Origin of the sequence: Flavobacterium franklandianum (assembly GCF_007097365.1) — a bacterium.
Taxonomy (GTDB): Bacteria; Bacteroidota; Bacteroidia; order Flavobacteriales; family Flavobacteriaceae; genus Flavobacterium; species Flavobacterium franklandianum.
Window position 1 is genome coordinate 1 of the sequence record NZ_VJZR01000018.1, and the last position, 45,364, is coordinate 45,364.

At 34.3% G+C, this 45,364-nt stretch carries 37 protein-coding genes and 1 pseudogene; 26 read left to right on the forward strand and 12 right to left on the reverse strand.

All coding sequences use genetic code 11. From position 1 onward, the window contains the following. Window positions 1-125: 125 nt before the first annotated feature. A complete protein-coding gene (locus FNW17_RS14720; RefSeq protein ID WP_143389429.1) occupies window positions 126-1,067 on the reverse strand; it encodes a LysR substrate-binding domain-containing protein in 942 nt (313 codons plus the stop codon). A 97-nt stretch (window positions 1,068-1,164) separates the two neighbouring features. Here FNW17_RS14720 and FNW17_RS14725 point away from each other — a divergent pair, with 97 nt between their 5' ends. Both FNW17_RS14725 and can read left to right on the forward strand, forming a co-directional pair. Beyond that, window positions 1,165-1,638 (forward strand): Dps family protein, encoded by a 474-nt coding sequence (locus FNW17_RS14725; protein ID WP_143389428.1) that lies wholly within the window; start codon window positions 1,165-1,167, stop codon window positions 1,636-1,638. Window positions 1,639-1,718: 80 nt separating this feature from the next. After that, a complete protein-coding gene (gene can, locus FNW17_RS14730) occupies window positions 1,719-2,354 on the forward strand; it encodes a carbonate dehydratase (RefSeq protein WP_143389427.1) in 636 nt (211 codons plus the stop codon). Window positions 2,355-2,464: 110 nt separating this feature from the next. Here can and FNW17_RS14735 read toward each other — a convergent pair whose 3' ends face one another. Both FNW17_RS14735 and FNW17_RS14740 read right to left on the reverse strand, forming a co-directional pair. Continuing rightward, on the reverse strand, window positions 2,465-3,679 hold the full coding sequence (locus FNW17_RS14735) for an LETM1-related biofilm-associated protein (protein ID WP_143389426.1): 1,215 nt from the start codon (window positions 3,677-3,679) through the stop codon (window positions 2,465-2,467). 247 nt (window positions 3,680-3,926) lie between these two features. Beyond that, window positions 3,927-4,454, reverse strand: coding sequence for a superoxide dismutase family protein (locus tag FNW17_RS14740; RefSeq protein ID WP_144072040.1), 528 nt, complete (start codon window positions 4,452-4,454; stop codon window positions 3,927-3,929). 406 nt (window positions 4,455-4,860) lie between these two features. Here FNW17_RS14740 and FNW17_RS14745 point away from each other — a divergent pair, with 406 nt between their 5' ends. The 10 genes and pseudogenes from FNW17_RS14745 to FNW17_RS14790 all read left to right on the forward strand — a co-directional run bounded on the left by FNW17_RS14745 (window position 4,861) and on the right by FNW17_RS14790 (window position 16,091). Further along, on the forward strand, window positions 4,861-5,604 hold the full coding sequence (locus FNW17_RS14745; protein ID WP_185964765.1) for a DUF2490 domain-containing protein: 744 nt from the start codon (window positions 4,861-4,863) through the stop codon (window positions 5,602-5,604). Between the two features lie 92 nt (window positions 5,605-5,696). After that, window positions 5,697-5,996 (forward strand): annotated as a pseudogene (locus FNW17_RS14750) (type IIL restriction-modification enzyme MmeI); the annotation flags it as partial. Continuing rightward, window positions 5,993-6,448, forward strand: a complete 456-nt coding sequence (locus FNW17_RS14755; RefSeq protein ID WP_143389422.1) for a hypothetical protein — start codon at window positions 5,993-5,995, stop codon at window positions 6,446-6,448. The pseudogene FNW17_RS14750 and the gene FNW17_RS14755, both read left to right, overlap by 4 nt. A 375-nt stretch (window positions 6,449-6,823) precedes the next feature. After that, entirely contained in the window at window positions 6,824-9,331 is a 2,508-nt protein-coding gene (gene nirB, locus FNW17_RS14760; RefSeq protein WP_143389421.1) for a nitrite reductase large subunit NirB, read from the forward strand. Window positions 9,332-9,581: 250 nt separating this feature from the next. Then, window positions 9,582-9,959: a nitrite reductase small subunit NirD gene (gene nirD / locus FNW17_RS14765; protein WP_143389420.1), complete on the forward strand. Its 378-nt coding sequence runs from the start codon at window positions 9,582-9,584 to the stop codon at window positions 9,957-9,959. A gap of 248 nt (window positions 9,960-10,207) precedes the next feature. Further along, window positions 10,208-10,789 carry a DUF4202 domain-containing protein gene (locus tag FNW17_RS14770; RefSeq protein WP_143389419.1) on the forward strand — a complete coding sequence of 194 codons (582 nt, stop codon included), beginning with the start codon at window positions 10,208-10,210 and terminating at the stop codon, window positions 10,787-10,789. Between the two features lie 11 nt (window positions 10,790-10,800). Then, complete coding sequence (locus FNW17_RS14775; RefSeq protein ID WP_143389418.1) at window positions 10,801-12,606, forward strand: sensor histidine kinase; 1,806 nt, start codon at window positions 10,801-10,803, stop codon at window positions 12,604-12,606. Between the two features lie 249 nt (window positions 12,607-12,855). Further along, the gene (locus FNW17_RS14780) at window positions 12,856-13,515 is read left to right on the forward strand and encodes a response regulator (protein WP_144072042.1); all 660 of its coding nucleotides are present in this window, start codon (window positions 12,856-12,858) and stop codon (window positions 13,513-13,515) included. A 146-nt stretch (window positions 13,516-13,661) separates the two neighbouring features. Then, window positions 13,662-15,152: an MFS transporter gene (locus FNW17_RS14785; RefSeq protein WP_144072043.1), complete on the forward strand. Its 1,491-nt coding sequence runs from the start codon at window positions 13,662-13,664 to the stop codon at window positions 15,150-15,152. A 129-nt stretch (window positions 15,153-15,281) separates the two neighbouring features. Continuing rightward, window positions 15,282-16,091: an Eco47II family restriction endonuclease gene (locus FNW17_RS14790; RefSeq protein ID WP_235893288.1), complete on the forward strand. Its 810-nt coding sequence runs from the start codon at window positions 15,282-15,284 to the stop codon at window positions 16,089-16,091. On the opposite strand, the gene dcm is transcribed toward FNW17_RS14790, so the two are convergent. The 6 genes from dcm to FNW17_RS14820 form a co-directional block, all read right to left on the reverse strand. Next, a complete protein-coding gene (dcm, locus tag FNW17_RS14795) occupies window positions 16,067-17,308 on the reverse strand; it encodes a DNA (cytosine-5-)-methyltransferase (protein ID WP_144072044.1) in 1,242 nt (413 codons plus the stop codon). The two genes, FNW17_RS14790 and dcm, sit on opposite strands and share 25 nt — an antisense overlap. 169 nt (window positions 17,309-17,477) lie before the next feature. Then, window positions 17,478-18,284, reverse strand: coding sequence for an ABC transporter ATP-binding protein (locus tag FNW17_RS14800; protein ID WP_144072045.1), 807 nt, complete (start codon window positions 18,282-18,284; stop codon window positions 17,478-17,480). A gap of 132 nt (window positions 18,285-18,416) precedes the next feature. Further along, window positions 18,417-19,298, reverse strand: a complete 882-nt coding sequence (gene ntrB, locus FNW17_RS14805) for a nitrate ABC transporter permease (RefSeq protein ID WP_143389414.1) — start codon at window positions 19,296-19,298, stop codon at window positions 18,417-18,419. Between the two features lie 105 nt (window positions 19,299-19,403). Further along, window positions 19,404-20,630 carry a CmpA/NrtA family ABC transporter substrate-binding protein gene (locus tag FNW17_RS14810; protein ID WP_143389413.1) on the reverse strand — a complete coding sequence of 409 codons (1,227 nt, stop codon included), beginning with the start codon at window positions 20,628-20,630 and terminating at the stop codon, window positions 19,404-19,406. 28 nt (window positions 20,631-20,658) lie between these two features. Beyond that, entirely contained in the window at window positions 20,659-22,095 is a 1,437-nt protein-coding gene (locus tag FNW17_RS14815) for an alginate export family protein (protein WP_218043873.1), read from the reverse strand. Between the two features lie 297 nt (window positions 22,096-22,392). Continuing rightward, complete coding sequence (locus FNW17_RS14820) at window positions 22,393-23,091, reverse strand: Crp/Fnr family transcriptional regulator (RefSeq protein WP_143389411.1); 699 nt, start codon at window positions 23,089-23,091, stop codon at window positions 22,393-22,395. 159 nt (window positions 23,092-23,250) lie between these two features. On the opposite strand from FNW17_RS14820, the gene FNW17_RS14825 reads away from it, so the two are divergent. From FNW17_RS14825 to FNW17_RS14835, 3 genes are all read left to right on the forward strand, one after another. Next, window positions 23,251-26,763 carry a nitrate reductase gene (locus tag FNW17_RS14825; protein WP_144072059.1) on the forward strand — a complete coding sequence of 1,171 codons (3,513 nt, stop codon included), beginning with the start codon at window positions 23,251-23,253 and terminating at the stop codon, window positions 26,761-26,763. Between the two features lie 78 nt (window positions 26,764-26,841). Continuing rightward, the gene (locus FNW17_RS14830; protein WP_144072046.1) at window positions 26,842-28,269 is read left to right on the forward strand and encodes a rubredoxin; all 1,428 of its coding nucleotides are present in this window, start codon (window positions 26,842-26,844) and stop codon (window positions 28,267-28,269) included. A 255-nt stretch (window positions 28,270-28,524) separates the two neighbouring features. Beyond that, on the forward strand, window positions 28,525-29,073 hold the full coding sequence (locus FNW17_RS14835; RefSeq protein ID WP_144072047.1) for an acyl-CoA thioesterase: 549 nt from the start codon (window positions 28,525-28,527) through the stop codon (window positions 29,071-29,073). 15 nt (window positions 29,074-29,088) lie between these two features. Here the strand turns inward: FNW17_RS14835 and cobA are convergent, their stop codons facing one another. Then, entirely contained in the window at window positions 29,089-29,892 is an 804-nt protein-coding gene (gene cobA / locus FNW17_RS14840) for a uroporphyrinogen-III C-methyltransferase (protein ID WP_144072048.1), read from the reverse strand. Window positions 29,893-30,518: 626 nt separating this feature from the next. Here cobA and FNW17_RS14845 point away from each other — a divergent pair. After that, complete coding sequence (locus FNW17_RS14845) at window positions 30,519-31,769, forward strand: BamA/TamA family outer membrane protein (RefSeq protein WP_144072049.1); 1,251 nt, start codon at window positions 30,519-30,521, stop codon at window positions 31,767-31,769. A gap of 111 nt (window positions 31,770-31,880) precedes the next feature. Here the strand turns inward: FNW17_RS14845 and FNW17_RS14850 are convergent, their stop codons facing one another. Further along, a complete protein-coding gene (locus FNW17_RS14850; protein WP_143389404.1) occupies window positions 31,881-33,581 on the reverse strand; it encodes a putative transporter in 1,701 nt (566 codons plus the stop codon). A gap of 38 nt (window positions 33,582-33,619) precedes the next feature. Beyond that, entirely contained in the window at window positions 33,620-34,993 is a 1,374-nt protein-coding gene (locus tag FNW17_RS14855) for a threonine/serine exporter family protein (RefSeq protein ID WP_144072050.1), read from the reverse strand. Window positions 34,994-35,223: 230 nt separating this feature from the next. On the opposite strand from FNW17_RS14855, the gene pckA reads away from it, so the two are divergent. From pckA to hisIE, 10 genes are all read left to right on the forward strand, one after another. Then, window positions 35,224-36,864, forward strand: a complete 1,641-nt coding sequence (gene pckA, locus FNW17_RS14860) for a phosphoenolpyruvate carboxykinase (ATP) (protein WP_144072051.1) — start codon at window positions 35,224-35,226, stop codon at window positions 36,862-36,864. 347 nt (window positions 36,865-37,211) lie between these two features. Then, complete coding sequence (gene hisG, locus FNW17_RS14865; RefSeq protein WP_144072052.1) at window positions 37,212-38,069, forward strand: ATP phosphoribosyltransferase; 858 nt, start codon at window positions 37,212-37,214, stop codon at window positions 38,067-38,069. Between the two features lie 210 nt (window positions 38,070-38,279). Continuing rightward, the gene (gene hisD, locus FNW17_RS14870) at window positions 38,280-39,572 is read left to right on the forward strand and encodes a histidinol dehydrogenase (RefSeq protein ID WP_144072053.1); all 1,293 of its coding nucleotides are present in this window, start codon (window positions 38,280-38,282) and stop codon (window positions 39,570-39,572) included. Continuing rightward, window positions 39,562-40,614 carry a histidinol-phosphate transaminase gene (hisC, locus tag FNW17_RS14875; RefSeq protein ID WP_144072054.1) on the forward strand — a complete coding sequence of 351 codons (1,053 nt, stop codon included), beginning with the start codon at window positions 39,562-39,564 and terminating at the stop codon, window positions 40,612-40,614. The genes hisD and hisC overlap by 11 nt, the downstream gene beginning before the upstream one ends. A gap of 61 nt (window positions 40,615-40,675) precedes the next feature. Beyond that, entirely contained in the window at window positions 40,676-41,812 is a 1,137-nt protein-coding gene (gene hisB, locus FNW17_RS14880) for a bifunctional histidinol-phosphatase/imidazoleglycerol-phosphate dehydratase HisB (protein WP_144072055.1), read from the forward strand. Between the two features lie 72 nt (window positions 41,813-41,884). Further along, window positions 41,885-42,466 carry an imidazole glycerol phosphate synthase subunit HisH gene (hisH, locus tag FNW17_RS14885; protein ID WP_143389397.1) on the forward strand — a complete coding sequence of 194 codons (582 nt, stop codon included), beginning with the start codon at window positions 41,885-41,887 and terminating at the stop codon, window positions 42,464-42,466. Between the two features lie 137 nt (window positions 42,467-42,603). Continuing rightward, on the forward strand, window positions 42,604-43,329 hold the full coding sequence (gene hisA, locus FNW17_RS14890) for a 1-(5-phosphoribosyl)-5-[(5-phosphoribosylamino)methylideneamino]imidazole-4-carboxamide isomerase (RefSeq protein ID WP_143389396.1): 726 nt from the start codon (window positions 42,604-42,606) through the stop codon (window positions 43,327-43,329). A gap of 123 nt (window positions 43,330-43,452) precedes the next feature. After that, on the forward strand, window positions 43,453-43,818 hold the full coding sequence (locus tag FNW17_RS14895) for a four helix bundle protein (RefSeq protein ID WP_143389395.1): 366 nt from the start codon (window positions 43,453-43,455) through the stop codon (window positions 43,816-43,818). 55 nt (window positions 43,819-43,873) lie between these two features. Next, on the forward strand, window positions 43,874-44,629 hold the full coding sequence (gene hisF, locus FNW17_RS14900) for an imidazole glycerol phosphate synthase subunit HisF (protein ID WP_144072056.1): 756 nt from the start codon (window positions 43,874-43,876) through the stop codon (window positions 44,627-44,629). Between the two features lie 44 nt (window positions 44,630-44,673). Next, window positions 44,674-45,273 carry a bifunctional phosphoribosyl-AMP cyclohydrolase/phosphoribosyl-ATP diphosphatase HisIE gene (gene hisIE, locus FNW17_RS14905; protein WP_143389393.1) on the forward strand — a complete coding sequence of 200 codons (600 nt, stop codon included), beginning with the start codon at window positions 44,674-44,676 and terminating at the stop codon, window positions 45,271-45,273. Window positions 45,274-45,364: the final 91 nt, after the last annotated feature.

Here is a 45,364-nt window from a genome sequence, read left to right on the forward strand (position 1 = left end):
TTTAACAAAAACCAGCTACGGTTAACTTTCGAGTAACACGATACCTCGAGGCTCTGCCTCGGGGTAATTCATTTAAATACCCCCATTAGTATATAACTTTTGGGGGTATTTTATTTATTCATTTTTTATTTCTTTGGAATGGGACTTATTATTTGAACATTTTGAAAAGCAATTGCTCCTTTTACAACTCCCGAAATAGTATTTCTAAGGGCTTCAATAATATGTATTTTCAATTCGCTTTTAGGGTAAATTAAGCTCACTTCGCGAGCTGGTTTAGGTTCTTTGAATTGTCTCAGTTTTAATTTGTCTTTTTCGTTCAAATTCAGAGTATGCAAATAGGGGAGAAGTGTAGTTCCTAATCCTTCGTCGGCCAATTTTATTAAGGTTTCAAAACTACCGCTTTCTATTTGAAATGAATTTTTACCCGTTATTTCCTGGTTTCTACATAAATTCAGAATTCCATCTCTAAAACAATGTCCGTCTTGCAATAACAAAATTTCATCCAGATTTAAATCGGAAATTTCGATTTCTGTTTTCTGGGAAATGATATTATTTTCAGGAACATAAGCTACAAAAGGTTCGTAATACAATACAATTTCCTTGATTTTTTCGTCTTCCATAGGAGTTGCAGCAATGGCTGCATCGAGATGTCCGTTTTTTAATTTCGTGATAATTTCATTGGTATTCAACTCCTCGATGATGAGTTTTATTTTTGGGTATTTTTTGATAAAATTATTCAAAAACATGGGTAAAAGTGTAGGCATAATGGTTGGAATAATTCCAATACGAAATTCGCCTCCAATAAACCCTTTTTGGTATTCGACAATATCTTTTATTTTGCCCGCTTCGTTAACAATATTTTTGGCTTGTTCCACTATTTTTTGTCCAATAGCGGTAAGTTGGATTGGTTTTTTGCTTCTGTCAAAAATCAAAATATTGAGTTCTTCCTCGATTTTTTGAATTTGCATGCTTAATGTGGGTTGAGTAACGAAACATTTTTCAGCGGCAAGTGTGAAATTTTTATGTTCAGCTACAGCCAAAACATATTGTAGTTGGGTAATTGTCATTGTATAGTATTTTGTGATGCAAATATAAAAACAATCAATTTAATTTATAGCGGAAAGGAGATATATTTCGTAAATTTGAATGAAAAAATAATACATTATGAAACTAAATAGTATTGGATTACCAAGCGAAGCAGCCCAAATTTTAGCGGCTGAGTTGAATGTTTTATTAGCCAATTTTCAAATCTATTATCAGAATTTGAGAGGTTTACATTGGAATATTCGTGGGAAACGTTTTTTTGATTTGCATTTAAAATTTGAAGAGTTGTACAATGACAGCCAAATTAAAATTGATTTGATTGCCGAACGTGTTTTGACATTAGATGCTGTTCCGCTTCACACTTTTGAAGATTATATCAAAAACAACAAATTAGAAATTGTAAAAAATATCCATAAAGATGAAAAGGCTATTGAAATAATAATAGCATCATTGTCTAAATTACTAACTATCGAAAGAGTTATCTTGAAAAAATCTGGCGAAATAGAAGATGAAGGAACAAATTCGATGATGAGTGATTTTATCGCTGAACAAGAAAAAACCATTTGGATGTTGAAAGCTTGGCAACACGATTAAAATTATCAAATGACATTTTGCTGTTATATTGATTATATTTTTCTAAATTTGGAAAAATGTAATCAATATATTTTAAATTTATGAGCGATTTCTACGAAAAAATATTAGAAAGAAATAAAAAATGGGTTGAAGATTCATTAGCACTGGATCCTAATTATTTTCAAGATCTTGCCAAAGGGCAATCTCCACCTTTGCTTTGGATTGGCTGTTCGGATAGTAGAGTGCCGGCAAACGAAATCATTGGAGCAAAGCCAGGCGAAACTTTTGTACACAGAAATATTGCCAATATGGTCATTCATTCAGATATGAATATGTTGAGTGTTTTGGATTATGCTGTCAATGTTTTGAAGGTAAGGCACGTCTTGGTTTGCGGTCATTATGGTTGTGGTGGAATTAAAGCAGCGATGGGAAATGACTCAGTGGGTCTTATTGATAACTGGATACGTCACATTAAGGATGTTTATCGTTTTCATCATATTGAATTAGATGCTATCGAAGATGAGACGGAACGTTTCAATAGATTTGTTGAATTGAACGTTAAGGAGCAAGTATATGATTTGGCAAAAACTTCGATTGTTCAATCTGCTTGGAAAAAAGGGCAAGAATTATCCATTCACGGATGGGTTTACGGATTGAATTCTGGATATGTAACAGATTTGAATGTTAATTTTAGTTCTGATAAGGATCTTTCAGGTGTTTATAAACTAAAATTTTAAAAAAGGATATTTAATAGATTGAAATTCAATCGTATTGTAACTATTTATTAGCCACAAATTTACAAATTTATTGTTGAATTCGTGGTTTTTTTTGGTAATAATGACCTTTGTTAATCCTCGTTTTCTAAATTCTCATTAAAAGAGGAAGGCAATAGTGTTGGAATAAATTTAATAAAAATGGGTAGCAATAAACTACCACCGGGCAAAAGAAATATGGCCAATGAAGGTATCGTTTTACAAATATCCAACAATTGTTTTCTTACCTTTTTCTTTTCTTTTTCACTTAAATCTCTTCGTGTCGAATAGGCTAGTAAAACCATCAATTCCTTACTTTCAAGAATTTCCTTGACTAATCTATTTTTGTTACGAGTAATCAGTTTTACAACGGTTTGAGTCGTTTGGTTGTAAAAATGTTTAACAGGATTGGAGTAATTAAAATATGGGATTTCTTTCTTGAAATTGTTGATAAATTCATTCGTTTTCTCCATACTTTCGGTAACAAAATCATCGGGAACTTCAATTAATTCTGCTAATTTGTATAGAAAATAAGCTTCATTTTTTTCGATAACCCCATCACTCCACAATGCCATTCCAGCCATATCTACCAGATATTGTTTTTCTAAAATGTATGTAAAATAATCTAATTTTAATTCATCCATTCCAAAATTTTGTGACTGCACATTTACTTTCGAGAATTTGCTGTACCGAACTGATGATTCGAAAAGTTTTATTAATAAATCGTCGTATTTCGATTTTGTGGTTTTGGTTTTCAAGGCCAGCGATACGATGCTTATGATGGCTTCTTCTATTTTCTTTAAATATTTTTCTGGAATTTCTCCGTGGATCAAGTATTGACGAAAAGCCAAAACATCAATAAATAGCAAGGCATTCGTAACAATATGCGAAAAATTTTTGTTGATGATGTCGATGTTAGTTTGAACCCGACTGTCAATAATTTTTTCTAAGGCAATTGATATGGTGTCATCGGGCATTATTTTTTTGAATAAACTAAAACCTTGAGGATTCATTTGGTTGTAAAAATCAACGGCTTCCGATACAAAATTTTCGGGAGTCTTTTCGGGATTGCTTAATTCATATATGCCATACAAGGTGTTGAGCAGCGCCAGTTTTGAAATTTCGTTTTGGAGCCAACCTTTGGTATTTATTGCAAATGAGGTGTCAAAAGCTACGATATGACCATAGATAAACCCTGTTTCCCTAACTTTTTTGTAAAATATACTGGGTTGCGTCTCTGCAGCAAACAAAGATAATTTTTGTTTATAGAAAAATTTGTCTATCCAACCGGATGCTGATGGGTTTATCATTACTTTGTCTTGAATTGCAAAGCTATGATTTTTTGAGGTTTTATTAAATTAATAAATTGAAAATACTGTTAATTTAATATTGTCTACAAAAGCTACTTTTGAAACAATATTTCAACGTCTTTCAATATAGCGCCTAGGGATGTTTGATATTCTGACCACAGATTCAAGCGAATGTACACGAATAGAGTTGGTGAAGATTCGTTTTAAGCTGTGGTAGATTTTTATTTGTAAAAATTAAACTGTTGTATTATTTTATAATTGCCGAACATGCGACTCTAGCTCCAGCATTTCCTGCAGGTTGAGACACAAAATCATCGGCACCTTGATGCACGATTAAACCTTTGCCAAGAATGTTTTTGGTTTCATCTTCGCCACCAATAGTCCACTCATTGGTGGTTAAAGTGATAGTTCCGTTTCCTTTTTCATCGGCTATGAAATTGCCAATATCGCCTCTGTGGTATTCGCCAACTCCCCATTGTCCGTGTTTTTTGAATGTTGGATTCCAATGACCTCCAGCCGAACTACCATCAGCAGCAGTGCAATCTGATTTTTCGTGAATGTGAATGGCGTGAATGCCTGGTTTTAATCCAGTTAATTTGGCTACAAAAGTCACTTTTCCTTTCTTTTCAGTAAATGTAGCGGTTCCTGTTACACCACTATTACTTTTTGATTCGAAAGTGATGTTTAGTTTCTTGGAATCAGCTGAATTGCCTTTAGTTTTACATCCAATGATTAGGGCTATAACTAGTAAGATAGAGAAAATTACTTTTTTCATAACATTTGGGTTTATTTATTATTACAATATTAATCATTTAAAAGTTGCAAAGAATTAAAGTTATCTTAAAATCTGTTTGGTTTTGTAGAGAGGCCGGTTTATGTCACGTCCTACAATAACTATACAAATTATTAAATAAATCCTGCTTTAGCGATACAACTATAATTATTAATCCTAAAGCGACTATAGACCTGTTTTTTTATAGTTGAAGTTTTTATTATAATTCTTCCGTCTTTCCTTCAAGTTCTCTCATTGACTTGTTTTTTTTGTGTACTATATTACCTAAATAGAATAAAAATAAATTATGTTTTTTGGCCCTTTTAAATTCCCTAAAACTTGTACTCGCCAAATTGATAAAGTAAATTTGCACTCGAAAATTAGAATCATAATTAAAAATTTAAATACTTTGAAAACAAATTTACTTAAGTTACTATTTATACTATTTCCAGTAGTCCTATTAGCTCAAACTGTTAAAGAAAAAGAAGTCAATCATCAGTTTCAAACTTGGGCTTCACTAAATACCGTTACCAAATTCAGCGAGCATTGGGGTATTGCTGCCGATGCACATCTTAGAACCAATGATTTTTTTCAAGACAATAATTTTTTCTTTTTAAGAGGAGGACTTGCTTATATACCCAACTCTAAATTTTCATTTACGGCAGGCTATGCTCATATGTGGTTGGCACCAAAAATTACCGAATGGAGTACCTTTTCAGATGAAAATAGAATGTATCAACAAGTTCAAATGAATACCAAATCAGGAAATCTGAGTATTCTTCAAAGGATAAGAAACGAGCAACGCTGGCAAGAAATAATTGTCAATGATGTAGAAACAGGCAAGAACAAGTTTTCGAATAGAGTACGTTATTTAATCAGTACTACCATTCCAATTTTTAAGAATAAAAAGGCTCCTTCACTGGTTTTGTCGGACGAATTATTAATTCAATTTGGAAAAGATATTGTGTATAATACTTTTGATCAAAACCGATTCTTTGTTGGAATCAAACAATCCATTAATCCCAAATTGAGTTATGATTTTGGGTATATGAATGTGTATCAACAAAAATCGAATGGGTATCAGTATGATATGAATCACACTTTGAGATTGTTCTTTTATATGAATTCGAGTGTAGCTCCAACTAAAAAATAGGGAATTATTCCAACCATAATAAATTCTTAAGATTTAAAGAAAACACATACAGAAATTTGCTTTAATTTGTGTAATTTGTGACAGATTTTGTTCCTTTTCCAGAAAACCCAACAGACAAGCATATAAAAACAATAGAGGAAAAGGCACAAAAAGTTTTAGATGCAAGGACGGAATTTCCAAACAGTTCTCTTGCAGATTTATACAGTCCGTTGACAATGCCACCAGCATTGACAAAGGCACACAACGAGTTAGACAAAGCCGTTGATTTGGCTTATCGAAGTCAATCCTTTACTAGCGAAGCCAACAGAATGGTATTTCTATTTGAATTGTACGAGAAATACACCGCCGATTTATTTACAAAAGAGAAAGAAAAGAAAGGGAAAATGAAATGACAGACACTAAGGATACTATTGCTATGAATCAAAATGTAGTGACTTATTTGAAGAAATTTAAACTTCATCATAAAGCACTTTATGACAGGTTAATTATATTTGGAGTAAAACCAAATGATGTAATAAAATACCTTGAACAACCAGAGCAATGCGGAAACTGGCCTTTTGATTTTGTATGCGAAATGGCTAGCGTTATTCCTAAAATTTCAAAAAAGTATCTTATTGATTTCCCTATCATTGAATTGCAAACAGAAGAGGATAGGGTAATTAGCAAATTATTACGGAAAAATAATCTTTTAGCATTTGACATCAAAATTTACCTTAATAAAATGGTATCTGTAAACCACCTTATTCAGTTTATGGAAAGAGACCCTATAATTTATGAGTGGAATGCCTATTTTGTTTGGCAAGTAAGCCAAGAAGTAATTGAAGTAAAAGAAAAGCTGTTATAAAAGTTATTTCGTAAACAACAGAATAAACATAACAAACAAAATCTGTATTCTATTCAGCCTTTCAGTATTTTTCAATTGCCTCCAGCTTTAGCTGGAGGAGTAGGGAATGAAAGTAGCATTGGCTTTAGCCAAAAACTATACTATTTTGGCTAAAGTCACATTAAACATCAAAATTTTATTCCTCCTGTTAAAGCTGGAGGCAATTAATGTATTGAAATGGGGGTACACTGAAAAATTACCAAAATCTGTTATAATATCAAAACGAAATACTTTATCTCACAAAATTTACAATCAAAAATTAAAATTATTTACAATTAAGTATTTAAATTAAGTATTTATACGTATGTTTGCGTAATAATACTTAATTTCTATATTATGATTAAAGTTATAGTAGTCGGAAACGGCATGGTAGGTTATAAATTTTGTGAAAAATTCATCGCAAAATCAGGTCAAGAAAAATACCAAATCACAGTATTTGGCGAGGAGCCAAGACGCGCTTACGACCGAGTTCACCTGAGCGAATACTTTGCTGGCAAAACCGCTGACGACTTGTCTATGTCAACCTCTAATTGGTATGATGAAAATAATATTATACTTAATACTTCGGAATTAGTTTTAAAAATTGACAAAGAAAATAAAACCATAACTACCCATTTGGACAAAACTTTTGGCTATGACTACTTAGTTTTGGCTACGGGTTCGGCTGCTTTTGTGCCACCCATAAAAGGGGTAGAAAAAGAAGGTGTTTTTGTGTACCGTACCATCGAGGATTTGGACGCGATTATGACCTACGCCAAAAAAATAAAACAAAATGGAGCTACAGAAGCCGCTGTCCTTGGTGGTGGATTGTTGGGATTAGAAGCCGCAAAAGCCGTATATGATTTAGGACTCAATCCACACGTGGTAGAATTTGCTCCTCGATTGATGCCAAGACAATTGGACAAAGCCGCTAGTGATATGCTTCAATCTAAAATTGAGAAACTCAATATTGGGATTCATCTCAATAAAGCGACACAATATATAGATGGAGAACATAGTATAAAAGGGATGATGTTTGCCAATGATGAATTGCTAAAAGTAGATATGTTAGTAATTTCGGCTGGAATAAAACCGCGTGACGAACTCGCAAGAGTTTCTGGATTAGTGGTCGGAGAACGTGGAGGTGTTCTTGTTGGTAATACCATGCAAACATCGGATCCCTTTATTTACGCTATTGGTGAAGTAGCATTGTATAACCAAATGATTTATGGGCTTGTAGCACCGGGTTATGAAATGGCCGATGTGGCTGCCGAGCAAATTTTGGGTAGTGATAAAACGATGAGAGAAACCATCGATATGTCAACCCAATTGAAATTAATTGGTGTTGAGGTAGCGAGCTTTGGGGATCCTTTTATAGAAAATGATGAAGTTGTAGCTATTGTTTATGAAAATAAATTTAGCGGAATTTACAAAAGAATCAATGTGACCAAAGACGGAAAAACACTTTTGGGTGGAATTCTCGTTGGCGATTCATCAGATTATAACGGATTGTTCCAAATTTATAGTAACGCTATGGCGTTGCCGCCAAATCCCGAAGATTTAATTTTGGGTTCAAGAGGTGGCGAAAGTTCCACTATGGGAAGTGCTATGGATTTGCCTGATACCGCCGTAATTTGTTCTTGCGAAAATGTTACCAAAGGTTCTATTTGCTGCTCCATCACCGATGGAACTTGCGAAAGTTTATCGGATGTAGTGAAACTAACCAAAGCCACTTCAGGCTGTGGAGGTTGTAAGCCAATGGTAGTCGATTTAGTAAAAGCGGCTCAAAAATCAATTGGCAAAGAAGTGAAAGAAAGTATTTGCGAGCACTTTCATTATACCCGTCAAGAATTATTCGATATTGTAAAAATCAATAAATACACCAACTTTTACGAAGTAGTCGATCATCACGGAAACGGCGACGGTTGCGAGGTATGTAAGCCCGTAGTAGCATCTATTTTCTCTAGTATTTATAACGATACAGCAAACAAACACGTTACGACTCAAGATACCAACGACCGATATTTAGCTAATATTCAACGAAATGGAACCTATTCTGTGGTGCCAAGAATTGCTGGTGGTGAGATTACTCCAGAGAAATTAATCGTCATTGGCGAAATAGCGAAAGAATTTAATTTATACACCAAAATTACCGGCGCACAACGTGTCGATTTATTTGGAGCACATTTGAATGATTTACCCAAAATCTGGAAAATACTCATCGATAATGGTTTCGAAAGTGGTCACGCTTACGGGAAATCCTTAAGAGCGGTAAAAAGTTGTGTTGGAAATGCTTGGTGCCGTTACGGAATGGATGATAGTACGACTTTTGCCATCGAATTGGAAAATCGGTACCGAGGGATTCGCTCTCCTCATAAATTAAAAGGAGGCGTTTCGGCTTGTATTAGAGAATGTGCCGAAGCTAGAGGAAAAGATTTTGGAGTGATTGCCGTTGAAGGCGGTTGGAATTTGTACATCTGCGGAAACGGTGGTGCCAATCCGAAACACGCCGTTTTATTGGCGGAGCAAATAGACAAAGAAACCGTTTTTAAATACATGGATCGTTTCCTGATGTACTATATTAGGACTGCAGGACCGCTAGTTAGAACAGCAACTTGGTTAGAAAAACTAGATGGCGGATTGGATTATTTGAAAGAAGTTATCATTCACGACCGTATTGGCATTTGTGAAACTTTAGAATCAGAAATGGAATCCTTAGTTGGAACTTTCGAATGTGAATGGAAACAAGTTTTGGAGAAACCAAGATTGCTGAAACGTTTTAATCACTTTGTAAATTCGGACGAGAAAGATGAAAACATTGAATATGTTGCTTTGAGAGATCAAAAAATGCCTAAACCTTGGTAAAAAAACTTGAACTCTTTCCAAAATTACTTCAACCATTTAAAGTCTTTCGGAATCATTAAATTTAGTTGAAGTGCTGGAAAGATAAAAATAAGTTTTTCTGGTTTTAAGAGTAAAATAAAAACATTTTAAACCATTAAGATATTTGGTTCATTAAGAAAGATTACAAAACTTAATTCCCTTACAATCTTAATGGTTTGAAAAAAAATACTTAATGTTCATAACATTTCCTGTAGCTCCAAAAATAAAAATTATGCAAAATATACTAAACGAATACCAATCAATCGCTTTTGAAGAAGTTAAAGTATGGTTCAAAGCTGGAACTTTAAAAGATTTCCCGAGTAATAGAGGCGGTTGCATCAAATACAAAGACAAACAAATTGCTATTTTTAACTTCGAAAGAAGAAACGAATGGTACGCTTGTCAGAACGTTTGTCCACACAAAATGGAGATGGTTTTGTCCAGAGGAATGACGGGTTCAGCAGATAGTGTTCCTAAAATAGCGTGTCCAATGCACAAAAAAACTTTTTCACTAGTAGATGGTTCCAACCTGAATGGCGAAGATTATTCGATTGCTACTTATCCTGTAAAAGTCGTGGACGAAGAAGTATTCGTAGGCTTTTTGGAATAATTGTGTATCTTTGAATTTGAAGATACTCATTAGTTTTAATTTAATGTGTACTTTTTTAAACACATAGAAACATAGCTTTTGTTGTTTTTTCAAGACGTTTCACTTCATACAGCGAATCATAGATGACACTATATGAACCCAAGAATTGGTCTATCAAACTCTTTTTTCTATGATTCTATGTGTTTAATTTTTTAGAGATTCTAAAATTTCTACGAATTGTAACAAACGGGTTAATAAATTAAATCACAATGACACCATTTCAAAACGCCAGTGCTTGGATAGATGCCGAAAATGCACAAGATCCAAACAGCGAAACACACCAATCAAATAGCTATCCAAAAGAACTTTTATATTCCAATCGAATGTATGAAAGGCTGATGGATTTTTATCCAAACGCTTCTGAAGAAGTTCAAATAGCGTCCAAAGCACAACACATTTGCCGATGGAAAATGCCACGGGAATCCTATCCTATGGACCGTGTGGGATATTTAAAATGGCGCGAAGAGTTGAAGAAATTTCACGCACAAACTACTGCCAAAATCCTAGAAAAAGCAGGTTATTCTTCAGTATTTATAGATAGAGTTTCTTTTCTAATCGAAAAAAAATTACTCAAAAAAGACAGCGAAACCCAACTCCTCGAAGATGTAATTTGCCTCGTTTTTCTAGAATACTATTTTGATGCTTTCGTGCAAAAACACGACAGAGAAAAAATGAAAAATATCATCTTGAAAACATGGAATAAAATGTCTGAAAACGGGCATCAAGAAGCCTTGAAAATCAATTTCAGTGATGCCAATCTTCAATTGATAAAAGATTCACTTGGTTTATAATAGTTAAATAAATGAATAAAAGCACTGTAGCCTCTGCCGATATCTCTTTCAAAAATTTAAGACGATTGTATATTTTCGCCTTATTGACTATTGCGATTACGGTTTTGCTCAGTCAGTTACTCATTCAGTACAACCTTCACAGTCAGTTGAGTGATTCCAAAATCATTAATATTTCTGGTAAACAAAGGATGTTGAGTCAAAAATTGACCAAAGAAATTTTGATTTTGAATTTCATTTCTGATGCCAAAAACAACAAAAAAGAGATTAAAAGTGCTAATGAAATCATTGAACTTTGGAAATTCAACCAGAATGCATTAGAAAAAGGAAATGACAGTCTGGGTTTTCCTAAAGAAAAAAGCAAGGAACTTTCGGATTTATTCGTCGCTATTAAACCCAATTTCAACAAAATTGTCCAAGCAGCAACCGTTTTTTTGCATCATAAAAAACTAGGAATTCAGGAGAAAGATAATCAGGAATTAGTTCAAATAATTCTCAAAAATCAAGGCGTTTTTCTGGAGAAAATGAATGAAATTGTTGGACAATATGACAAAGAAGCACTAGAAAAAGTAACTTTGCAGAGCAAAACCGAATATGCAATTTTAGGTTTTACAATGTTGGTTTTATTGTTAGAATTTATTTTTATTTTCAAACCCACCAATAAAAAAGTAGAAACACTCATATCTAAACTTTTATTCTCCGAGAAAAAAGCGCTAAAACTGGCACACGACACCGAAGTTATCAGCGAAGCAAAAGAAAATTCAGTCAAAGAGTTGAAATCGCTGAATTATGCAATGGAAAATACTTTGCTCTATTGTAGAGTGGCTCCCGATGGTTCGATCATTCATATTGGAGAAAAATTTTCGAAATTGTTGCAATACAATCCATTTCTTTCGGATAAAACGTTTGCCGAAGCATTGTCTCCAATAGAAAAAGAGCAAAATTTTCTAAACCAGATTTTACTCGAAAAACAACGAACAGGTTGGCAGGGCGAAATTTATATAACCACCCGAAACGAGCAATCTATTTGGTTGGATTTATCAATGGTTCCGGTGACTATAAAGAAAGATGAATCGGAATTGCTGGTCATTTGTTTTGATATAACCGAACGTAAAAAAGCAGAGCAAGAAGTCGAACGGTTGAATACAGAGAATACAACAGACAAACTCAATCAGCAAAAAATTATTTCGAGTAAGATTGTCGAAAATCAAGAAAATGAGCAAAATCGTATTGCCAAAGAAATTCACGATGGAATAGGTCAAATGCTTACGGGATTGAAATTTAGTCTCGAAAGTATCAATTTGGAAGACAAAGAAAAGTCGGCTCAAAAAATAGAATACCTCAAAAAATTATCCTTAGACATCATAAAAGGTGTTCGAACCGCGACATTCAATTTGATGCCACCGGAGTTGAGTGACCACGGAATTGTTTCTTCTTTGGCAAAATTGACTCAGGAATTATCCAAACTCACTGGAAAAGAAATTCAGTTTTATAACAAGACCGATTTTGACAAACGCTTGGATTCATTGGTCGAAATCAACATTTATCGACTAACCCAAGAAGCCATCAACAATGCCTTGAAATATGCCGATTCTTCGCATATTATTGTCCAACTTTCGCATAGTCCGACTCTTTTGAGTATCATAATAGATGATAACGGAAAAGGTTTTGATGTTTCATCGGTGGAGAAAAAGAGAAATAGCGAATCGGGAATGGGATTGCTTTTTATGAAAGAACGAATTCAGTACATCAACGGTCGTGTGTTTTTTAATTCTATTCCAGGCGAAGGCACCCGAATTACTTTTAATATTCCGATTTAAAATATTGAAGATAGCAGGTATCAGATTTCAGTTTGCTTTCGGTTTGAAAACATAAAACTGTATCTAAAAATCTCCAATCTAAAACATGAAACAGTAACCGGAACCTGCTATCTGATACCTACAATCTACAATCTGCCACCTGCTAACTGAAAACTGCAATCTATTTTTTTTGTTTAATGAAAATTACGTACATTAGCATCACTTTTTAGGTCTATATACGTAAAAATGAAATTAAAAATTAAGTAGGATATGAGTAATCCCATTCGAGTTGTTCTGGCAGATGATCACGTTTTTGTAAGAGATGGCATCAAATCATTATTAGAAAACGAAGCTAATATTGAAGTAGTTGGCGAAGCTACCGATGGTTTAGAAGCTTTAAAATCAGTCGAAATCAATCAGCCCGATTTATTAATTCTTGACATTAGAATGCCTAATTTAACCGGTATTGAAGTAGTCGAAAAACTGCGAAGTCAAAATAATTTAGTAAAAATTGTAATGCTTTCGATGCATGAATCCGAAGAATATGTATTAAAATCTATCAAAGCGGGTGCCGATGGGTATTTGTTGAAAGGATCTAGCAAAGAAGAATTCCTCAAAGCATTGAACACTGTTTCCGAAGGTGGAAAATATTTTAGTGGCGATATTTCGTCCATATTGATTAGTCAACTTACCCATCCAACAACTTTTTCAGAGGTAAAACAGCCCATCGGAGACGAAATGATGATTACCAAAAGAGAAAAAGAAATACTTAGGTTATTATTGTCAGGCAAAGGAAATAAAGAAATTGCAGAAGCTTTAGACATTAGTAAACGTACTGCCGAAGTACATCGTTTTAATCTAATGAAAAAATTGAAAGTCAAAAATCTTATAGAACTTTCAAATAAAGCAAATGAATTTTCATTGCTCTAATTCTTTATTATTTAAAGAGTTAAGATTTCTGGATTACGTTACTAAGTATTTATTAAGTATAAATACGTAATTATTTTTCATAACCTGCCAAAACGCAGGTTTTTATACACTGTTAGTACTTATTTTTGTCAAAAAAATAAGTATTTATGACAACTACAAACTCTTTATCGCAATCCCATCGAATTTTATTTTTAAACACATTAGCCTTCACTGTTTGTTTTGCATGTTGGACGCTTAATGGTGTTTTAGTTACTTTTTTAGTCGATAATGGAATATTCAAATGGAGCGTCGTACAAGTCGGCTGGCTTTTAGGAATTCCAATTTTAACGGGTTCCATTATGCGTTTACCAATAGGAATGTTGACGGATAAATACGGAGGTAAATATGTATTTTCCTTCTTGCTTTTGTTGTGTTCGATTCCGTTGTTTTTACTTCCTTTAGCGGATAGCTTTTTTATGTTTGCTGTACTTAGTTTTTTGTTTGGAATGGTGGGAACTAGTTTTGCTGTGGGAATTGGTTTTACTTCTATTTGGTATCCAAAAGAATGGCAGGGAAGATCTCTTGGGATTTTCGGAATGGGGAATGCTGGAGCAGCAATTACGACTTTTATGGCGCCTTCTTTATTGAATGAATTTTCTATTGACGACCCACAAAATGGTTGGAAATTATTACCTGTTATTTATGGTGTGGCCTTACTAGTTATTGGAATGTTATTCTTGATTTTTGCCAAAAACAAAAAATTAGAAAACAATACAAAAACCGTTTCTCAAATGCTAGGTTCCTTAAAAAGTGTACGTGTCTGGCGATTTGGAGCTTATTATTTCTTGGTATTTGGATGTTTTGTAGCTTATGCACAATGGTTGTTGCCAAACTTTATGAATGTATATCAAACAAGTTTAGTTATGGGAGGAATGTTTGCTACTATGTTCAGTTTGCCATCTGGAGTAGTTCGTGCTTTTGGAGGATATTTATCAGATAAATTTGGAGCTCGAAAAGTAATGTATTGGGTTTTATCCTCATCAGTAATTTTAAGCGCTTTATTGATGATCCCAAAAATGGACATTACAACGGCTGGCCCTGGAGTTATGGCAGGAAAAAAAGGGACAATTACAGCAGTTTCGGAAACGAATGTAACAGTAGTAGATAAAAATTTTGCCATCAATAAAAAGATAGATAAACCCTTTGAAAACACCATTTTTCCAACCAAAAATTCGTGGCAAGAAGTGGTTGTCAAACAAAATCAAGAAGTAAAGAAAAAAGAATTATTGGCCAAAGGCGTTACGGCGATTCATTTTAGTGCCAATATGTGGGTGTATCTTGTGTTGGTCATCCTGATTGGAATTTCTTGGGGAATTGGAAAAGCGGCGGTTTACAAACACATACCAGAATATTTCCCGACCGAAGTGGGTGTAGTAGGAGGAATGGTAGGAATGATAGGCGGTTTGGGTGGTTTCTTTGGCCCCATTATCTTTGGATATTTATTGACTAGCACTGGTTTTTGGTCCAGTTCTTGGATATTCATCCTTATATTATCATCAATATGCTTGATTTGGATGCACCGAACAGTAACCAAAATCATGAACGATAAACAACCCGAATTGTCAAAAGTTATGGAGAGAGAATCTTCGAGAAAATAGTTTTAATTTTTTAATAATGCTTTGTTCATTAATACCTTTGATTGATTTCAAAGGTTTTTTTGTTGTAAATAAATAAATTTATATCTCTAAGTCGTCTGTAATTTGTTTTCACAATACTTAAAAAAATGAATGAAAAATCACTACTTTAGCGAAATAATCCTATTGCTAATATTTATGAAAAACAAGTATGTAGATTTTATTTCAGACGAACACTTTTTGGATTGTGTAGCAAATCTTCATAAAGCTTATTTGAAAGCTAAAAACAACATTACAAAAAAGAACTTTTATACCAATAAAGTAGATACGATAAAGTTAACTTTTGATGCAAAATTCAATGATATTGATGAAGAAAGTTTAATTCAAGCCGAAATTCTAAGACAAATAGATAAGTCGATAAATAATTCTATTGGAACTTTTCACGAACAAATATTAGGCGGAATAAAAGGTTTTGAAATTGGAAATTTGAGTGGTTATGATATTAAAGCAAAAGATAATACTTTGTTTGCTGACATAAAAAATAAGCACAATACTATGAATAGTAGTTCCGCAGAAGCGCTTTTTCAAAAATTATCGAAATATGCTGATGAAAATAAAAAATCTAAATGTTATTGGGTTCAAATTTTAGCAAAAAGCAGTTTTTGTGAACTTTGGAAAGGAGAAATTAACGGAAAAGAATATAGTCACAGCAGAGTTTACAAAATTTCAGGAGACCAATTTTACGCATTACTTTCAGGAAAAGATAATGCACTTTTTCAGCTATATAAAAACCTTCCAATTGCAGTAAAGGATTGCCTCAATTCCGTTGAAAAAAGTGAACTTGCAAAAGAAAATTCTGCATTAGATGAAATCAAAGTTAAAATTGAAACTTCAAAAAGAACAATTTTAGATCAAATAACTTTTGAAAATTACAGTTACTATTTAGGCTTTGATAAATTGTAATAACTATTCAAAAACTTAATAATTGAGTAACCAACTTCCTTTCCTAAATTAACAGGAACAGCATTTCCAATCTGTTTGTATTGTTGAGCAACAGAACCTTCAAACTTCCAATCATCAGGAAAAGTTTGTATTCTAGCATATTCTCGAACTGTAAACGGTCGAGTTTCTTCGGGATGACATCTTTCAGTTTGTTTTTGTGCTGGGCTACAAGTTAAAGTTAGGCAAGGTTCATCCCAGCCAATTCTTCTGGCTATACCCGTCTTTCCTCCGCCAAGATGAAAACTTCCACCCATAAATTCTTTTTGTATATCTAAAGGTAAATCTCTCCAATATCCTTTTTGTGGAACTAAATCCAAAACGTCAATTTTATTTTTTGGGTATTTTGAACCTTCTGATTGTGGAACATCACAATCAAATAAATCTCCTTTTTTCAATGCGTCTTTTAAATTGTAGATTTTCTTATAAGGTTTTGGATATTCATATTTCAAATCAATATCTTTTCTAATTCCAACTAAAATTAATCGCTCTCTTTTTTGCGGAACGTTAAAATTAATTGCTTTTAAAACTTGAACAGGAACAACATTATATCCTATTTCATCCAAAATAGAAATCATTCCTTGCAGCGTTTTACCATTTTCGTGACTTAACAAACCACGAACATTTTCACCAATGCAAATGGGTGGATTTGCTTCTTTAACAGCTCTTGCAAATTCATAAAATAAAGTCCCTCTTGCATCGGATAAACCTAATTTTTTTCCAGCATAACTAAAAGCTTGGCAAGGAAATCCGCCAGTTACTATATCAACTTTGTTTTCATATTCAGTAAAATCAAATGACTTTATATCACCTTCTAGAACATTCCAATTAGGACGATTTTTTCGTAAAGTTTGGCAAGCCCATTTGTCGATTTCGTTTAAAGCCAAACATTTTAATCCCGCCTTTTCCATTCCAACGGCTAAACCACCAGCTCCTGCAAATAGCTCTAAAACTGTATATTCATTATGAGGTTCAACATAATTTGAAATAGTTTCTTTGACATTGTCGTAATCCAAAAAATCTGTAAATAATGTATCAACATCGGATTTTCGATAAACTCTATAATTACTCATAGGTTCACGAACAGCAGTTAATTTTCCTTCTTTGTCCCAACGTCTTAAAGTTTCTTTGCTTTTTCCAATGTATTCAGAAGTTTCTGAAAGCGTCATATATTCACTCATAACCAAATTATTTAACCTTACACAATGGTTACAAATTTATAAGAAAAAATGAATTAATCAAACAAATTAAAATAATAAAAATTGTTATTTTATTCGTATTCATTTTCAAGTAAAAAAAAATCCCTGCAATTCACATCACAGGGATTCTATCAACCAAATTAACTTAAAACTAACTTTTATACACTACTCCCAAATCTTCAATTGAAAATTCCTCTGTCAGTAGATGTAATAATTTATCTCTTAACTCAATATATTCTGGGGTTTTTACAAATTCGATTTTGTTTCTTGGTCTAGCCAAATGAACTTCCACTATTTCCCTGATTGTTGAGGCTGGTCCATCATTCAACACCACAATTCTGTCTGATAAAAACAAAGCTTCTTCGATGTCGTGCGTAATCATAATGATGGTTTTGTCGCGGTTGTTGAGATTCCATAATTTCAACACTTCCAGTTGCATCGAACTTTTGGTAAAGGCATCCAAAGCGCCAAATGGTTCATCCAACAATAAAACACCCGGATTAATAGCGAAAGCTCTAGCAATAGCAACACGTTGTTTCATTCCGCCTGATAATTGTCCTGGTAATTTATCTCGGTGTGACAGTAAATTCACCATTTCCAAATTATAATCTACAATTTCATGTTTTTCTTTGGTCGAACAATTCATTACAGAGTCGACAGCTTGAAAAATATTTTCGTGAACCGATAACCACGGCAGAAGTGAATAATTTTGGAACACAATTCCTCTATCAGGACCCGGACCTTTGATGGTTTTTCCGTCTAATTGGACTGTCCCACTTGTTGGCGACAACATTCCTGCAACGGCATTCATAATAGTCGATTTTCCACAACCTGAGTGACCAATTATCGAGATGATTTCTCCTTTTTTGATAGAAAGATTAATATTTTTTACAGCAATATATTTTCCTTTTGGAGTTGGAAACGAAATTTCTAAATTTTTGATTTCTAAATAGCTCATTTTGTTTTTTATTTAAATTGTTAAGAGAGGGGAGCTGGAAGAGGGAAGATTGGAGTGAGAAGCTGGTGGCTAGGTATCTTCCAGTTCTTGGCACTTCTAACTTCTAACTTCTAACTTCTAACTTCCCACTTTTTAATACGCTACTTTGTTTTCTATAAAAGTGAATATTCTATCGAAAAGCAAACCTACGATTCCAATGATAAGGATGGCCGAAATTACTTTTTCTAAACTTAAAGCATTCCAACTGTCCCAAACAAAGAATCCAATTCCTGCGCCACCCGACAACATTTCGCCAGCTACAATAACCAACCAAGCCACACTAATACTTAAACGTAAACCTGTAATAATATGTGGTAAACTGTACGGAATCAATATTTTAGTTAAATACCTCCATTTTGAAAATTTAAAAGCTTTAGCGACATTTTTATGATCATCAGGAATCGATGCTACACCAAAAGAAGTATTAATTAGCGTTGACCACAAAGACGTAATGAAAACTATAAATATCGTTGCCATACCTGTATCTTTAAAAACAACCAAACCAATTGGAAACCATGCCAAAGGCGAAACAGGTTTGAGTAATTGTACAATTGGATAAAAAATTTGTTTACAAATGGTACTTGCGCCCATCAAAATCCCGATTGGAATTGCAATTAAGGAACCCAATAAAAATCCTAAAAGAACTGTTTTTATAGAATTGAATAATTGTAAACCAATTCCTTTGTCGTTTGGTCCGTAATCATAAAAAGGGTCACTCAACATTTCTTTTAAAACGGTTAAAGTGGCTACTGGACCAGGCAAAGCGTCATCGGTATAGATACTCAGTAAAGACCAAAAACCACCGAAAAGAAACAAACCTATACCAGCTAAAAGCAAGGATTTCGATTTTATAATTAAAGTATTTATGGCCAATTTTAATTTTATATTTTCTTCAAGGAAACTTTTTTTGATCGCTGTCGTAACATTGATTTCTAATTCAATGGCATCAATCGTTAAGGTGTTTTTATCAGACATGGTATTGTAGTTTTAGTTTAATTTGGTAATTTTTAATCTGGAATTTTGAAATTAATCATTCTCAATCCCTCTCAATAAAAGAGGGATAAGAATGGTATTTGTTTGTTATCTTTTTACCACTTTCAAATAAGCAGCTGGATTATTAGGGTCGAAAACGGTTTTGTCCATCGTAAGAGAAAACGGTTTCATATCGTCAGTAGGAATTTTTACTTTCATGCTGGCAGCAACTTCTTCGTACAAATCTTGCAAAATTAATTTGTCGGCAATCGCTTTATAATCTGGTGCATCTTTCAAATAGCCGAATCTAACGAATTGTGCCATTGCCCAAATAGCATATGATTTACGTGGGTAATTTACCATTCCGCCTTTGTGAAACAACATATAATCGTTATCATAAACTTCTGTTCCTTGGTTGCAACCTAAATTATAATCTCCCATTAATCGAGACTCAATTACATCTGCAGGAGCATTTACATAAGGTGCTTTGCCAATGATTGATGCTGCTTTTTTACGATTGGCAGGAACGTCTAACCATTTGCAGGCTTCCATAACTGCTTTCATAACTTTTACTAAATCGGCTTTGCGTTTAGCACTAAAGTCTTTGTTGACAACCAATGCTTTTTCTGGGTGATCTTTCCAAATATCTTGACTAGCAACTTGCGTAAAACCAATTCCTTGTTTTACTGCAACTCCGCCCCAAGGCTCACCAACGCAATATCCGTCCATATTACCCACTTTCATATTGGCTACCATTTGTGGAGGAGGAATGGTAATGATTTTTACCGCTTTTTGATTCAATCCTGCAATCGACATCCAGTTTCTAAGCCATAAATCGTGAGTTCCACCAGGAAAAGTCATAGCGAATGTTACTTCTTTTTCGGCCTTTAATTTCGCAGCGACTACAGGAGTTACTTTATTCATTTGTTTGAAACCAACTTTACCACAAAAATCATTCGAAAGGGTTATGGCTTGTCCGTTTACGTTTAGCATCATGGCGATTTTCATTTCAGAACCTGCTTTTCCGCCAACTCCAGTGTACACTGAAAACGGCATAGAATATAAGCAATGTGCACCGTCTAATTCACCTGTTAAAATCTTGTCACGAACATTGGCCCAAGAAGATTCTTTGGTTACAATTACTTCGACCCCGTATTTTTTGAATAATCCCAACTCTTTTGCCATCACAATTGGCGAACAATCGGTTAGTGGAATAAACCCTAATCGAACAGGATCAGATTGAGCACTTACAGTTGAAAAAGCAGAGCTGATGGTTAATAACAATACAAAAATAGATTTTGTGAATGTTGTGTTTTGTTTTTTTAATAATTTCATCTTTAATAGTTTAATGATAGTTACTTAATTATTTTTTTGAAGCTAAAAAATCAGGTTTGATATTTAAAGTCACATAAGCCCATTGAGGAGAAAGATTAGCATTTGTTACATTTTTCACCTGAGCCGAAGCCATTGTATTGGTTGCTTTCATATACGAATATCCCGCTTCAATATTGATTAATTTTGTAAAGTTGTAAGACATTTTCAAATCCAATTCAGTACCTAAATAAGAAGTTCTAGTTCCTCCAGTTCCGTTTGATACTTTGTTTGCCGATTCAAAACCGTGAAGCTCTGCGAACAAAGTCAATTTGTCTTTGGCGTTGTATTTGGCTTTAAAGAAATAGTTCATCAACCCTTGGTTTCCAAAACCACTTGCTACGTAGAAATAATCCATACCTCCCCAAAATTTGTGTGGCGTTCCGTAAAGTGGGTCAAAAAGGTTGCTTCTTGAATCGGTTGTAACAGCTTTTGTTCCATCGGTTCCAGATAAATAATCAATTCCAGGACCTACAAAAAGTTTACGACTAACTTGAACAGTTGAAGTGATAGATGCTAAGTTAGCGCTCAAAATACGACCGTCTTTGTTTCTACCTCCTTGGTAATAATAACTTCCAGCCAGGTTGATTTTTCTTGTTGGATTTACGTTATAAAACAAACCAGTTGTTGTGCGACTCCAAACGCCTTGTACGGGAGTTTTAACAGCGGCTACAGTAGTGTATTTATTAAAATCATCTTTGAAAAACAAAAAGGATAAATCACCAAAGAAGAATTTTTTACCTACATAAGCATATTGAAACGATTTGTACATAGTACCAATTCCATTGGTTCCAGCACCATAAGTAGTTGGAATACCATTATAAAGAGTACCCACAGTTTTTTCTGAATTTTGGTTGAATGCGGCTCCAATATCAGCAATCCAGCCTTTGTTAGCAAATTTCAAAACAATTGCATCATGTCTTCTGGCTTGTTGCAACCAATCTAGAGCACCAATCACCTTTTGATCATCATAAGAGATTTCTTGACGTCCAATTTTTAAGGAAAGGTTTTTGATTTTGCTTACTGTGTCATTTAGAAAAATTTCCCCCCAAGCTTCGTGCAGCATTAAACCATCATTGGCATCTGTTGTTGTTCTGTTGATAGAGGATTGATCTTGACCCCAAACGCGTACATCTTGCAATGCCATAAAAACTTTAAAGCGATATCCTGTATATCCTGCATTAAGTCTAGTTCGCTGCGAAATGTGTAATGCGGCATCGTCTCCATTTTTTTGTAAAGTTCCTTGACCTTCTCTTAGTTCTGTTCGAGGTCTCAATTGACCGGTTAAGGTAAATTGTGCTTTTGCCTCAGTATAACTTAAAGCGGTTATGGCAATTCCTAATAATAATGATTTTGAAAGATTTGCTTTTGAAAATGTTTCTTTTTTGAAATCTTGAATAGGTAGTAACATGGTTTTAGTTGTTTGCATAATAGAATGTTTTAATTAGTATGATGCAAATATACGTAAGTATTAATACTTAGTTTTATGAAATATTACATACCGGAACCCTCTTTTACTACATAAAGAGAATGGATTATAGCAGAATATTTTATGTTTTTTAGCAGAAAAAAATGACGAAGTCAACTATAGGTGGATGTTGAGGGCTGGGTGATTTACGTAGATAAATCAGTTTGTCATTTCGACCAGCGGGAGAAATCACATATCTAGAGCTACAAATGTGATTATTTCTTGGTCGAAATGACACAATTATCTTAATTCTCTAGATTATTTGTGTTCAATGATTTCTGAACGCATTTTTTCAACATTCAAAAGACCAATTTTTTTTCCAACAGTTTTAATGAGTATTTCCTTTTTAAGACTTGAAATTACTCGTATTACTTGTTCTTCGGTCGTTCCAGCAAAATCAGCGATGTCACGTCTGGACAAATCCAATTCTATAACTCCTTTGGATTGGCCGAATTTTCGGTGTATGTATAATAAGGTATCAATGACTCTTTCTCGAACATTCATTTGGGCAATTTTCCGGATATTATTCTCGCTTTTGTTTAGTTCTTCGGCATAAAATAACATCAAATCGAAGGTGAATTCTGGAACATTTTTGAGAATATCCAGCATATCTTCATTACTAAAATTGCACAATATAGTATCTTCTAAAGCCGAAGCACTAATAAGGCAACGTTTGCTAGTGGCAAATCCTCTAAAGCCCACAACATCACCATTTGTAGTGAGTCTAACAATTTGTTCTCTACCGTAAATGCCTGTTTTTACGGTCTTTACTTTTCCTTTATATACAAAATATAAACCTTGAGTTGGTGCGCCTTCAATGATAAATTGTTGCGATTTTTTGCAAACAAAACTATTCTTTTTTTCGATGTATTGCTGCATTTGTTCTAAATAAAGATGCTTTTTGATGAAACAATTTTCATTAGAGCAGCTGTCGCAAATGGGTGTTTCTTTCTTCATAATATATTGGTATAAAGAACAAATTGAATTTATTCACTATTTATTTTGTCAAACTTATAAAATATTTTTCGTTTTATACGTATTTATACGTAAAAATACTTATTTTTACATTTTTAAAAGATATATACAAGGTTTTTCAATTTATAAAGAATTTCAATGATGCAAAATTCAGAAATTAAAACTACGTGTTCCTATTGCGGTGTAGGATGTGGGATTGTTGTAACCCAGGATTCGAAAAATGGAGTGGAGGTCAAAGGAGATGAAAGCCATCCTGTAAATAAAGGAATGTTGTGTTCGAAAGGGATGAACCTGCATTATGTAGTCAACGATACTTCGGATCGGATTTTATATCCCGAAATGCGTTGGAGTAAATCCCATCCCAAAGAAAGAGTGAGTTGGGATGCGGCTTTAGATCGTGCTGCTGCCGTTTTTTCTTCGATTATCAAAAAATATGGCCCTGATAGTGTGGGGTTTTATGTTTCAGGTCAATGTCTTACCGAAGAATATTATTTAGTCAATAAACTGGTCAAAGGATTTCTTAAAACTAATAATGTTGATACCAATTCACGACTTTGTATGAGTTCGGCAGTGGTGGGTTACAAAAAGACTTTTGGCGAAGATTGTGTTCCTATTGCTTATGACGACATCGAATTGGCCGATACATTCTTGATTACCGGAGCCAATCCCGCTTGGTGTCACCCGATTCTTTTTAGACGATTAGAGCAACACAAGGAAAAAAATCCAAAAATAAAAATAATTGTTATCGATCCCAGACGAACCGATTCGGCTGCTTTAGCCGATTTACATTTGCAAATTATTCCAGGATCCGATATTATTCTCTATCACGCTATCGGAAAACGATTGATCGAAAAAGGATATATCGATAACGATTTTATAAAAAACAACACTGAAAATTTCAAAGCATACAAAGACTTAGTACTTTCAAGTTCATTCGAAAAAGCATCCAAACTTTGTGGCGTTTCTGTAAGTGACATCAAATTAGCCGCAGATATTATCGGGAAAGCCAAAGGATTTATTTCGCTTTGGGCTATGGGTTTAAATCAAAGTGCCATTGGAGTCGATAAAAACACCGCTTTATTAAATCTTTCTTTGGTCACTGGACAAGTGGGAAAACCCGGTTCAGGACCATTTTCTTTAACGGGTCAGCCCAATGCAATGGGAGGCAGGGAAGTAGGAGGAATGGCCAATTTATTAGCCGTTCACAAAGAATTAAACAACCCGATTCATCGCAAAGAAGTGGCCGAATTTTGGGGCGTTAATGAAATTTCGGAAAAACCGGGATTAACTGCAACCGAAATGTTCGACGCTTTAGAATCTGGAAAAATGAAAGCCATTTGGATTATTTGTACCAATCCCTTGGTAAGTTTGCCCGATTCTAGAAGAGTAGAAAAAGCTTTGGCAAACGCCAAATTTGTTGTAGTTCAAGACATTTCACACAATGCTGACACATCAAAATTTGCTGATTTATTATTACCAGCGGCGGGTTGGCTAGAGAAAGACGGTACGATGACCAATTCCGAAAGACGGATTTCGTATCTTCCAAAAGGGATCAATGCGCCGGGGGAAGCGCTTTCGGATGTCGAAATTCTGATACGTTTTGCACAGAAAATGAAATTCAATGGGTTCAATTTCAATACCACCGAAGAAGTTTACAAAGAATATTGCTTGATGACCAAAGGCACCAAAATGGATATTTCTTTTTTGAATTACAATCGCCTCAAAAACGAAGGTACTTTTCAATGGCCCGTTCCCGATTATGGACATCCCGGAACGCCAAGATTGTTTACCGATAAAAAATTCTATACACCTTCGCAAAAAGCGATTTTCAATATTCCAACGGCTATCGAAAATACTTCGGAGCAACCTAATGCGCAGTTTCCATTTATTCTGACTACAGGCAGAATTCGCGATCAATGGCATACGATGACCAAAACAGGAAAAGTGTCGCGATTGATGACGCATATTCCAAGTCCGATGCTCGAAATAAATCCGATTGATGCCTATAAATCTGCTATTCATACAGGTGATATTGTTGTGGTAACCAGCAAAAATGGCAACGTTAGAGTCAAAGCAAAAGTAACTGATAGTATCAAAGAAGGCGTGGTTTTCTTGCCAATGCATTGGGGAAAACAATTGGATAATGACTTGAATCGAACCAATAATTTGACCAACACTGTTGTTGATCCGATTTCAAAAGAACCTGATTTCAAATTTACGACTGTTTCCATTACAAAATATGTAAAACCATTCGAGAAAATTGCAGTCGTGGGAGCAGGAGCAGCCGCTTTTAGATTCATACAAAACTATCGTGAAATCAATACTAGCGATGAAATAATTGTGTTTTCGAACGAAGAAAATCCTTTTTATAATCGGGTTTTACTGCCGGAATATATGACTGGAGAATTTAGTTGGGCACAACTTCAGAAAATTAAAGAAGAAGCCTTGAGCAAGTTGAATATCACGATGAAATCGAATGTGGCTATCGATGCTGTCAACACTCAAGACAAAACAATTTTGGATAATCAAGGTAATCTTCACACTTTCGATTCCTTGATTTTGGCTACAGGAAGTAGACCGTTTGTGCCTGAAAATGCGCAATTGCATTTGCCTGGACGATTTACCATGCGAAAAAAGAGCGATGCCGATCGATTAAAAAAGTATTTGGATAGCACCAATTTACCAACCGAAGAACAACATATTGTTATTGTTGGCGGCGGATTATTAGGTTTAGAATTGGCCGCAGCCTTAAAACATAAAAAAGTAAAAATCACCATTATTCAACGCGCTTCCCGATTGATGGAGCGTCAATTAGACCGAATTTCGTCTAAATTATTGGCCGAGGAAGTACAGCTTCGGGACATTCAAATTTATTTTGATAACGAAGTGAGTACCGTTTTTGAAACCGATAATCCCAATGAACTAGAAATAGCCTTGAAAAGTGGCAAAATCATTACTGCCAATGCCATTGTTTACACCATTGGAACGATTCCAAATATTGAAATTGCCAAAGAATCTGGATTGGCTTGCGGTCGTGGTGTGAAGGTAAATCAGTATTTGCAATCTTCGAATCCGAGTGTTTTTGCCATTGGCGAAATCGCCGAATTCAACAATCAATTGTTCGGAATTACCTCGGCTGCCGAGGAACAAGCCGATGTTTTGGCCAATTATTTGGCTGGCGACATCAGCAGTTTTTACAAAGGCTCGGTTTTGATGAATATCTTGAAATTAGAAGATATTAATTTGTGCAGCATTGGTCAAGTAGAAATTCCCGAAAATGATGATTCCTATGAGGAAATCGTTTTTGCCGATTTAAGACAACGCTATTACAAAAAATGTATCGTCAAAAATGATTTGTTGGTTGGTGCGATTTTGATGGGCGATAAAAATGAGTTTGCCGAATTTAAAACCCTTATCGAAAGCAAAATTGAACTCGCCGATAAAAGAAATTCGTTGCTTAGAGGAAGCTCGAATGCTAAGCCAGTTCTAGGAAAACTCGTTTGCTCGTGTAGCCAAGTGGGAAGTGGTAATCTAGAAGAAACGATTAAAAGCGGCGTGACCAATTTTACCGAATTGTGTAAAACCACAGGAGCTGGATTGGGTTGTGGCAGTTGTAAAACAGAGGTGAAAGATATTTTAGCAAAATGTAAATAAGATTCAGTTGGCAGATTTCAGGTTGCAGTTAGCAGAAAACCTGAAATCTGAAATCTAAAATCTGCAATCTAAAAAAAAATGAAAAACACACGATTAATAGTAAAAGGAGGCGTGATTTCGCCAGGTGAATTGCGAGAAATTGTCAATATGAGTTCGAATCAAGGGCTGAAATCTATCTCTTTTGGTTCTAGGCAAGATATAATATTTCCAGAAGGTTTATTGGCTATCGAAAAAGAAAAAATGGAGAAACATCATTTTGTTTTTCCTGACGAAAAAAGTGGCAATAACATTGTTTCGTCTTATGTTTCGACCGATATTTTTGGAAATACTCCTTGGCTTACCGGAAATAAATTTCTTTATATTCTGGAACAATTTAAGGAACAACCCAAATTAAAAGTCAATATTACCGATCCAAAACAGCAGCTAGTTCCTTTGTTTACAGGACATATTAATTTTGTTGCTTCGCATCACGAGGATTATTGGTTTTTATATATCCGTTTGCCCAAATGGGATAAAATGGAAATGTATCCAGTGCTTATTTATAGTTGGAATATAGCCGAAGTATATTACGCCATCGAAAAGATTCTAATTGAAGAGCCTGATACGGTGGACATGATTTTTCAATTGGTCAACGACTCTTTGGATACTAATAATCGAACGATTGACCAACCTTTGCAACTTCCGTTTTATCCTTTTCCGTATTATGAGGGAATGAATAAATTGGGAATCGACCAGTATTGGTTGGGATTGTATTGGAGAAATAACTTGTATGATTTAGACTTTTTGAAGGAAATGTGCGATTTGTGTTTTGATTGCAAAATCGGGAAAATTTGCATCACGCCATGGAAATCATTCATTATAAAAGGAATTCCAAGAGATCGAAAATTGGATTGGGAAAAATTCTTGGGTAAAAAAGGAATCAATGTGCGTCACTCTTTATTGGAACTCAACTGGCATTTGCCTGTGGCAACGGAATGGGCTTTGAACCTTAAAACATTTTTGGTTCGAACTTTAGACCAATACGATGTAAGTACTTATGGACTTACCTTTGGAATATCCGAATACAATCGCGAGGGACATTATTTTACTTCGATTGTAGTCGAAAAAAATGAAACACCAAAAGCTTTGGAATCTATCAAAATTAGAGCGACTTATAATGTGTTGTATGCCAAAAATTTTGATCCGAATACCAAAGAATATATTGTACTGGCTCAAGATGTGGACAAGCAGGAATTGCCAACTATTTTGATTGAATTGAGTAAAAAATATTTTGAAGAATTGGGAAATACTGTTCACGAAGTAAACACGCTTGCCACTAAAAAGGAAATTCAAGAAGCTGATATTCATCAATGTACGGAATGCTTGACACTTTACAATTCGGAATATGGCGATGTTACTCAAGGGATTGAGAAAGGAGTTTTATTTAAAGATTTACCTGATGACTATTGTTGTTCGCTGTGTGAAGCTCCCAGAAATAATTTTATAAATTATCTGGAAAAGGTATAATTTTACACCTATTCAAAATTATTTGCCAATAGTTAAACCATTAAGAAAATTAAGGTTCATTAAGAAAGATAATAAAACTTAATTTTTCTTAATTTCTTTATTGGTTCAATTTTATAATTTTTCAAAATTATTTGCCAATATTCAAACTATTAAGAAAATTAAGAATGATCACAAAACTTAATTTTTCTTAATTTCCTTAATGGTTCCATTTTTTCATTGTTAAAGAATTGTCAATATAAATTTTAAAACCCAACTATGAACACTATTTTCAAAACTGTAAGTTCTTCTCATATTAGTATTTCACAATTGATGTTGCCTTCGCACACTAATTTTAGTGGCAAAATTCACGGAGGTTTCATCTTGTCGTTGCTCGATCAAATTGCGTTTGCTTGTGCCTCAAAATTTTCGGGAAATTATTGTGTAACGGCTTCGGTTGATACGGTCAATTTCTTGAAACCCATTGAAGTTGGCGAATTGGTAACTATGAAAGCCAGCGTAAATTATGTAGGCAAAAGTTCGATGATTATTGGCATTCGAGTGGAAGCCGAAAACATTCAAACTGGAGTGATTAAACATTGCAATTCTTCCTATTTTACGATGGTTTCTAAAGATAAAGATGGCAAAAATGCGAGGGTTCCGGGTTTGCTACTTTCCAATCCTGACGATGTGAGGCGTTTTAAAGATAGTTTGAAACATATTGCGTTAAAAAAACAAAGAGATTCAGAAAATAATTCTATCGATTTTGAATCTATAGAATCTATTTTGAACTCTAATTTGTATAATGTGAAGGTGGTGTTGGGGTAGGTTAGTCAGAATATTTTAATCTAAACTTTCGGTGATATTCAAGTTTTGTAGTATGAAATCATCATTCGAAAATTCTTCCTGATAAAAGCTAGCTAATTTAAAAGAATGCTTCACCACTTCGCCAATTATGATAATGGCTGGGGAGGAAAGTTGGTGTTGTTCTACTAATTCCGTTATAGAATTTATAGTTCCAACTACTTTTATTTCGTTGTCTTTTGTACCATTTTGGATGATGGCAATAGGCAAATTATCGGTTCTGTTGCTTTGATAAATCGAGATGATTTCATCCAATTTGTGCATTCCCATTAAGATCACCACCGTTGCCGAGGATTGAGAAGCTAACGCCACATCTTTGGACAATTTATGGTCGGAAGTCGTGCCCGTAATCACCCAAAAACTTTCAGAAATCCCTCTTTGTGTCAGGCTAATTCCATTGGCTGCAGGCACTCCCAAAGCTGACGAAATTCCGGGAACAATGACAGTTTCTATTCCAAATTGCTGTGCATAAGCTATTTCTTCGCTTCCTCTTCCGAAGACAAATGGATCTCCACCTTTCAATCGAACTACGTGACCAAAACGTTTGGCTTGTGAAACAATAAGATCATTGATTTGGTCTTGGCTGTAGGCGTGACAACCCAATCGTTTGCCTACAAAAATGCAAGTTGCATATTTTGCATATTGCAATAATTCTTCATTTACAAGCGCATCATACAAAACGACATTGGCACTTTCGAGTGCTTTGATGGCTTTCAAAGTAATCAATTCTACATCACCAGGGCCAGCGCCTACAACAGTTAATTTTGGGTTATTGGTTTGCATGATTTTCTGGTATTTTTGTAATGAATTATCTCAAGAATAATACAAAGCAATAAAAACTAAGTATTTTTACTTATGCAAATATATAAAAATAAGTAGTTGTTTTCAAAAAATGACAACTATTTTTTTAATATTATTTAGTGAATAAGATTTAAGCATAGAGCAGGCTATGGTAATTATTTACGTGGTTCTTGCTCAAGGTTTAAAATTAGGAGATATTTATTGGAGTGGGTAAGTAATAGCTAAAAAATTTGCGTAGGAAGTTTCATGATTTCGAAAAGTAAATCCTTGGCAAGAATTAGGTCTTAGATGTATATTAAATTCAATTAATTCTGTACAAGACTTTAAACAAAATAATATTGGAGAAGGAACTACTTCTAATAGCAAAGAAATGACCTAAACTTGGTTTGTCTTGATGATTATCAATTGAATTTTGAATAAATCTGATAAGAAATTTGTTTAGCAATTTCGTTGAAAAACAGGAGGGTTTCAAAGTTCAGCAACTCTTTCTATCAATGGTAATAATCTCTTTTTATTTTTCTCTAAATTGTTCATTAATCACAATTTAACTTGGAGTCTCAAAAGTTAAATTATATTGAAATTTGTTTAAAATAGTATAATTTTGCGAAATGGATAAAAGACACTTCTTAAGTTTTAGCTTTTTGCTTTTTGTTTTTTCACAATATAATGTCATAGCACAAACTACTGCTGATTCAATAAAAGCCTGTCCAGTAAAATCGCTTCCAGAACTTTTTAAAAAGAAGGATTCTGTTTTGGTTTTTAAACCCAAAAAAAATAATTTTTTTCTCGTGATACCCATAATTGGTTCCCAACCAGCAACTGGATTTTCCTATGGTTTTGTCACGCAATATACTTTTAAAGGGAAGAAAGCTGATGATAAGTACTCCTCAGTCAATTTAGGGGCTATTTATACCGAAAAAAAACAATTACTGATCAATGTCAAGAATAGTGTAATGGTGAATCACAACTCTATTTTCCTTAGTGGAGATTGGCGTTTTTATATTTTTTCACAACCCAATTTCGGCTTGGGTACCGATATTATTCCTCCAAGCAATCGATATGATGATTTTGATTTAAATATTTTGAAAGAACCTATGGATTATAATTATCTTAAGTTTCATCAAACGGCTTCTTGGGAAGTCAAAAACAATTATTATGTTGGGGCAGGAGTACATTTGGATTGGTACACTACAATTACCGATAAAAACCTTAATGTTGCTGCTGGACAATTCACGAATCATTATAATTATTCTAAAAAATATGACTATAATGAAAACGAATATTTCGTCAATGGTTTAAGCCTTAATTTGCTGTACGACTCCCGAGACAATCAAATTAATACCAATCGGGGAATGTTTGCCAATATCAATTACCGATACAATCCAGCTATAACTAAAAGTCAACATGCCAGTTCTGTTTTGTTTATGGAATACCGCTGTTTCTTGCCTTTGAGTAAAAAAAATGAGCAACATGTGTTCAGCCTTTGGGCAACAGGACAGTTGGTAACCACGGGTAATGTTCCCTATCTAAATTTACCTTCCGTAGGATGGGATCAAAGGAGTCGTAGTGGAAAAGGGTATACACAAGGATTGTTTCGGGGTCAAAAAATGGTGTATTTAGAAACCGAATACCGCTTTCCTATTACTTGCAATCAGCTAATCAGCGGAACTGTATTTGCCAATTTTACTTCTGCTAGTGACAAAGACCGTGAAATTAGACTTTTTCAATACGTTCAGCCCGCAGCGGGATTGGGTTTGCGCATTTTAATAGACAAAGCCACCCGAACAAACTTGGTTTTTAATTACGCTTTGGGTCGTCATTCTAAAGCTTTCTATCTTAATGCAGGAGAATCATTTTAAATTGAAAATTTTCTGATGTTGTTGAAGTGAATTAAAACCATAAAACACAAAAAAGGGACTAATTCACAGTTGGTGAATTAGCCCCTTTTCATTGAAGTATATAAAATTGTGTCAACTCGCAAAAAGCAAGATGAGCAATTGAGCCACTAAAATCCTACTGATGGTTACCAATGGATAAACCGTAGCATACGATTGATTAGGGATGTCTGAATCAAGGTATTTTGTACTAAAAGCTAAGGCTGCTGGATCGGTATAAGAACCACTCATAATACCTACCATTTGATAGAAATTCAGCTTAAAGACAAATCGGCTGATTAATACCAATAATGTTAATGGAATAAATGTGATATAACAACCGTAATATATCCACATCCAGCCGTTATTTTCTATAAAGCTATCATAGAAGCCATGACCCGCTTTAATTCCTACAGCAGCAAAGAATAGACAAATCCCAAAATCTTTCATAAAGTGAATTGCACCATTGTTTATATACGAGTGAATTACACCAACGCCTCCATATCTACTGATAAATAAAGCGGCTAAAAGTGGTCCTGCAGCCAATCCTAATTTTAGTGGAACTGGCAAAGAAGGAATCATAATAGGAATAGACCCAATAATTACTCCAAAAATTAATCCTCCAAAAAGGGAAAGAAAATCAGGTTCTAAAAGTATTTTTTTAGAATTCCCAACAATTTTTTCTACTTCTGCAATAGCTTGTCTGTTACCAAAAACCATTAATGTATCCCCGTAAAATAATTCTAAAGAAGGTTGGGCTAAAATTTCTAATCCCGAACGGATAACACGGGTAACTTTAACATCATATTGATTATACAAATCCAGTTGAGCTAATGTTTTGTGAGTAGCCGTTTTTTGTGTAACACTGATAATTTTAGTGGTAAGATCATCTTCTGATTCGATAAATAAATCGGTTGAAACCTTACCAACGCAATCAATAAAATTAGTAATGTCCTTTTGTTTGGCAACTACCATCAAAACGTCTTTTGTATCAATTACTGCATCTAATGATGGCGAATAAACAACAATTGTTCCACTATGTTTCTGTCTTGAAATAATTACATCTTTAATATTAAATTCTTTCAATACTTGTTTTATTGTTTTTCCAAAAACTTCAGGATTAGTTACTCTACATTTTTGACGAACAATTTTATTCTCAGAATCTTTATTTTTCTCCTGAAGTAAAACTTCTTCTTTGGCTAAATCAATTTTCAAAAAACTTTTAGAAAGAATAATGAGTAAAATAATCCCAAAAACACCAATAGGATAAGTGATCGCATAGGCAATCGCTGGATCCGAAAAGTGATCGGAAGGAAGATTCAATTGTTTTTGAATTTCGATAAGAGTCGATTTTGCAGCTCCTAATCCCGGGGTGTTGGTTACTGACCCCGACATTAATCCAACAGCATTTTCTATTTTTATATTTGCCAATAAGTGAATTATATAGGTTATAATTCCACCCAAAAATACAGTTCCAACTCCTAACGCATTAAAAACCAAACCTTCTTTTTTGAAAGACGAAAAGAAAGTAGGTCCTACTTGAATTCCAATTCCGTAAACAAATAATATCAACCCAAATTCACGAACAAATTGAATTAGTTCAGAATTCATCGTAAAACCAAGATGACCTAAGAAAAGACCAACAAACATTACAGCAGAAACTCCTAAGGAAATATTTCCAAATTTAATTTTTCCAACAAAAAAACCGACACTTATGGCCATAAATAAGACAATTAATGACTGTGTCATTTCCGGCTCATCAGTCGGAGTGAATAAAAATCTAAACCATTCGAACATAATATATCAATTTAAAAATTAGTTTAAAAATTAGCTTACTAGTTATTTCTCACAAATAACTTTTTAATCATAACGTTTAAATCTTTTCCTTTTACGGTGTAGGATTTGAATACAACAACGGGAAAAGCAACTCCAAAAGCAAGAGCAAAAAGAATAAATACAGTTGAAATTCCATAAGAAAAAGTTTGGATAACTTCTTCAACAGATGGTTTTTGACCTTTTCCACCACTAATCCAATCAATCATTCCCATCATAAATTCGTAACTTAACAATCCCGGAATCATATTGATTACAGCCGGAATCATAAAGATAATTGGTGGTGTATGGGCTCTATGTGCAAAATATATTCCTGATATTCCAACAAAACTTGATGCAGCAAAAATGGATAAAGTAAGATTCATATCTAATTCTTTGATCAACATAAACTTTATCAAATAACCAAGTGCTCCAAGCAAAAACACGGTCCATAATGCTCTTCTGGGTGTATTGAACATAAGTGCAAAACCAAGCGATGTTATACCTCCGAAAATAAATTTAGAAATCTCAATCCACAATCCTTGAGGCTCGAGAGCTTCTTTTATTTGTAATTGGAATACCGAAAAATCAAATTGATTTAATGTAGTAACAAAAGGCATATTAAATATCATTGTAGAGGTAAGGAAACCAAATGCAATCATTAATACAAGCATTAAACTATAAATTAATCGCGCCGTTCCAGATTCGAAATATCCTTCTAAATAGTCAATAAAAGAATTAATCATAACGGCACCAGGAATAAGATATAATACAGATACAACTAGTGCCTCTTTGACCTGAATATTGCAAAATACGCCCATAAAGTGTATGAAAAGCGTAGAAATAGTTGCACCAATAAAAAAAGCTACCATATGGTTATGATGTTTAAGCATCATAGATCTCCTTGCGAAGTACCCAAATAAAGTAGAGAAATAAACTATTATGGATTGTAGCCAATCTCCATCAAATAAAATACAAAGAGCAACACTTGCCAAAGGTACTAAAGCATATAATTGTAAATCAGAATATACTTTCTTAGCCTTAATTTGTTTTAATGTAGATTTGATTTCATCAATTGAAATTTTATTTTCTAAAACATCCCAAGACAAAATACTAATTTCCGAAATAGTTTCAAAGTTTAACCCTTTGGTTTTTATTGTCTTGGCGAGAGTATGCGCTTTAAATTTATTTTGTTTATAAACTGATATAACTATTCCTGTATAAGTCAAGACTAATTCACAATTGTATCCTAAACCTTTGGCAATTCTTTCTAAGTTTCTAATAATTCTGGCAGTATGGGCACCACTAGTAATCATCATTTCTCCAATCTCAGTTAGCAGGTTCAGCACCGAATGTGCTTTTCTTTCTTCAATTATTTTTTGAGAATCTTCTAGCATAATTTTGTAAATGAGATGAAAAATCTCCTTTTTTTATCTGTGTCAAAATTAGTAATAAATAATTTAGTTAATATGATAATTATCATATATAAACCTCGCGAACCCTTGAAAACAAAGAAATCGTTTTCGTAGATTTATTCAAAATATGATAATTATCAGGTTTATTAGATGAGAAATTCTTAATTTTGGTGAAGAAATTATAAGGATAAATCAAATAAAAAAATTTAATTATGAAAAACATTAAAATTATTCAGGAATTACACAATTTGGGAATTACAGGATATCATGAAGTATCTTACAATCCTTCTTATGAAGAATTGTATCAAGCTGAAGTGTCTCATAAAAGAAAAGGTTTTGAAAAAGGTGCCATAACAGATACAGGATGTGTAGCAGTTAAAACTGGTATTTTTACAGGTCGTTCTCCTAAAGATAGATATATAGTAAAAGATGATGTTTCTAAAGATACCATTTGTTGGGATAAAGAATATGGAATAAGTACTCCCAACTATCCAACTACAAAGGCAGTTTGGGATGATTTAAAAGCACTAACATTAGAACAACTTTCAACTTCTCCTAAATTATACGTTGTAGATGCTTTTTGTGGGACAAACGTAGATACAAGACTTAAAGTTCGTTTCGTAATGGAAGTAGCTTGGCAAGCGCACTTTGTAACGAACATGTTCATCCGTCCTTCTATCTATGAATTGGAAAACTTTGGTGAACCAGATTTCGTTGTGATGAATGCTTCTAAAGCGACTAATCCAAACTGGAAAACGCAAGGATTAAATTCTGAAAACTATGTTTTATTTAATCTTACTGAAAAAATTCAAATTATTGGTGGAACCTGGTACGGTGGTGAAATGAAAAAAGGAATGTTCGCAATGATGAACTACTATTTACCATTAAAAGGAATGGCTTCTATGCACTGTTCTGCTAACGTAGGTCCAGAAGGAGACGTAGCTGTATTCTTTGGTCTTTCAGGAACAGGAAAAACTACTTTATCTGCCGATCCAAAAAGATATTTAATTGGTGATGACGAACATGGTTGGGATGATAATGGTGTTTTCAACTACGAAGGTGGATGTTATGCAAAAGTTATCGACTTAAGCCAAAATAACGAACCAGATATTTGGAGAGCTATTAAAAGAGACTCATTATTAGAAAATGTAATCGTTGATGAGTATGGTGAAATCAATTATTACGACCATTCTATCACTGAAAATTCAAGAGTTTCTTACCCAATTTACCATATTAGCAAAATTGTATTGCCTTCAAAAGCAGGACACGCTAGCAAAATCATCTATCTTTCTGCCGATGCTTTTGGGGTATTGCCTCCAGTTTCTATCTTGACTGATGATCAAGCAGCGTACCACTTTCTTTGTGGATATACGTCTAAATTAGCAGGTACCGAAAGGGGAATTACTGCTCCAGAACCGTCTTTCTCTCCAGCTTTTGGTGAAGCCTTCTTAACATTACACCCAACAATGTATTCTAAAACATTAATTGGTAAAATGAAAGAACACAATGCAAAAGCTTATCTTGTAAACACAGGATGGAATGGTACAGGAAAAAGAATTTCTTTGAAAAACACAAGAGCGATAATCGATGCCATCATCAATGATGATATCAATAAAACGGAAACTAAAACTATACCTTTCTTGAATTTAACTTTTCCTACTGTTTTACCAAATGTAAGCGAAGGAATCCTAGATCCAAGAGACACTTATGTTGATAAAGCGGAATGGGACACTAAAGCAAAAGATTTAGCATCTCGTTACATCAAATATTTTGAGCAATACACAGGTAACCAAGAAGGAAAACGTTTAGTTGCTTCTGGACCTACATTAGAAGATGTAGCTGTTGAAGCATAATACTATTTCACAGTTTTAAATTTAAAACCATCTGTTTGATGTCGTTTTTTAGAAAAACAATACTGCAGATGGTTTTTAACATTTTATTTACTTTAAGTTATATTAAAAATTGCTTTGTAACTATATTTTCTAGTATATTTGCAAACGATTAAAACGATTATCAAATAAAAATTTATGTTATCAATTCAATTGCATCACCATCATTCTCATTATTGCTCTCAAGCGATGTGTTAATGATATGTATGTAAAATCATATTTAAAAACCCGTTTGAGTACATCAAACGGGTTTTTTATTTCCTAAATGTTGTATTCAAACAAAATTGTAAAACAACAAAAAAACAACAAAAATGAGTACCTTAAAAATTGCAATTCAAAAATCAGGTCGTTTAAATGAAGAAAGCATTCAAATTCTAAAAGACTGCGGAATTTCTATTGACAACGGAAACGACCAACTTAAAGCTTCTGCTTCTAATTTTCCATTGGAAGTTTTATACCTAAGAAATTCAGATATTCCTCAATATTTAATTGATGGAGTGGTAGATATTGCCATTGTTGGCGATAATCTTTTGGTCGAAAAAGGAAAAAACATCAAAGTAATCCAGAAATTGGGCTTTTCTAAATGCAAAGTTTCTGTAGCCGTTCCAAAAACGTTCAAATACAATTCTATCAAAGATTTAGAAGGAATGCGTATCGCTACATCCTATCCCAATACCGTAATCGAATATTTCGGTTCTTTCGGAATGACGGTTGATATTCACCAAATTTCGGGTTCTGTCGAAATCGCACCAAATATTGGTCTTGCCGATGGAATTGTAGATATCGTTTCTAGCGGAAGTACGTTATTCAAAAATAATTTGAAAGAAGTGGAAGTGATTTTCAAGAGTGAAGCCGTTTTGGCCGTTTCTCCAAAAGTAACTCCAGAAGTGCAAACTATCATCGACACACTTCAATTCCGAATCGAATCCGTTTTGAGAGCTAGAAAATCAAAATACATCTTGATGAACGTTCCGAACGACAAAATTGATGCCATTGGTAAAATTTTACCAGTTTTAAAGAGTTTGACAGTTATGCCATTAGCAGAAGAAGGTTGGAGCAGCGTTCATTCCGTAATTGACAAAGACACTTTTTGGGATGTTATCGACCAATTGAAAGAAGCTGGAGCCGAAGGAATTCTAGTTTGTCCTATTGAGAAAATGGTTTTATAATTCAAGTCGTTTTGTGAAAAAGCTTAAATTAAAATAAAATTTAACCACATAGAAACATAGAAAAAAGAGTTAAATAGCCGATTTATCGGTATACATAGCTATGATTTTCTTTAATAAAGTGAAACGACTTTAAAAGTTAATACAAACTATGTTTCTATGTGTTTAAAAAAAAACAAGTTGAATTACTCCCAAAGGGTTAATAATAAAACAATGAACAAAATATTCAATCCAAAACCCGAAACTTGGTCGGCAATTCTAAAAAGACCGACTCAAACCATCGATGATATTGAAGTGACCGTGAAAGAAATTTTCAAGGAAGTTCAAAAAAAAGGGGATGAGGCTGTAGCCAAATATACCTCACTTTTCGACGGTGCAAAATTTGAAAATATTGAAGTTTCCAAAACTGAAATTGAGCAAGCCATTTCAACTATTTCCGAAGATTTGAAAAATGCCATTCAATTGGCAAAATCGAATATCGAGAAATTTCATTCGGCTCAAAAAACCACTAAAGTTGAAGTAGAAACAATCGAAGGTGTGAATTGCTGGCAAGAAAAAAGACCAATTCAAAAAATTGGTTTATACATTCCTGGCGGTACAGCGCCTTTGTTTTCGACTGTTTTGATGCTTGCCGTTCCAGCCAATATTGCTGGTTGCAAAGAAATAGTTTTGTGTTCGCCACCGGATAAAAAAGGTAATATAAATCCGGCTATCTTATATGCTGCGAATTTATGTCGTGTGACCAAAATCTTGAAAGTAGGAGGAATCCAAGCTATTGCAGGAATGACTTTCGGCACCAAATCAATTCCAAAAGTGTATAAAATTTTTGGACCTGGAAACCAATTCGTGACCGTTGCAAAACAATTGGCAACCCAATTTGGCGTAGCAATTGATATGCCTGCTGGACCTTCCGAATTGTTGATTGTAGCTGATGATACTGCCGTTCCAACGTTTGTAGCCTCGGATTTATTGTCGCAAGCCGAACACGGAATCGACAGCCAAGTAATTTTGGTTTCAACTTCAAAAACATTGATTGAGGAAGTCGAGGCAGCAATTCAATCCCAATTAGAAGTTTTGCCAAGAAAAGCCATTGCCGAAAAAGCTATTGCCAATTCGAAGCTGATTTTTGTCGAAAATGACGAAACGGCTTTAGAATTAATAGACGAATATGGCCCGGAACATTTCATTATTTGCACCAAAGACGAAGATTTTTATGTTCGAAATATTGGAAATGCAGGCTCCGTTTTTATCGGGAATTATACACCGGAAAGCGCGGGAGATTATGCTTCGGGAACCAATCATACTTTGCCAACCAATGGTTATGCCAAGAATTATTCAGGAGTAAACTTAGATAGCTTTACCAAATCGATGACATTCCAAAAAATATCTGAAAAAGGAATTCAAAATATTGGAAAAGCCATTGAAATTATGGCAGAAGCCGAAGGATTGCAAGCACACAAAAATGCAGTTACATTACGATTAAAAGCGATTGAAGATGGAAAATAATTTCAACATAAATAATTTAATCCGTGAAAACGTCAAATCGATGAAGCCTTATTCATCAGCTCGTGACGAATTTGAGGATTTTGATACAGCGGATATGATTTTCTTGGATGCCAATGAAAATCCGTTCCAGAATGGCGTGAATCGTTATCCAGATCCACAGCAAAGCAGCGTGAAAGTGGTTTTGGCAAAACAAAGAAACGTAAATACTAAACAAATTTTACTCGGTAACGGAAGTGACGAAGTACTGGATTTGATTTTCAGAGCTTTTTGCGAACCAAAAGTGGACAATGTAATTACTTTACCGCCAACCTACGGAATGTATGGTGTTTTGGCCAATATCAATGCCGTTGAAAATAGGGAAGTGTTGCTTTCAAATGATTTTCAGCCGCAAGTAGAAAAGATTTTGGAGGCTGTTGACGAAAATACGAAAATCATCTTTTTATGTTCGCCTAACAATCCAACGGGAAATTCTTTTTCAGATGAAAGCGTAGTGAAATTACTCCAAAATTTCAAAGGTTTAGTCGTAATTGACGAAGCCTATATTGATTTTTCCAAAAAACAAAGTTGGATGAACGAATTGGACGAATATCCCAATTTAATTATCACCCAAACACTTTCAAAAGCATATGGTTTGGCAGGAATCCGATTGGGAATTTGTTATGGTTCAGCAGCGGTGATTTCGGTTTTAAACAAAATAAAACCACCTTACAACGTGAATGAATTAACTCAATTACGAGCTTTGGAACGATTGAGTAATCCAGAAAAAATTAAATCTGAAATAGCATCCATTATAGCACAAAGAGAGGAATTACTTAAAGTACTGGTTGATGTAAAATTTGTCGAAAAAATCTATCCAACGGAAGCCAATTTTATCTTGATAAAAGTGGATGATGCCAACAAAAGATACGACGAATTAATCGCTAAAGGAATTGTAATTCGCAACAGAACTACACAACCTTTATGTGAAAATACCTTGCGTTTGACTATTGGAACAGAAGAAGAGAATAAGAAATTGATTGAGGCACTAGAAAAATTGAAGTAAAAATTAGCCACAGATTCACTGATTTTATTATCATTTAAATCTGTAGCAAAAGAATATAATTATGAAAAAAGTACTTTTTATAGATCGCGACGGAACAATGGTTTTAGAACCGAATGATTATCAATTGGACAGTTTCGAAAAATTGGAATTCTATCCAAAAGCTTTTCAATATCTAGGAAAAATAGCTGCCGAATTGGATTTCGAATTGGTTATGGTAACCAATCAAGACGGTTTAGGAACCGATTCACATCCGGAAGCCAACTTTTGGCCCGTGCATAATTTGGTAATGAAAGCTTTCGAAAATGAAGGAGTTGTTTTCAGCGAAGTGCTGATTGACAAAACATTTCCGCACGAAAATGCACCAACGCGCAAACCTGCACTAGGTTTGTTGACAAAATACATTGATAATCCGGAGTATGATTTAACAAATTCATTCGTAATAGGTGATAGAATAACAGATGTTGAATTAGCCAAAAATTTAGGTTCAAAAGCGATTTTTATCAATACGGACGAAGAATTGGGCGGTGATGAGATTGCTTCAAAAAGAGAGGAATTAGATTCTGTTATAGCTTTACAAACTACAGATTGGAAAGTAATTTATGAGTTTTTGAAATTAGAAGAACGCTCCGCTTCAATAAAAAGAAAAACAAATGAAACGGATATTTACATCAACGTAAACCTTGATGGAACGGGTAAAAGCAAAATCGAAACTGGAATTGCTTTTTTTGATCACATGCTCGACCAAATCGCGCGTCACGGACAAATGGACTTAGAAATCATCGTAAAAGGTGATTTAGAAGTCGATGAACACCACACGATTGAAGATACGGCAATTGCTTTAGGAGAAGTTTTTGCCAAAGCATTGGGAAATAAATTAGGAATAGAGCGTTACGGTTTTTGTTTGCCAATGGATGATTGTTTGTCACAAGTAGCTATTGATTTTGGCGGTAGAAACTGGTTGGTTTGGGAAACCGAATTCAAACGTGAAATGGTGGGCAAAATGCCAACAGAAATGTTCTATCATTTCTTCAAATCCTTTTCGGATGGAGCCAAAGCCAACATCAACATCAAAGCCGAAGGAACGAACGAACACCACAAAATAGAAGCCATTTTTAAGGCTTTCGCCAAAGCGATAAAAGTAGCCGTTAAACGTGACACAGAGAAAATGATTTTACCAAGTACGAAAGGGATGCTGTAAAATAAAGTGGGAAGTTCGAAGTGGGAAGTTCGAAACTTCTGACTTCTAACTTCTGACTTCTAACTTAAAATAATGAAAATAGTAATCATAAATTACGGAGCAGGAAACATTCAAAGCATTATGTTCGCCATCGAAAGATTGGGCTACAAAGCGGTTTTGAGCAACAATCCTGACGAAATAAAAGCTGCCGACAAAGTGATTTTTCCTGGAGTGGGAGAGGCGAGTTATGCTATGAAAATGCTTCAAGAAAGCGGTTTGGATACTTTGATTCCAACGTTGAAACAACCCGTTTTCGGGATTTGTTTGGGAATGCAGTTGATGTGTAACTATTCAGAAGAAGGAAATACCATAGGATTGGGGATTTTTGATGTTGATGTTGTAAAATTCACTTCAAAAGTGAAAGTGCCACAAATGGGCTGGAACAACATTTACAATCTCAAATCGGATTTATTCAAAGGAATTGCTGAGAATGAATATATGTATTTAGTGCATAGTTTTTACGCTCCAATTTGTACCGAAACGATTGCTACTACCAATTACGAGCTAGAATATTCCTCTGCTTTAGAAAATGATAATTTCTATGGAACGCAATTTCACCCTGAGAAAAGCGGTGATGTGGGAGAACAAATCCTTGGAAACTTTTTAAAACTTTAAAATTTCAATGGCAATGGCAATTTCAATGGCAAAAATTAATCTTAAACTACTAACCTCTAACCTCTAACCTCTAACCTCTAACCTCTAACCTCTAACCTCTAACCTCTAACTTCTAACTTCTAACTTCTAACTTGACAATGAGAATAATACCTGCAATAGACATCATCGACGGAAAATGTGTTCGCTTGTCGAAAGGCGATTACAATACTAAAATTATATACAATGAAAACCCGCTAGAAGTGGCGAAATCATTTGAAGCACACGGAATCGAATATTTGCATTTGGTGGATTTGGATGGAGCAAAATCGAGTAAAATTGTCAATTACAAAATATTGGAACAAATTGCTTCTCAAACCAAATTGAAAATTGATTTTGGTGGAGGATTAAAGTCCGATGCCGATTTAAAAATCGCTTTCGAAAGTGGTGCAAACCAAATCACGGGAGGAAGTATCGCCGTAAAAAACAGGGCGATTTTCGAAAAATGGATTGCTGAATACGGTGCTGACAAAATCATTTTGGGAGCGGATGCCAACAATGAAAAGGTAGCCGTTTCAGGCTGGCTGGAAGATTCTGATGAAGATTTGGTTCCCTTTATACAAGAGTATCAAAACAAAGGGATTCAGTACGTAATTTGCACCGATATTGCCAAAGACGGAATGCTGGAAGGGCCAAGTTTTGATTTATATGCCAAGATTTTGGCAGAAGCCAAAGGAATTAAATTGATCGCTTCTGGAGGAATTTCTACTTTTGAGGAATTGCCAAAATTAGCCGAATTGGGTTGCGAAGGAACAATAATCGGCAAAGCGATTTACGAAGGAAGAATTTCGTTGAAACAATTGGAAAATTATATAATTCAAGGTTAGAGGTCAGAAGTTAGAGGTCAGAAGTTGTTGGGATAGAAAATCATCACTTCAAATTTCTAACCTCTTACTTCAAATTTATTTCTAACTTCGTATTTCTAATCTCTAACTTTTAATTGAATTTCTATGGCTCAAGATTTAAAGACAAGAACTAAAAAATTCGCTATTGATTGTGGAAAACTATGCAGAAATTTTCCTCATTCCAGAGAATATAATGCTTACGTTAATCAATTGATAAGATGTTCGAGTTCAGTTGGTGCAAATTACAGAGCTTCGCAAAGAGGGAAATCTACGGCGGATTTTATCAATAAATTAAAAATAGTTGAAGAAGAAGCTGATGAAAGCCATTTTTTTATTGAAATTTTGTTGGAACTATATGATTTGGGCGATGAAAATGTAAAAAATGAAATGATACGATTATGCAAAGAAGCGAATGAATTGGTTGCAATAATAGTAGCTTCGATAAACACGGCAAAAAGTAAATTAAAGTGATTTTTTCTTGGTTATGAACTTCTAAATTCTAACCTCTAACCTCTAACTTTTAATAATGTTAACAAAAAGAATAATCCCTTGTCTCGACATCAAAAACGGACGAACCGTAAAAGGAATCAATTTCGTAGATTTGCGAGATGCAGGCGATCCTGTGGAACTAGCCAAAATCTATTCGGATGAAGGTGCGGACGAATTGGTTTTCCTGGATATTTCGGCAACAGAAGAGCGTAGAAGCACTTTATTAGATTTAGTTCGAAAAGTCGCTGCAACTATCAATATTCCGTTTACCGTTGGTGGAGGAATTTCAACGGTTGAAGATGTGGAAGCTTTATTACATAACGGAGCTGATAAAGTGTCTATCAATTCATCAGCGGTAAAAAATCCACAGTTGATTAATGATTTGGCACAAAAATTTGGCAGCCAATGTGTGGTTGTCGCGATAGATGCAAAGCAAATTGATGGAGAATGGATCGTACATTTGGTAGGAGGAAAGGTAGCTACTGAGATTCGATTGTTTGATTGGGCTAAGGAAGTGGAGGAACGTGGTGCGGGAGAAATCTTGTTTACTTCAATGAATCACGATGGAACCAAAAATGGTTTTGCAAACGAAGCTTTGGCAAAATTGTCCGAATTAGTAAATATTCCGATAATTGCTTCGGGTGGAGCAGGAAATATACAACATTTTGTTGATACCTTTGTCGAAGGAAAAGCCGATGCAGCATTGGCGGCAAGCGTATTTCATTTCAAGGAAATTGAAATCAAAACATTGAAAAGAGAACTTAAAAATAATAATATTGAAGTTCGGATTTAGTTTTACTTTAAGACATTCGACTTTACAACTTTAGACTTAAAAAAATGGAAATAGATTTTTCAAGATTAGCACACGGATTAATTCCGGCCATCATTCAGGATAGTGAAACTAAAAATGTTTTGATGTTGGGCTATATGAACAAGGAAGCCTATCAAAAAACTGTTGAAACAGGAAAAGTAACTTTTTACAGCCGTTCTAAGCAAAGACTTTGGACAAAAGGCGAGGAAAGTGGTAACTTTTTGAATTTGGTTGACATCAAGAATGATTGTGATGAAGATTCGCTTTTAATTCAAGTAAAACCAGTTGGTCCAACTTGTCATACTGGTGCTGATACGTGTTGGCAAACAGAAAACAAATCGGATTTTGGATTTATTTCAACTTTAGAAAACACGATTAAAACGCGTAGAGAAAATGCGGATTCCGAGAAAAGTTATGTTGCCTCTTTATTCGAAAAAGGGATTAATAAAATTGCTCAAAAAGTAGGAGAAGAAGCGGTGGAAGTAGTAATTGAAGCCAAAGACGACAACGATCATTTGTTTTTGGATGAAAGTGCCGATTTACTTTTTCATTATTTGATTCTTTTGCAAGCCAAAGGATTTGAGTTGAACGATGTTGTAACTGTTTTAAAAGGTCGCCAGAAGTAAACTTATTTTTACTAAATTTTAATCAAAAGAATTCCTCGAGGCTCTGCCTCGGGGTCATAAGTAAAAAAGATTAGTACATTTGTTTGATGAG

Coding starts and splice junctions, on each gene's coding strand:
- FNW17_RS14780 (WP_144072042.1), top strand. CDS start 12,856: ATGAGTAATCCCATTCGAGTTGTTCTGGCAGATGATCACGTTTTTGTA.
- FNW17_RS14775 (WP_143389418.1), top strand. CDS start 10,801: ATGAATAAAAGCACTGTAGCCTCTGCCGATATCTCTTTCAAAAATTTA.
- can (WP_143389427.1), top strand. CDS start 1,719: ATGAGCGATTTCTACGAAAAAATATTAGAAAGAAATAAAAAATGGGTT.
- FNW17_RS14725 (WP_143389428.1), top strand. CDS start 1,165: ATGAAACTAAATAGTATTGGATTACCAAGCGAAGCAGCCCAAATTTTA.
- FNW17_RS14835 (WP_144072047.1), top strand. CDS start 28,525: ATGAACACTATTTTCAAAACTGTAAGTTCTTCTCATATTAGTATTTCA.
- FNW17_RS14740 (WP_144072040.1), bottom strand. CDS start 4,454: ATGAAAAAAGTAATTTTCTCTATCTTACTAGTTATAGCCCTAATCATT.
- hisF (WP_144072056.1), top strand. CDS start 43,874: ATGTTAACAAAAAGAATAATCCCTTGTCTCGACATCAAAAACGGACGA.
- FNW17_RS14755 (WP_143389422.1), top strand. CDS start 5,993: ATGACAGACACTAAGGATACTATTGCTATGAATCAAAATGTAGTGACT.
- FNW17_RS14895 (WP_143389395.1), top strand. CDS start 43,453: ATGGCTCAAGATTTAAAGACAAGAACTAAAAAATTCGCTATTGATTGT.
- FNW17_RS14720 (WP_143389429.1), bottom strand. CDS start 1,067: ATGACAATTACCCAACTACAATATGTTTTGGCTGTAGCTGAACATAAA.
- FNW17_RS14800 (WP_144072045.1), bottom strand. CDS start 18,284: ATGAGCTATTTAGAAATCAAAAATTTAGAAATTTCGTTTCCAACTCCA.
- FNW17_RS14810 (WP_143389413.1), bottom strand. CDS start 20,630: ATGAAATTATTAAAAAAACAAAACACAACATTCACAAAATCTATTTTT.
- dcm (WP_144072044.1), bottom strand. CDS start 17,308: ATGAGTGAATATATGACGCTTTCAGAAACTTCTGAATACATTGGAAAA.
- hisA (WP_143389396.1), top strand. CDS start 42,604: ATGAGAATAATACCTGCAATAGACATCATCGACGGAAAATGTGTTCGC.
- FNW17_RS14855 (WP_144072050.1), bottom strand. CDS start 34,993: ATGCTAGAAGATTCTCAAAAAATAATTGAAGAAAGAAAAGCACATTCG.
- FNW17_RS14845 (WP_144072049.1), top strand. CDS start 30,519: ATGGATAAAAGACACTTCTTAAGTTTTAGCTTTTTGCTTTTTGTTTTT.
- hisD (WP_144072053.1), top strand. CDS start 38,280: ATGAACAAAATATTCAATCCAAAACCCGAAACTTGGTCGGCAATTCTA.
- FNW17_RS14815 (WP_218043873.1), bottom strand. CDS start 22,095: ATGCAAACAACTAAAACCATGTTACTACCTATTCAAGATTTCAAAAAA.
- cobA (WP_144072048.1), bottom strand. CDS start 29,892: ATGCAAACCAATAACCCAAAATTAACTGTTGTAGGCGCTGGCCCTGGT.
- nirB (WP_143389421.1), top strand. CDS start 6,824: ATGATTAAAGTTATAGTAGTCGGAAACGGCATGGTAGGTTATAAATTT.
- FNW17_RS14770 (WP_143389419.1), top strand. CDS start 10,208: ATGACACCATTTCAAAACGCCAGTGCTTGGATAGATGCCGAAAATGCA.
- pckA (WP_144072051.1), top strand. CDS start 35,224: ATGAAAAACATTAAAATTATTCAGGAATTACACAATTTGGGAATTACA.
- FNW17_RS14785 (WP_144072043.1), top strand. CDS start 13,662: ATGACAACTACAAACTCTTTATCGCAATCCCATCGAATTTTATTTTTA.
- FNW17_RS14790 (WP_235893288.1), top strand. CDS start 15,282: ATGAAAAATCACTACTTTAGCGAAATAATCCTATTGCTAATATTTATG.
- hisIE (WP_143389393.1), top strand. CDS start 44,674: ATGGAAATAGATTTTTCAAGATTAGCACACGGATTAATTCCGGCCATC.
- FNW17_RS14820 (WP_143389411.1), bottom strand. CDS start 23,091: ATGAAGAAAGAAACACCCATTTGCGACAGCTGCTCTAATGAAAATTGT.
- FNW17_RS14830 (WP_144072046.1), top strand. CDS start 26,842: ATGAAAAACACACGATTAATAGTAAAAGGAGGCGTGATTTCGCCAGGT.
- hisC (WP_144072054.1), top strand. CDS start 39,562: ATGGAAAATAATTTCAACATAAATAATTTAATCCGTGAAAACGTCAAA.
- FNW17_RS14850 (WP_143389404.1), bottom strand. CDS start 33,581: ATGTTCGAATGGTTTAGATTTTTATTCACTCCGACTGATGAGCCGGAA.
- hisB (WP_144072055.1), top strand. CDS start 40,676: ATGAAAAAAGTACTTTTTATAGATCGCGACGGAACAATGGTTTTAGAA.
- FNW17_RS14825 (WP_144072059.1), top strand. CDS start 23,251: ATGCAAAATTCAGAAATTAAAACTACGTGTTCCTATTGCGGTGTAGGA.
- hisG (WP_144072052.1), top strand. CDS start 37,212: ATGAGTACCTTAAAAATTGCAATTCAAAAATCAGGTCGTTTAAATGAA.
- ntrB (WP_143389414.1), bottom strand. CDS start 19,298: ATGTCTGATAAAAACACCTTAACGATTGATGCCATTGAATTAGAAATC.
- nirD (WP_143389420.1), top strand. CDS start 9,582: ATGCAAAATATACTAAACGAATACCAATCAATCGCTTTTGAAGAAGTT.
- hisH (WP_143389397.1), top strand. CDS start 41,885: ATGAAAATAGTAATCATAAATTACGGAGCAGGAAACATTCAAAGCATT.
- FNW17_RS14735 (WP_143389426.1), bottom strand. CDS start 3,679: ATGATAAACCCATCAGCATCCGGTTGGATAGACAAATTTTTCTATAAA.